General features: G+C 43.7%; 46 protein-coding genes, 1 tRNA gene and 1 pseudogene. 21 read left to right on the top strand and 27 right to left on the bottom strand.

Annotated elements, in window-relative coordinates; genetic code table 11:
- Positions 1-192, bottom strand: a 192-nt coding sequence (locus CFE23_RS08630) for a hypothetical protein (protein WP_291086766.1), incomplete at its 3' end; no start/stop codon positions are given.
- A 149-nt stretch (positions 193-341) separates the two neighbouring features.
- On the bottom strand, positions 342-1,583 hold the full coding sequence (locus tag CFE23_RS08625; RefSeq protein WP_291086765.1) for an MFS transporter: 1,242 nt from the start codon (positions 1,581-1,583) through the stop codon (positions 342-344).
- A gap of 130 nt (positions 1,584-1,713) precedes the next feature.
- On the opposite strand from CFE23_RS08625, the pseudogene CFE23_RS08620 reads away from it, so the two are divergent.
- Positions 1,714-1,941: pseudogene (locus tag CFE23_RS08620) on the top strand (zinc ribbon domain-containing protein YjdM); the annotation flags it as partial.
- Between the two features lie 40 nt (positions 1,942-1,981).
- Here the strand turns inward: CFE23_RS08620 and CFE23_RS08615 are convergent.
- The 9 genes from CFE23_RS08615 to recF all read right to left on the bottom strand — a co-directional run bounded on the left by CFE23_RS08615 (position 1,982) and on the right by recF (position 11,328).
- Positions 1,982-2,815: an energy transducer TonB gene (locus CFE23_RS08615; RefSeq protein WP_291086762.1), complete on the bottom strand. Its 834-nt coding sequence runs from the start codon at positions 2,813-2,815 to the stop codon at positions 1,982-1,984.
- A gap of 230 nt (positions 2,816-3,045) precedes the next feature.
- Positions 3,046-3,594: a sigma-70 family RNA polymerase sigma factor gene (locus CFE23_RS08610; RefSeq protein ID WP_291086760.1), complete on the bottom strand. Its 549-nt coding sequence runs from the start codon at positions 3,592-3,594 to the stop codon at positions 3,046-3,048.
- Positions 3,585-4,691 (bottom strand): glycosyltransferase, encoded by a 1,107-nt coding sequence (locus CFE23_RS08605; protein ID WP_291086758.1) that lies wholly within the window; start codon positions 4,689-4,691, stop codon positions 3,585-3,587. Before CFE23_RS08605 ends, CFE23_RS08610 begins: the two co-directional genes overlap by 10 nt.
- A gap of 96 nt (positions 4,692-4,787) precedes the next feature.
- Positions 4,788-5,801 carry a UDP-N-acetylmuramate dehydrogenase gene (gene murB / locus CFE23_RS08600; protein WP_291086756.1) on the bottom strand — a complete coding sequence of 338 codons (1,014 nt, stop codon included), beginning with the start codon at positions 5,799-5,801 and terminating at the stop codon, positions 4,788-4,790.
- A gap of 63 nt (positions 5,802-5,864) precedes the next feature.
- Positions 5,865-7,718 (bottom strand): asparagine synthase (glutamine-hydrolyzing), encoded by a 1,854-nt coding sequence (gene asnB / locus CFE23_RS08595; RefSeq protein WP_291086754.1) that lies wholly within the window; start codon positions 7,716-7,718, stop codon positions 5,865-5,867.
- Positions 7,719-7,721: 3 nt separating this feature from the next.
- Positions 7,722-8,789, bottom strand: coding sequence for a glycosyltransferase (locus CFE23_RS08590; protein WP_291086753.1), 1,068 nt, complete (start codon positions 8,787-8,789; stop codon positions 7,722-7,724).
- Between the two features lie 3 nt (positions 8,790-8,792).
- Positions 8,793-9,467, bottom strand: coding sequence for a DUF2461 domain-containing protein (locus CFE23_RS08585; protein ID WP_291086752.1), 675 nt, complete (start codon positions 9,465-9,467; stop codon positions 8,793-8,795).
- 1 nt (position 9,468) lies between these two features.
- Positions 9,469-10,164, bottom strand: coding sequence for a thioredoxin domain-containing protein (locus CFE23_RS08580; protein WP_291086751.1), 696 nt, complete (start codon positions 10,162-10,164; stop codon positions 9,469-9,471).
- An 84-nt stretch (positions 10,165-10,248) separates the two neighbouring features.
- The gene (recF, locus tag CFE23_RS08575; RefSeq protein ID WP_291086905.1) at positions 10,249-11,328 is read right to left on the bottom strand and encodes a DNA replication and repair protein RecF; all 1,080 of its coding nucleotides are present in this window, start codon (positions 11,326-11,328) and stop codon (positions 10,249-10,251) included.
- A 156-nt stretch (positions 11,329-11,484) separates the two neighbouring features.
- On the opposite strand from recF, the gene CFE23_RS08570 reads away from it, so the two are divergent.
- The 6 genes from CFE23_RS08570 (at position 11,485) to CFE23_RS08545 (ending at position 17,698) form a co-directional block, all read left to right on the top strand.
- The gene (locus CFE23_RS08570; RefSeq protein WP_291086750.1) at positions 11,485-12,273 is read left to right on the top strand and encodes a tetratricopeptide repeat protein; all 789 of its coding nucleotides are present in this window, start codon (positions 11,485-11,487) and stop codon (positions 12,271-12,273) included.
- Between the two features lie 91 nt (positions 12,274-12,364).
- On the top strand, positions 12,365-12,937 hold the full coding sequence (gene ribH, locus CFE23_RS08565) for a 6,7-dimethyl-8-ribityllumazine synthase (protein WP_291086748.1): 573 nt from the start codon (positions 12,365-12,367) through the stop codon (positions 12,935-12,937).
- A 162-nt stretch (positions 12,938-13,099) separates the two neighbouring features.
- Complete coding sequence (mutL, locus tag CFE23_RS08560; protein ID WP_291086746.1) at positions 13,100-14,941, top strand: DNA mismatch repair endonuclease MutL; 1,842 nt, start codon at positions 13,100-13,102, stop codon at positions 14,939-14,941.
- Positions 14,941-15,720, top strand: a complete 780-nt coding sequence (locus tag CFE23_RS08555) for a rhomboid family intramembrane serine protease (RefSeq protein ID WP_291086903.1) — start codon at positions 14,941-14,943, stop codon at positions 15,718-15,720. The genes mutL and CFE23_RS08555 overlap by 1 nt, the downstream gene beginning before the upstream one ends.
- Positions 15,721-15,723: 3 nt before the next feature.
- Positions 15,724-16,587, top strand: coding sequence for a rhomboid family intramembrane serine protease (locus CFE23_RS08550; protein ID WP_291086745.1), 864 nt, complete (start codon positions 15,724-15,726; stop codon positions 16,585-16,587).
- Between the two features lie 58 nt (positions 16,588-16,645).
- Complete coding sequence (locus CFE23_RS08545) at positions 16,646-17,698, top strand: endonuclease/exonuclease/phosphatase family protein (RefSeq protein WP_291086744.1); 1,053 nt, start codon at positions 16,646-16,648, stop codon at positions 17,696-17,698.
- 6 nt (positions 17,699-17,704) lie between these two features.
- Here CFE23_RS08545 and CFE23_RS08540 read toward each other — a convergent pair whose 3' ends face one another.
- The 7 genes from CFE23_RS08540 to CFE23_RS08510 form a co-directional block, all read right to left on the bottom strand.
- Positions 17,705-18,319 (bottom strand): WbqC family protein, encoded by a 615-nt coding sequence (locus tag CFE23_RS08540; protein ID WP_291086742.1) that lies wholly within the window; start codon positions 18,317-18,319, stop codon positions 17,705-17,707.
- A 5-nt stretch (positions 18,320-18,324) separates the two neighbouring features.
- Positions 18,325-20,010 carry a signal peptidase I gene (gene lepB / locus CFE23_RS08535; protein WP_291086740.1) on the bottom strand — a complete coding sequence of 562 codons (1,686 nt, stop codon included), beginning with the start codon at positions 20,008-20,010 and terminating at the stop codon, positions 18,325-18,327.
- Between the two features lie 69 nt (positions 20,011-20,079).
- Complete coding sequence (gene dapB / locus CFE23_RS08530; protein WP_291086738.1) at positions 20,080-20,778, bottom strand: 4-hydroxy-tetrahydrodipicolinate reductase; 699 nt, start codon at positions 20,776-20,778, stop codon at positions 20,080-20,082.
- A 7-nt stretch (positions 20,779-20,785) separates the two neighbouring features.
- Entirely contained in the window at positions 20,786-21,298 is a 513-nt protein-coding gene (locus tag CFE23_RS08525; RefSeq protein WP_291086901.1) for a DUF5683 domain-containing protein, read from the bottom strand.
- A gap of 41 nt (positions 21,299-21,339) precedes the next feature.
- The gene (locus CFE23_RS08520) at positions 21,340-22,239 is read right to left on the bottom strand and encodes a ParB/RepB/Spo0J family partition protein (RefSeq protein ID WP_291086737.1); all 900 of its coding nucleotides are present in this window, start codon (positions 22,237-22,239) and stop codon (positions 21,340-21,342) included.
- Positions 22,240-22,241: 2 nt separating this feature from the next.
- On the bottom strand, positions 22,242-23,006 hold the full coding sequence (locus tag CFE23_RS08515) for an AAA family ATPase (RefSeq protein WP_291086735.1): 765 nt from the start codon (positions 23,004-23,006) through the stop codon (positions 22,242-22,244).
- A 262-nt stretch (positions 23,007-23,268) separates the two neighbouring features.
- Positions 23,269-24,168, bottom strand: coding sequence for an SDR family oxidoreductase (locus tag CFE23_RS08510; RefSeq protein WP_291086734.1), 900 nt, complete (start codon positions 24,166-24,168; stop codon positions 23,269-23,271).
- Positions 24,169-24,280: 112 nt separating this feature from the next.
- Here CFE23_RS08510 and CFE23_RS08505 point away from each other — a divergent pair, with 112 nt between their 5' ends.
- Positions 24,281-25,525, top strand: a complete 1,245-nt coding sequence (locus CFE23_RS08505) for a hypothetical protein (RefSeq protein WP_291086733.1) — start codon at positions 24,281-24,283, stop codon at positions 25,523-25,525.
- Positions 25,526-25,696: 171 nt separating this feature from the next.
- Here the strand turns inward: CFE23_RS08505 and CFE23_RS08500 are convergent, their stop codons facing one another.
- A complete protein-coding gene (locus CFE23_RS08500) occupies positions 25,697-26,050 on the bottom strand; it encodes a DUF2200 domain-containing protein (protein WP_291086732.1) in 354 nt (117 codons plus the stop codon).
- Positions 26,051-26,282: 232 nt separating this feature from the next.
- On the bottom strand, positions 26,283-27,371 hold the full coding sequence (locus CFE23_RS08495; RefSeq protein WP_291086731.1) for a hypothetical protein: 1,089 nt from the start codon (positions 27,369-27,371) through the stop codon (positions 26,283-26,285).
- 243 nt (positions 27,372-27,614) lie between these two features.
- Between CFE23_RS08495 and CFE23_RS08490 the strand changes: the two genes are divergently transcribed.
- Positions 27,615-28,235, top strand: coding sequence for a hypothetical protein (locus tag CFE23_RS08490; protein ID WP_291086730.1), 621 nt, complete (start codon positions 27,615-27,617; stop codon positions 28,233-28,235).
- A 25-nt stretch (positions 28,236-28,260) separates the two neighbouring features.
- Positions 28,261-28,334: transfer RNA gene (locus tag CFE23_RS08485), tRNA-Pro, on the top strand.
- 537 nt (positions 28,335-28,871) lie between these two features.
- Here CFE23_RS08485 and CFE23_RS08480 read toward each other — a convergent pair.
- The 4 genes from CFE23_RS08480 to CFE23_RS08465 form a co-directional block, all read right to left on the bottom strand.
- On the bottom strand, positions 28,872-29,735 hold the full coding sequence (locus tag CFE23_RS08480; protein WP_291086729.1) for a DUF808 domain-containing protein: 864 nt from the start codon (positions 29,733-29,735) through the stop codon (positions 28,872-28,874).
- A 112-nt stretch (positions 29,736-29,847) separates the two neighbouring features.
- Entirely contained in the window at positions 29,848-31,977 is a 2,130-nt protein-coding gene (scpA, locus tag CFE23_RS08475; RefSeq protein WP_291086899.1) for a methylmalonyl-CoA mutase, read from the bottom strand.
- Positions 31,974-32,429 carry a hypothetical protein gene (locus CFE23_RS08470; RefSeq protein WP_291086728.1) on the bottom strand — a complete coding sequence of 152 codons (456 nt, stop codon included), beginning with the start codon at positions 32,427-32,429 and terminating at the stop codon, positions 31,974-31,976. Before CFE23_RS08470 ends, scpA begins: the two co-directional genes overlap by 4 nt.
- A complete protein-coding gene (locus tag CFE23_RS08465; protein WP_291086727.1) occupies positions 32,426-33,799 on the bottom strand; it encodes a methylmalonyl-CoA mutase subunit beta in 1,374 nt (457 codons plus the stop codon). Before CFE23_RS08465 ends, CFE23_RS08470 begins: the two co-directional genes overlap by 4 nt.
- A 164-nt stretch (positions 33,800-33,963) precedes the next feature.
- Here CFE23_RS08465 and CFE23_RS08460 point away from each other — a divergent pair, with 164 nt between their 5' ends.
- Complete coding sequence (locus tag CFE23_RS08460; RefSeq protein WP_291086726.1) at positions 33,964-34,395, top strand: hypothetical protein; 432 nt, start codon at positions 33,964-33,966, stop codon at positions 34,393-34,395.
- Positions 34,396-34,398: 3 nt separating this feature from the next.
- Here CFE23_RS08460 and CFE23_RS08455 read toward each other — a convergent pair whose 3' ends face one another.
- On the bottom strand, positions 34,399-35,247 hold the full coding sequence (locus CFE23_RS08455; RefSeq protein ID WP_291086724.1) for an AraC family transcriptional regulator: 849 nt from the start codon (positions 35,245-35,247) through the stop codon (positions 34,399-34,401).
- Between the two features lie 123 nt (positions 35,248-35,370).
- Here CFE23_RS08455 and CFE23_RS08450 point away from each other — a divergent pair, with 123 nt between their 5' ends.
- Genes CFE23_RS08450 through CFE23_RS08435 form a run of 4 tightly spaced genes read left to right on the top strand, consistent with a single transcriptional unit; the run spans position 35,371 to position 40,550 of the window.
- Complete coding sequence (locus CFE23_RS08450) at positions 35,371-36,198, top strand: phytanoyl-CoA dioxygenase family protein (RefSeq protein WP_291086722.1); 828 nt, start codon at positions 35,371-35,373, stop codon at positions 36,196-36,198.
- Positions 36,195-37,043, top strand: coding sequence for a sugar phosphate isomerase/epimerase (locus CFE23_RS08445; protein ID WP_291086720.1), 849 nt, complete (start codon positions 36,195-36,197; stop codon positions 37,041-37,043). The genes CFE23_RS08450 and CFE23_RS08445 overlap by 4 nt, the downstream gene beginning before the upstream one ends.
- On the top strand, positions 37,030-38,994 hold the full coding sequence (locus tag CFE23_RS08440) for a beta-L-arabinofuranosidase domain-containing protein (RefSeq protein WP_291086718.1): 1,965 nt from the start codon (positions 37,030-37,032) through the stop codon (positions 38,992-38,994). Before CFE23_RS08445 ends, CFE23_RS08440 begins: the two co-directional genes overlap by 14 nt.
- Positions 38,991-40,550, top strand: a complete 1,560-nt coding sequence (locus tag CFE23_RS08435; RefSeq protein WP_291086716.1) for an alpha-amylase family glycosyl hydrolase — start codon at positions 38,991-38,993, stop codon at positions 40,548-40,550. Before CFE23_RS08440 ends, CFE23_RS08435 begins: the two co-directional genes overlap by 4 nt.
- Positions 40,551-40,556: 6 nt before the next feature.
- On the opposite strand, the gene CFE23_RS08430 is transcribed toward CFE23_RS08435, so the two are convergent.
- Together CFE23_RS08430 and udk are read right to left on the bottom strand one after the other, a co-directional pair.
- The gene (locus tag CFE23_RS08430; protein ID WP_291086715.1) at positions 40,557-40,895 is read right to left on the bottom strand and encodes a septum formation initiator family protein; all 339 of its coding nucleotides are present in this window, start codon (positions 40,893-40,895) and stop codon (positions 40,557-40,559) included.
- Between the two features lie 68 nt (positions 40,896-40,963).
- Positions 40,964-41,572 (bottom strand): uridine kinase, encoded by a 609-nt coding sequence (gene udk / locus CFE23_RS08425; RefSeq protein ID WP_291086713.1) that lies wholly within the window; start codon positions 41,570-41,572, stop codon positions 40,964-40,966.
- A 277-nt stretch (positions 41,573-41,849) separates the two neighbouring features.
- Here udk and CFE23_RS08420 point away from each other — a divergent pair, with 277 nt between their 5' ends.
- From CFE23_RS08420 to CFE23_RS08395, 6 genes are all read left to right on the top strand, one after another.
- Complete coding sequence (locus tag CFE23_RS08420) at positions 41,850-42,503, top strand: hypothetical protein (RefSeq protein WP_291086711.1); 654 nt, start codon at positions 41,850-41,852, stop codon at positions 42,501-42,503.
- Positions 42,504-42,533: 30 nt separating this feature from the next.
- Positions 42,534-43,307 carry a hypothetical protein gene (locus tag CFE23_RS08415; RefSeq protein ID WP_291086709.1) on the top strand — a complete coding sequence of 258 codons (774 nt, stop codon included), beginning with the start codon at positions 42,534-42,536 and terminating at the stop codon, positions 43,305-43,307.
- A gap of 60 nt (positions 43,308-43,367) precedes the next feature.
- The gene (locus CFE23_RS08410) at positions 43,368-43,991 is read left to right on the top strand and encodes a hypothetical protein (protein WP_291086707.1); all 624 of its coding nucleotides are present in this window, start codon (positions 43,368-43,370) and stop codon (positions 43,989-43,991) included.
- A gap of 1 nt (position 43,992) precedes the next feature.
- Positions 43,993-45,024, top strand: coding sequence for a hypothetical protein (locus tag CFE23_RS08405; RefSeq protein WP_291086705.1), 1,032 nt, complete (start codon positions 43,993-43,995; stop codon positions 45,022-45,024).
- Positions 45,025-45,050: 26 nt separating this feature from the next.
- A complete protein-coding gene (locus CFE23_RS08400; RefSeq protein ID WP_291086703.1) occupies positions 45,051-45,239 on the top strand; it encodes a hypothetical protein in 189 nt (62 codons plus the stop codon).
- Between the two features lie 47 nt (positions 45,240-45,286).
- A partial coding sequence (locus tag CFE23_RS08395; RefSeq protein WP_291086701.1) for a hypothetical protein occupies positions 45,287-46,147 on the top strand: 861 nt, incomplete at its 3' end.

Genomic DNA, 46,147 nt, shown 5'->3' with positions numbered 1-46,147 from the left:
TATCTTGTTATCAGCTACAGCAATTGTCTGCAGCGTGTGCTTTGTGTTTTTAAATTTTAAGGCTGGCTGTGCGTGGAGCAGCGTATTTTTATCAGGGGTGGTGAGCCAGGAACTTACCACAGTTTCTTTCTTCTGGGCATTCCCACAAACGGCCATTAATACGGCAAAAACGGAAATTTTAAATAACTTCATAAATTGGGTTAAAGTGGTTGTCGATAGCAGGCAAATATACGGCTTCACTTTTTTTTCTGCCTAAAAATGTCGGTTTGTAAGTTTTTGATGTGGCACAAACGGCAGCGGTTTGTAGAGGTATTTTTTAAATTTAACAGAAAAACCCTTAGTTATTCAGTAAAATCCAAATCGCGGTTGTGCGTTTCTTCAATGCTCACGGTGGCGTAAATCCCGAGGGCAAAAACAATGATCCCCACTGCTGCGGCTGAAAAAATAACGCCCATAGAAGGCTTGAAATAATTGAATCCGATTAACATCACTGGCACAAGTCCGCGAACCATATTCGGAACGGTGGTCGTAGCGGTGCTTCTGATATTGGTTCCAAATTGCTCTGCAGCGACGGTGACGAACATGGCCCAATACCCGGTTCCAAGTCCAAGCCAGGCACAGAAAAAATAATATCCGCTTTCCGTCCGCGTGGCACCGCCAAGCATTAGTGAAACACCAATCAGCGTAAAAAGCATCATGTATAAAATGGCTTTTTTACGGGAGCGGAGCAGGTGCGAAATCATCCCGCTGGCGAAATCACCAACTGAGATTCCGATATACGCCCACATAATCGCCTTTCCAGGCTGTAAGTTCCGGATGCCCATTTCAGGCGCAAACTGGTTTGCCATCATGGCCAGGATTCCGACACAAAACCAGGTAGGCAGTCCAATTGCAATACAACGCAGGTATTTTTTCAGGCGTTTGGCATTGGTAAAGAACGAAAGGAAGTCGCCCTTTGCTACGGATGTTTTTGCAATATCCTTGTACAAGCCACTTTCAAAAACACCAACGCGAAGCAGCAACAACAACAGTCCCAGTCCACCCCCTATGAAGTAGGCGATAGTCCAGTTTCCTGCAAGTTCAACGGTCAGCTGTGCGACAACGGCGCCAAGGAGTCCAAAACCGGCAACGATGGATGTGCCAATGGCGCGAAGTTCTTTCGGCAGGCTTTCAGAAACCAATGTAATTCCGGCGCCAAGTTCCCCTGCAAGTCCAAGGCCCGCAATAAAACGAAGGAGTGCATAAATCGAGGCTTTATCACCGACGTTTATTTGTGGCAGGAAGCCACAGGCAATATTGGCCAATGAATATACCAGGATAGAACCGAAAAGTACTGAAAGACGCCCTTTTTTATCACCTATAATACCCCAAAGAATGCCTCCAAGCAAAAGTCCGCTCATTTGATAATTAATGATCGTTGTACCGACGGCATCGGCGTCGAGATGCATTGATTTCAGGCTGGGAACCCGAACAATACCAAACAGCAGCAAGTCATAGATGTCTACAAAGTATCCTAACGCGGCTACAATAACAGGAAAACTGAACAGGTGTGTGGCTTTTTCAGAAAACGTAAATTCGCGCATGAAGTTGTTTTTTTCAAATGTAATCAGAAGTTACAAAGTGGCAAAGTGGTTGTGCGTTGCTACGCTGAAATTTTAATAAATAGTTGTTCCGATGGCGCTGTAATTATGGAAGTTTGTAACTTTACCGCATCAAACCAAAAAAACAAAAATGGAAGTAAAAGACAGCAATGGAAACATCCTCAGCGACGGGGATTCAGTAACCGTGATTAAGGACCTTAAAGTGCGTGGCTCTTCAGATGTCATTAAAAGAGGTACGATGGTAAAGAATATCAGGCTTACAGATGATCCCGCAGAGATTGACTGCCGCGTTAACAAAACCGCTATGGTTTTGAGAACCGAATTTGTCAAGAAAGCATAAAAAAACCACAGGGAACTGTGGTTTTTTCGTTTGTCATTTTTTATTCGAGCGGTTTAACGGCAATCGGCAATTTATAAATCGTCCGTACTGGCTCACCTTTGATAAGGCCGGGCTCCCATTTTGCTTTCATCGACTTCAGTACGCGGATGGCTTCACGGTCCATTCCCAGTCCCGGATTTTCCAGTACTTTGATATCGCTGAGCGTCCCGTCTTTTTCTACGACGAAGGAGACCAGTACTTTAATCATGGTACTCGTGGTTTCCTCGGCGTCTGGTGCTTTAAAGTTATTGGCAACGTATTTGTAGAAGTTTTTCATGCCGCCCGGATATTCTGGTAATTTATCGAGCGCTGCCATATTGTGCACCCTGTCCGGACCGGCGGGGATGTCGCTGTTCCCTATTGGTCCTCCAGAAGTAGCAGGACCAGGATCACCGGAAACGGGACCAGTGTTGTGGCCGGCATTCGGATCAATGGTTGGTGCTGTATTGATCACAGGGTCCAGATTTGGGGTTGCTTTTACGGGCTCCACGATTGTGAGGTTCGTGTTCAATGAAGGCTTGTTTGGGATTTCGACGTCTACCGGTGGTGCGGCTTGTTTTGCCTTTGGTGCTTCTCGTTTTACTGGAGTTACTTCGACAGCAACGACATCATCGAAATGGTTTGGCAGGGTTTCCACAACTGTAGGCGCAGTGTCGAAAGAACTCAGGAAATAGGGGAGTGCGACCAGGCTTGCCATCATTGAAAAACCAATGAAAAGGGCTTTGAGGGTAGTTTTTGGATTCTCGCGGCGCAGTTGATATGCGCCGTATTCTTTGTTTTTTCCTTCAAAAACAATGTTGATCCACGCTTTTTCGTAAATACTTGATCCGGACATAATGATAATTATTAAGGTTAAGTATTTTCATGTCATGGTTCACATTATTTTAACAAATAACGCAAGTAAGAAAAAGTATATTGTGTAAAAGGGAAATATTTCGTTTCGACGATACAGAATATGTCTCCAGGCGTTATCATAGCCCGGATGGAAGCGGCATCCTTGCCGTAGCCTGCGCAGGCAAGATACAGCGGACAGCCGGAATAGCTCCTAAAAAAACGTTCGGAAAACTATCTTTTCTGGATGATTTCGGCGAGCAGTTTTTTAGCGCGAAGTAATTTGATTTTGACGTTGCTGAGCGGCTCCCCAATTTTATCGGAGATTTCCTGGTAGCTCATCTCCTGAAAGTAACGAAGTTGGATCACTTCCTGGTAATGGGGTTTAAGCTCTTTAATGAAACGCAATAACTGGGAGAGATTTTGCTCGGTAATGAGCTCGTCTTCTGCGGAAGGTGCCGTATCTGCCACGTTGTAGGCCTGTTGGTCTTCCTCGTCGGTGATTTCAATAAAAAGGGAGGACTTTTTTTTGCGCAGCATGTCAATGTGGACATTTTTTGCAATGGCAATCAGCCAGGTGTTGAATTGGAATTCAGGGTTGTAACTGGCAATTTTATCAAATGCCTTTGAAAACGTGTCTATCGTAATATCCTCTGCATCGGTCTCATTTTCAGTACGCTTTAGCATAAAACCATACACTTCATTCCAATAATGGTCGAGCAGAAACGTAAAAGCAACCTGGTCGCCATTTTTGGCCTTTTCGATATAGGGTCTTATTTCCAATGCACGGGTTTTGAGAAGAGATTCGTGATAAAGATATTCAATTGTGTGAATATAACCACGAGTTCGATTATCGGATACCAGATCATTACGTCTTTTTCTTTCAATTTTCCGGCAGCAAATCCCAGTACAAGCCAGGTGAATAAATAGCGAAAACCGATCATTGCGGTTACGGCAATCCATTGATACTGAAAAATGAGCAATATGACAGGCAGTACAAAGAATGACAATTGGGATGCATAGAACAATCCCAGCTGAAATTTGTCACTTGCCTTATAGTGGCTGGCCGTAGAAACGTGCCTGCGTTTTTGCCTGAACCATGCTGAAAAAGTTGTCTTTGGCCTGGAGTAGGTAAAGCTGTCCGGTGTATAACAAACTGTGGTATTTTTTTTGTATGCTACCTGGTTAATAAACAGATCATCATCTCCAGACCTGATTTTCAGGTGGTCGCGGTAACCGTCTACTTTAAAAAATTCCTCCCTTTTATATGCTAGGTTCCTGCCGACGCCCATGAATGGCTTCCCAATCCGCGCCCACGAAAAATACTGGGTCGCTGCAAGCAGTGTTTCAAAGCGTATGATTTTATTCAGGAATGAATTGGGTACTTTTTCATAGGCGCCATAGCCAAGCACTATGGTTTTCTGCATGGTGAAATTCGAACTCATTTCTGTAATCCAGTTTTTTGACGTCGGATAACAATCTGCATCTGTGAAAAGCAGGTATTCCTTTCTGGCAGCCTTGATTCCAAGCGTCAATGCAAATTTTTTATTGCCCCAGAACGCTTCGTTGTTGGCGACTTTTACGAGGCGGACGTTGTGGTATTGTTTTTCAAATTCCTCGAATATTTCCAACGTATTGTCAAAAGAGGCATCGTCAATTAGTACAATCTCAAAATCAGGGTAATTTTGTTCGGCCAGCAATGGGATATATTTGGCAACATTTTCCGCTTCATTTTTAGCACATACGATAACGGAAACCGGAATTTTCTTTGGATTACTTTGTTTCGGCTTTACAAAAGCAAGCTTGCCGAAAATGAGTACATAGTAAATGAACTGAATAGCGACAACAACAATAAATACGCAAAAAATCACTGGTAACATACTTTCCTGGCTGCTGTTAAATTTTTTGCAAAGGTACAACTACACGCTGAATATAAAAAGCTGTTTTTTTAAATAAATTTCCATTACGGGGACAATTTATACGACGTTTACTTCCGCTTCAATTTTTATGCCATATATATCGTATACCGACTGCTGGATCCTTCTTGAGAGGTCAAGGATTTCAGCGCCGGTAGCATTTCCGTAATTGACAAGCACGAGTGCCTGGTTCTTGTGCACCCCGGCATCGCCGAAACGTTTTCCTTTAAATCCGGCCTGTTCGATTAGCCATCCCGCCGGTACTTTTACCTCAGTTTCAGAAACAGGAAATGACTTGATGTGGGGAAATTTTTTGCTGACCTCTTCAAATTGTGTTTTGGAAATCACGGGATTTTTAAAGAAACTGCCGCTATTTCCAAGTTCAGCGGGGTCGGGGAGTTTGCTTCGCCGAATGGCAATTACAGCGTTACTGACATCCCTGAGGGTTGGATTAGTAATGTGCTGCTTTTCCAATTCGGCAAGAATATCGCCATAAGAGGTATTTATTTTATGGTTTCGTTTCGTAAGCCTGAACGTTACGGACGTAATAATGTACTGTCCTTTGACTTCATTTTTAAAGATGCTTTCGCGATACCCGAATTTGCATTGGTCATGATAAAAAGTAGTGATTTCAAAGGTGGCGGTGTCCATCGCGTCGCAGGAAACGAACGTATCCTTGATTTCGGTACCATAGGCGCCAATATTCTGAACCGGCGTAGTGCCTACATTTCCCGGGATAAGGGACATGTTTTCCAATCCACCAAAACCCTGATCAATCGTCCAAAGCACAAATTGGTGCCAATTTTCACCAGCGTTGCATTGGACTTCTGCAAAATCATCATTTTCACGAACGATTTTTTTTCCTTTGATGTCAATATGGACCACCAGTGCGTCCACATTTCCGGTCAGCAGCATATTACTACCCCCGCCGAGGACAAATATTTGATCCTGGGGGTTGTGTTGGAGCACCGCTTTGAGTTCCTCAATATTGTGGATGGCAACGAAGCGTCTGGCCGTCGCATCGATCCCAAAAGTGTTAAAATTCTTCAATGAAAAATGATCCAGGATTTCCATAAATGTGCTTTTAAATTGGTTTGCCAAAGTTAAGGCAATAATTTTGAAAGCACCCGTTTCGTCTTAAATTACCCGGAAACTTTCAACATAATATTTCACCCAGATGTGCAGCATAAACAGCGGCATAATGTACGAAACCATAGTCTTGTCGCCCTTTCTGAGATTAGCCACCAATCCAGCGATATCAATGTGTTCAAAATACGGCATTTTGAAAATTTCGCTGCTGGTAAATGCGTCCATTTCTTCACTGAAAGCCGGATTCCGGGTGATATAGTCTCCCCATGGGGCACTTAGGCCAATTTTACGAAAATTCAGAATTTCTTCCGGCAGCCTTTCTGCGACAGAGGACTTCAGGATGTATTTTCCTTTTTTGCCAGTAAAGAGCCATTTGTCTTCAAGCGATCCTAGTCCTTTTACCAAACGCTGATCCAGGAACGGCTCACGGCATTCGATGGAAGCTCCCATCGTGCAACGGTCATTTCGATCCAGCAAAGAACATAAATAAGTGTGTTGGTCGAAGTATAACATTTGTCTCCGCAGGTTTCCGGGATACAGGGATTTTGCTTCTTTAAATACCTGGCGGCGGTATTCATTTTCAGGTTCGGTATTGATCCCAAAAACCTGCCGGATATCATTTGGATAAATATTTGACCCGTTATAAAGTATCATTCCGGCATCATCCTTGATTTGGGCATAACGCGAGAGTTTTTCAAACCTGGCTTTTTTGGAAAACATGCCTAGGCCTGAAATTGTTCCAATAGACTGCAGTAATGAAGGAAACCGGAGCGGTTTGTAACGCACGTATCCGCCCATTAACTCATCGGCACCTTCGCCTGAAAGCAACACTTTTACAGAGGGTTTGGCCAATTGAGAAACTGCCAGCAAATGGGGTTCGCTCAGGTGCATTAAAGGTTCGTCATGATAGTATGCTGCGGCAATCATCTTATTAAAAAGGGTTTCGCCCTGCAATTCGATGGAATCAAATCCGTAATTGAATTTTTGTGCAAGCCTTTGTGCAAGATGTGATTCATTGTGCTCAGCCTCTGTAAATCCAATATTAAACGTATTGATGTGTTTATACTGCTGTTCGTGAAGCGACGCTAAGACAGATGACGAGTCGAGTCCGCCGCTGAGCAGTACGCCGACAGGGACGTCGCTGACCATTCGGAGCTTTACGGAAGCATCAAAGGTTTCATTGAACCATTCCTGTGGATTCTTTATAAGAGGCTGTTCCTGAATTTCTTTTTTTAAATCCCACCATTTTTTGAATTCCATTTGGCCATTTTCAAGTATGGTCAGGGTATGCCCGGGCAGTACTTTCTTAACCTTGTCAAACAGCGTATTTTCTCCCGCCACAAATCGGTTAAAAATATATTCTTCGAGTCCGGTTGGCGAAATTTTCAATGGAACGCCTGCCGCAAAAAACGCTTTTTGCTCTGAAGCAAAGTAAAAGGTATGGTCATGCTGGACGTAATATAATGGTTTAACCCCCATCCGATCGCGAACGAGCGTGAGCTTTCGTTCCGTCTTGTCCCAAATCGCAAAAGCGAACATTCCGTTTAGTCTGTTTAGCATTTTTGTGCCATACAGCTGAAATAACTGCAATAATACTTCTGTATCGGAATGGGTTTTTATGTTGAATCCGGCGGCCTTTAATTCGGGATAGAATACCTTAAAATTGTAGATTTCGCCGTTAAAAACCATTGCATAACGGTTGTCCTCAGATAAAAAGGGCTGGTGTCCGGCATGTGAAGTGTCGAGGATGGAAAGCCGGCGGTGGCCTAATCCGAGGTTGCCATCAATAAAAATACCTTTATCATCCGGACCGCGATGGGCAAGCGCATCACGCATTTTGGTTAAAATCCGCTCATCTGCATTTTGCTGCTGCAAATGAAATATACCGTTAATTCCGCACATTAGCTATCGCTTTTTAAAATTATGGATCAGTTCGTGATACCGGTCTGCAATGATTTTCATGTTTACATTGTAGTTGGCATTTTTTTCAACAAAATCTCGGTTATTTTTTACAGCGGTTTGAATGGTTTCATTGTTTTGGTTTGCCCACATTATTTCGTGGGCCAGCATTTTCGCATTGTCGACTTCGATCAACTGGCCGTTTTGACGGTGTTGTATCCAACTTTGGTTGCCCGGAATATCGGTAACCAATGGATAGCAACCCGCGGCCATAGCCTCAAACAGCGATGCCGAAACCCCCTCCGTAATCGGCATGCTGATGTAATAGTTGGATTGTTGTAATAATTCGGGCAACAGTCGGTTATCGATTCGTCCCAGGAAAATTACCTTTTGATCTATGTTTAATTTTTTGGCCAGGTTTTTTAAATTTTGCAGTTCTTTGCCGTCACCGACAATTCTAAGTACGAAATCTACGCCTTCCCGGTTTAATATTTCAAAAGCTTTTAATATGGTATCGTGCCGGTATTCCGGAAGCAATGAACGCGTAACGATCGCATTCATTGTCGTAACGGGATTTTTAGCAGCTACATGGAAAGAATTTAAGTTAATGCCTTTCGGCAAAACCATCACTTTCGTCATGTCCACATTCGCTTCCCGCATTGAAATGATCATTACCGGTCCCCACGCGTGTATGAGCGTCGCTTTCTTGAACGCATAGTTCTGAATGGCACGTTTTAAGGGCAGTAGTATCGAATTTTCGGGCCACAAATCCGTTCTTCCCTGCTGTGCAATTGCAAAAGGCTCTACACCGGAAAGCGCCGCCAGGAATCCATAACTGGTTGTACGCTCAGCGATCACCATGTCAGGATTGTGCTGTCGAATCAGTTTTCTGATATGCAACAAGGCAAGTTTAAATTCAAAAAGCCTTTTGATACGGTTAAGTCCGGAATTTGAAGATTTCAATTCCCAGGTGATGATTTCAAAATCGCCAAATTCCCTCAGTCCGTTCATCCAGGTGATGGCGTCAGCGCGGTAGGATTCTCCAAGGAAAAGGATTTTCTTTTTTTGGGTCATTCGTTAATCGTTTTGGGTAAGCCCTCTGCTGATAAAATCGTTCATAGGTTTAAGCAGGATTAGCTTTTTAGCCATATTGGTGACAAAATCTTTCTCCAGTGCTTCCTTAACATTAAAGTTGCTCGTTGCGGTGAAACTTTTAAGCTTCAGGAAATGGATTGCCGGATGGTCTTTTTCATACCCTTTTGGCATCGTTTTTAATGAATTGTTCTCATTGACATCCAGTCCCCCGAAAGCCTTTTTGAAATTTTTGTTTTTCACAACGGCATCCAGGTCTTCGTAAAAGAAAGCAATTTCCTTGCGGATTTTCTTTAACTCATCGGCCTCAGGCTGGTAAAATCCGCCGGCTATAAACGAGTTTTCCGGTGCGATGTGAACATAGTATCCCGGCCTGTTAGTGCCTTTGGTCCCGCCCGAAAACCACAATCCCATGTGGTCCTTATATGGTGATTTATCTTTTGAGAAGCGAATATCCCGGTTAACCCGGAATGTGCAGTTTTTTACCTCCAGGTGTTCCAGCGCCGGATCCAGGGGCTTGAGCACGTCCAGAAAATCACTTACGAGTTTGTGGTAATCGGCTTTGTAGCTTTCGTATCGTTTTTTATTGGCCAAAAACCATTCACGGTTGTTATTGGCTTTCAGGTCAGAAAGAAATTTAAGCGATTCTTTGGTAAGCATTTTACAGTTGTTTTTTTAAGTCTTCTTCGCTGATAAATCCTGAATGCTGCCATTTTACTTCTTTGTTTTCGTATAAGAAAAGCGCCGGCAATTCATCGATTTTCATTTCTGAAATAAGCGTCTTATTTTCATCCGCGTTCAATCGGATAATGACGACGTTGTCCTTTAATTCCGACTGCAGCCTTGTCATATACGGTGCCATTTGTTTGCATGGTGCGCACCATTCTGCATAAAAATTGACTAATACTTTTTTGTCAGTATTCAGTAGCTCTTTGTATTCCTGGCTGCACATGCCGATGATTCTGTCGTTTTTAGGCGCAAGGCCAGCCGCATTCCATTTTAGGATGCCACCCTGCAACTCATAGATGGTCGTAAATCCAAGCTCAGAAAGTTTTGCCGATGCCTGTTTGCTGCGTCCTCCGCTCATGCAATACACAAACACCGGTTTCGACTTGTCAAACGCAGCCGATTTTTCGGCAAAATTATCGCTGTTCCAGTTTACGTTTTTGGCATTGTCGATATGCTGGTCATTATATTCTTCGGGGGTGCGCACATCCAGAATCTGGGCGTCAGGTGTTGCCTTAATTTTTTCAGCGAAAGCCAATGGCGCGATTGTTTCGTATTTTTTAGCGGTCTGTGCCTGACAGCTTGCCAGAAAGCAGCAGATTAATAAGGGAAGTACAAGCCTGAATTTCATCTGAGAAGCGATTTAAAATGAGATTGCTAAAGTAAAGTATTTTTTGTTTTAAGAAAAAAATATAGGTAAAGCGTTGAAAAGATGCTAGAGATTAAAAATTCTGTAACTCTGGTGTGTCGACCTGACAATGTCTTCCGTGCGTTGCGGGTGGGTGTCTGAGATAAAAAGCTGGCCGAAACTGTCGTTGTTGACCATTTCGATGATTTTTCCGACGCGGCTTTCATCGAGTTTGTCAAAAATATCATCAAACAGCAAAATCGGGTTTTCACCACTTTGTTTCTTTACAAATTCAAACTGGGCTAATTTTAAAGCAATAAGGAACGATTTCTGCTGTCCTTGTGAACCAAATTTCCTGATGGAGTGGTGGTCGATTTCAAAAGCCAGGTCATCACGGTGGATTCCGGTGCTGGTATATTGCAACATACGGTCTTTGGCAATACTCTGCTCCAGCAAATCCCGTAAGTTGCCGTCATGCAATTGGCTTTCATAAACAAGTTGAACGGTCTCTTCTGAACCGGTAATCGCCTGGTGGTGTTTGTTGAAAATCGGAATAAATTCAGCGAGAAACGCTTTTCGTTTTTCATAAATCGTATGGCCGGCCTTATCGAGCTGATTGTTGTATATGTTTAAGGTATCCGTTTCAAAAACGTGGTTCAGTGCAAAATACTTTAACAAAGCGTTCCGCTGTGCAATCACTTTTTGGTATTGAATCAGCTGTTGCAGGTATTGGGAATCCAGTTGTGAAATGACGCTGTCGATAAATTTCCGTCTTGTTTCGCTGCCTTCAATGATCAGGTCGCGGTCAGCGGGAGAAATAATCACCAACGGAATGAAACCGATATGGTCTGAGAATTTTTCGTATGGCTTGCCATTTCGCTTCAGAATTTTCTTCTGGCCTTTTTTCAGGCTGCATACGATTTGTTCGTCGCGATCCTGTTTATGAAATTCGCCATCGATGACAAAAAACTCTTCTCCGTGGCGGATATTCTGGACTGCTAAGGGATTAAAATAACTTTTGCCATACGACAGATGGTAGATCGCATCAAGCACATTGGTTTTTCCTATTCCATTTTTGCCCACAAAACAATTGATTTTGTGGTCAAAATCGAAGTCGGCTTCCGAAAAATTCTTGTAATTGAAGAGTGAAATTTTTTTTAAATACATCCCGTAAATCGCCGTAAATGCTACATGCAGCACCGTATTAAAACAGAATGGCAAAGGCGCTTTTTCTGTAGCCCGCAAATTATTGAAAAATATCGACAAAACATCTTTTGAATTTGAATAAAAATTTTATTTTTGCACCTCACTAAACTAAGATAGATGGCAACGTATAACAAAAGAGGATATAAAGCACCAAAACCGAAAGAAGAGAAAATTGATAACGAGTTTGTCGATGACACAAATCTGAATGTTGATGAAAAAGACAGTACAACGGCGAGTGTATTTAACTCTCTTGACCAAACGGCTTCCAAAACGGAAGAATTTGTTGCAAGGAACCAGAAAGTGATCTTCGGTGCGGTATTTGTGATCGCTATTGTGGCGGTATCCTATTTATTATACCAGAAATTTGTTGTGGATGCCAATGAGCAGGAAGCAAACAAAGAAATGTTCCAGGCACAGAAGTATTTCCAACAGGCTACTGAAGGGGTGAACCCGGATTCGCTTTACACACTGGCATTGAAAGGAGGCGAAGGAAAATACGGTTTTGTAACCCTTGCCGATAAATATTCAGGGACTGACGCCGGAAATCTTGCTAATTATTATGCCGGTATGGCTTCTTTAAATACAGGTAAATTTGACGATGCCATTAAATACCTTGAAAAATTTAAGTCTAAAGAAGACTTCCTGAGTGCTTTGGCTACAGGTGCAATCGGTGATGCACATGCGGAGAAAAAGCAATACAAAGAAGCTTTGGATTTTTACGTTAAGGCGGCTGATGTTTCAAAAAGCGATGCCGTACGTCCACGTTTTCTGTTGAAGGCAGGAAAAGTATCTCTGGAGCTTGGAAACAAAGCAGATGCTTTAAAATATTTCAGTGAAATTAAAGATACTTACGACAACACCCAGTCAGCGCAGAATATTGACGCATTGATTGGATTGGCTCAATAAACTTAGCTTTTAGTATCGCGCGTATTGAGAGAGGGGCTGCGATGTTGGACTTGACGTCTCAATCCGCAATCAAAACCTTAAACTACTGAATATGGCTACAGCAAATAAAAATTTATCAGAATACGATAAAACTCTAATCCCAAGCGCGAAAGATTTTCGGTTTGGGATTGTTGTTTCTGAATGGAATGATCATATCACGGAAGGTCTTTTCAAAGGGGCGATCAACGCCTTGTTGGATTGTGGTGCCTTAGACCTCAATATCATCCGGTGGAATGTTCCCGGAAGTTTCGAATTGGTTTACGCGGCCAAAAAAATGATTGAAACACAAAAGCCGGACGTGGTGATTACCATTGGCAGTGTGATCCAGGGCGAGACCAAGCACTTTGATTTTGTGTGCGAAGGGGTGACACAGGGCATCAAGGATCTTAACATCCATACCGACGTGCCTGTTATTTTTTGTGTGCTTACCGATAACAACGAACAGCAGTCCATTGATCGCAGTGGCGGCAAGCATGGCAACAAGGGGACTGAAGCGGCAATCGCTGCGATAAAAATGGCATTCCTTCGGCAGCAAGCCAATATGGGTTATCATTTTCCCACGCAAAACCTTTTGGAGCAGGGTGCGATTCAAATTGAAGATAAACCACACCGCATAGAAAAGTAAAGCCTTAAATAAGACTGAAACCTGTTCAAAAAGAACGGGTTTTTTTATGGAAATGGGGAGATATTTCATCTTTCTGGTTGGGGGTTTCTGCAATATTTGTGTAACTTTGGAAGTCGTTCGTGGGCGAAAAACCTGCGGCGCTTTCCTAATCAAAAATGTGAAATGCCGAGTATAATTCAATTGCTTCCCGATCATGTCGCCAACCAGATTGCGGCCGGTGAAGTGGTGCAGCGTCCTGCTTCAGTCGTAAAGGAACTGCTTGAAAATGCAGTCGATGCGAAAGCTACCGATATCAAACTGATTGTAAAGGATGCAGGCAAATCGTTGGTGCAGGTCATCGACAATGGCGCCGGAATGAGTGTCACCGATGCAAGGCTTTGTTTTGAGCGCCATGCCACCTCAAAAATACGACAGGCCGAAGACTTGTTTTCATTGCATACCAAAGGTTTTCGTGGAGAAGCATTGGCGTCGATAGCTGCGATTGCCCATGTCGAGATGAAAACACGGCAGGATCAGGATGAATTGGGCACGCACATCATCATTGAAGGCAGTAAATTTGTTTCTCAGGATGTGGCGGTACTGCCAAAAGGAACCTCATTTGCCATAAAAAATCTTTTTTTTAATATTCCTGCCAGGCGCAATTTCCTGAAATCAGATGTTGTCGAACAGCGGCATATTATCGATGAATTCCTGCGGGTCGCGATGGCGCATCCTAATATTCACTTCACACTATACCATAATGGCAGCGAGATGTTCAACCTGCCGCAGTCAAACATACGGCAGCGGATTGTGAATATTTTCGCCGGAAAGACGAACGAAAAACTTGTGCCGGTAAAAGAATCGACAGACATTGTAAGCATTACGGGATTCGTGAGCAAGCCTGAATTCTCCAAAAAAGGCAGGGGAGAGCAGTTTTTCTTTGTCAACGACAGATTTATAAAAAGCGGATACCTACATCATGCGGTGATGGCTGCCTACGAAGGACTGCTTAAGGAGGGCTGCCAGCCGGGTTATTACATCTATCTTGATGTGCCGCCACATACGATAGATATCAATATTCATCCCACGAAGACAGAAATCAAATTTGATGACGAACACGCCTTGTATGCGATTTTACGGTCGACGATTAAACACAGCTTAGGACAATTTAATGTCGCGCCAGTGCTCGATTTTGAGCGCGATCCTAATCTGGATACGCCTTATGATTACAAAAATCAGGAAGCATCCGTTCCGACGGTTCAGGTGGACAGGTCCTTTAACCCTTTTGCAGAGGACCGGCAGCAACGCCAGACTTATAAGAAACCGGATACCAGCCATTGGGAAGGCCTGTATGTTGGGTTAAAACACGACACGGAAACCATTTCGCCGCCTGCTGAAATTCATTTTGAGCATGAAGAAGTTACCGCTTCCCTTTTTGACGAGGAGGAATCCAGGCATGAGGTCGCGAAAATGTTCCAGATCCATAAGAAGTACATTGTCAATCCCATCAAATCAGGGATGGTTATCGTTGACCAACAGCGTGCCCACCAGAGAATATTATATGAAAGTTTTTTGGTAAACATGACAGTCAGGCAGGCTGCAAGCCAGCAATTGCTTTTTCCATTAACGCTCTATTTCTCAAGAACAGAGATGGAGCTGATTGCAGAACTCGAGGAATCGTTGGTCAATACGGGCTTTGTATTTGAAACACACGGCGCAGATCATGCCGTAATTTCAGGATTGCCTGTCAATGTTTCCGAAAGTGAAGCCTCTATCGTATTGGAACAATTATTGGGGGACTTACAGGACGGTATACCGGAAAACAGTTTTAGCCAAAACGACAGCATTGCCAAGTCGATGGCGAAAAGTCTGGCCGTGAAAACCGGGACATTTTTAACAGAAAAGGAACAGGAGAATCTGGTTAATGGGCTTTTCGCCTGTAAAGAACCCAATGTGTCGCCTTTTCAAAAACCAACTTTCATCACCATGCGTGTGGAAGACCTCGACAAAAAATTTGCTTTATGATGAATGATATGACCCCGGTTGTCAAGCAGCTGCTGATAATCAACATTATTGTCTTTATTGGTTGTCAGCTGATGGGGACCCCTGCCGAGTCAAACGCTGCTTACCAGCAATTTTCTCTTTTTTATTTTGAGAATCCTCATTTCAAAGTTTGGCAGCCGTTGACCAGTATGTTTATGCATGCACCGTTGCCAAACATTATGCACATTGCTTTTAATATGATTGCGTTGGTATCTTTTGGATCCATGCTCGAACATTTCTGGGGCGCAAAGAAGTTCCTGTTTTTTTATCTTTCGTGCGGAGTCGGAGCATTTTTATTGCATACGGGTGTGAATTATTATTTCTTTCATCATGGACTTGATATACTTGTAAACAATGGGTTTCAGAAAGACGAAATTTTAAGCACTTTAAACGAAGGTAAATTTAATACAAGGTGGGAACAGCTATTGCCCGGTTCCGAGTTTCAGAATTTTACCGATGCGTATTTCGGAACTGCGGTTGGGGCTTCAGGAGCGATCTACGGATTATTGGTTGCGTTTGCCTTTATGTTTCCTTCGGCTGAGCTGGCCTTGTTTTTTATTCCACTACCGATTAAAGCCAAGTATGTGGTGCCGGGACTAATTGCAATTGATTTGTTTATGGGTATCAAAGGAAGCTCGCTTTTTGGCGACAATACCGGTGGCGGGATTGCTCACTTCGCTCATGTCGGCGGCGCATTGTTTGGTTTTATCATGATGTTGGTGTGGAAGAATCAGAAGTTTCATCACAATCGCTGGAGTTAATTTATGGGACTATTTGACGATTTAAAACTGGAATACAAGTTGGGGGGAGTGACCCAACAGTTGATTTTTTGGAACATTGGCATTTTTATAGTGTCGATTATTTTGTTTTATAATTTCAAGGGAGCCAGTTTTTCCTATCCCGATTGGCTTGCACTTTCCCCTGATCCATTGATTGTATTATCACATCCCTGGACGTTAGTTACTTATGCCTTTTTGCACAGTGGCTTTATGCACATTTTGTTTAACATGCTTATGCTGAATTTTTCCGGCATGTTGTTCCTCACGTACTTTAAGGAAAAGCAATTGTTGGGACTTTATTTCCTAAGCGCCATATTTGCCGGTCTCGTATTTTGCCTGTCCTTTTTTCTGCTTGGTTATCATTCCAGTATCGTTGGGGCTTCTGCAGCAATTATCTCCATCTTGATGGCGGCGACAACGTACAACCCGCGAATGCCAATCAGGCTGCTCTTGATTGGCAGGATTCAATTGTGGCATCTGACTGCAGTGTTACTTGTACTTGACCTGATGTATATCCTCGTTGAAAATACGGGCGGGCACATTTCACACCTGGCAGGCGCGTTCTTTGGTTTCATTTATATTGTATTGCTTCGCCGCGGGATTGACCTTAGTAAAGGCGTCACCGTAGTAACGGATTGGGTCATGGGGCTATTCAGGCCGGCAAAGAAGACGCCATTTAAAAAAGTACATCGCAATTCAAACCGGAGAATGGTACCTGAGACGCCAAAATCTTCCGGAAAGGACCCAAAACAGCAGCAAATCGACGAGATATTGGACAAGATCAGCAAGTCCGGTTATGACAGCCTCACGCAGCAGGAAAAGGATTTTTTGTTCAATGCCAGTAAATAATTTCATAAGTCGCTATTAGTTTGTAGATTAGTGCAGTTTTACCAACCAATACGCGTTAATGAAGAACCTTTCTTTATTCAATAAGATCATGTTTGTGTGCAATATAGTTCTGGCTGTGTGCACGTTCATCGCGTATATCCTCCCATTTCTTGCACCAAAACTGTTTCCTTTCTTGTCTGTATTCACCTTGGGCCTGCCCATGATGTTAATCCTGAATCTTATTTTTTTCGGGTATTGGGCCATCCAGTTTAAAAGGCAAATCCTGTTATCCGGAATCGTGCTGCTGATCGGGATTACATTCATCAATAAGTTTTACAAATTCGCTGCGCCAGACTATGTAAAGGAGGACAACGATTTTGCCGTGATGAGTTATAATGTAAGGCTTTTCAATAAATTTGGCTGGTCAGACAAGCAAACCGTTCCGATTGAGATTTCCGATTTTGTTAACGAGAAAGAGCCGTCAATACTGTGCATCCAGGAATTTTCGAATGCGGCTGATTTCAATGATTCAGCCTATAAATACCACTATATTTTTTCAAAAGGCAACAAGATAAAATCCGGTCAGGCTATCTTTTCGAAATTTAGGATTGTAAACTCAGGAAATATCGTTTTTCCCAATTCGAGCAACAACACCATTTTTGCGGATATCATACGCGGTAAGGATACCATTCGGGTCTACAGCATGCACCTGCAGTCGATAAAAATTAGTCCGGACGTGCACGATATTTCTGAAGACATCAACGAAATCGACCAAAAGAAATCCGAAATGATGTTTAAACGTATCGGTACCGCTTTTCGTAAACAGCAACAACAGGCTGAAATTATAATGAAGCACAAACAGGACTGTAAATTCCCAATAATCATTTGCGGCGATATGAATAACAGCGCATTTTCCTATGTATATCGAAATATCAAGGGCGATTTGAATGATTGTTTTGTGGAAGCCGGAAAAGGATTTGGAAAGACGTACGATTTCAATTATTATCCGGCGAGGATTGACTATATTTTTGCAGACAATAAATTCGATACAAAATTTTTCTGCAGTTATCCTGAAACAGTCGATTCCGATCATTTCCCTATAATGGCTGTCCTATCGGATCGGAAGAAATAAGAGATGTTATAAACGCTGTCTTTTTAAATAATCCAGCGCATGTCGCCCTTCGTTGAAAAGTAAATCCAGTACGCTGAGGTTATTCAGGAACCCATGCTTTTCCCCGAAAACCTGCGTATAAGGTTCCAGTTGTGCATTGTCTTTTTTACCATTTGCCAAATAACGGAAATCTTTAAGGCCACTCGCGTCCTTAAAATATTCGGTGGTGTTGGTATACTTTAAATCAAGTTTTAAGCAACGGCTGACGATGTCGATGGTTTCGAGATTAAGATCCATCAGGAACATATAGTTCTTTTCAAAAATGGGCATGATCGCATCCTCAAAATACTCGAAAAATGGGGAACTTCGGTAAGCTGCTTCCAAAGACTTAAAATGCTGTTTTTGCCAGTCAAAAGCGGTTTCCAGTTTAATATCGCGGGTTTTCTGGTGTGCATGTTCCCTTGAATGTTTTACCGGAATATTCAACAATTGAATACCGTTTGGGCTGTAAATATACATCCGGTTGCGGTTGGTTTGCTTCTGGAAGTTATCGTCCATTTCAAAAGTGATCGTCTCAGCCTGTGCCATCGCGGCAAATGTACTGATACTCGGAAAATAGGCTGGATGGATAAGGATCGACATCGTATTTACACTTTTCGCTCTTTTCGTTTGCCCATGTAGAAACTAAACCCAATATAAGCGGCAAGCGCAATCAGGAAAAATTTAAAGTAGGAGTAAGGCTCGTCATCACCACCGACCGTCGTAAACAACCTGTCCCAACGAATACTCCAGTTTTTAAATCCGTCATTGATGCCATCAATACTCATCCATATGAACACCGGCTTGCCTACAATGTGGTCTTCAGGGACAAAGCCCCAATAACGGCTATCCTCTGACTTGTTCCTGTTGTCACCCATCATCCAATAATAGTTCAATTGGAATGTGTAGCTTGTCGAAGGCTTGCCATTGATCAGGATTTGGCCGTTTCTCAACTCCAGTGTATTCTTCTCATAAACAGAAATGATTCTTTTGTACAAAGGCAGATTCTCAAAGGTAAGCTGCACAGTTGCACCACGTTTTGGAATGCTGATGGGGCCAAAATCGCTCTCAGACCATTTGCCGCTATGTGGGAAAACCTTCATGTCATGTGCCTCAGGCTTGAAGCGTACTACCGAATCAATCGCAGGATTTTTTCGCAAAATCTCAGCTTCTTTTAAAGTAAGGTCAACAAAGTTATCCGCCTTGTATTGTTCCTGCGCAAAGACGCCGGCTTTCTGCAGTACGGAATTTGGAAGTCCTCTCGGCCCGGTATATACAAAACTCTCATCACTGCCGGTAAGGTACGGCCTGATCATATTGAATTGCTCATTTGAGTTTAGCTGTACCTTATAAGCGCGTTGGTAATCATTAATGCCCATAGACTTCAGCATTTCAGTATTGACGCCTTCTTTTGCAGCATATATTTTGTGCATATATTGGACCTTCGCCCTACCGGACAAGATCAATTCTTTTCCGTCAATAAATACGACGCCATTTTTGATTTCAAGTTGGTCACCAGGCGTTCCGACACAGCGTTTTACGTAGTTTGATTTTTTATCCACCGGTTTATTGACGGCCTTACGCCCGCTTTTGTCAAAAAATACATGAACGGTATCGACAGGCCAGTTGAAAACCACAATATCATTTTTCTTGATGTCTTCAAATCCGGGAAATCTGTAGTATGGCAGTTGCGGCCAGTTCAGGTAGGATTTGGTTTTCACGACCGGTAAGGTATCGTGTACCATCGGCGCGGCGACAGTGGTCATCGGGGCACGTGCACCATAATTCACTTTTGATACGAAAAGGAAGTCGCCTACAAGCAGTGTTCTTTCGAGCGATGCGGTCGGGATCGTAAACGGCTGTATGAAATAAGTATGTACGATGGTGGCAACAACAATGGCAAACAACAGGGAACTGACGGTATCACCAATTTTTGTCGCTGCAACCAGACTCCTGCCTTCTAAATGTTTGAGGTCCTGCGTGTAATTTAGATAATACGTGTAAAAACCAAAGGTGAAAAGAACCAACAAAGTATCGACAGTTGAATTTTTACCGAAACTTCTGATGGTTTCTACCCAGACCACCGGAAACATGATCAGGTTGACGATAGGGATGAACAAAAGCACCGTCCACCATGTCGGTCGGTTGATGATTTTCATCAGGACGATCGCATTGTAAACCGGTACGGCCGCTTCCCAGGCCTTTCGTCCTGCTTTTGTGTAAAGACGCCATGTTCCGGCAAAATGTACAACTTGTATCAGTAAAAAGAAGACGAACCATTCAGATAAACTCATATTGTCAGGCTTTATTTATTAGCTATATTTTTATTCTTGTCTCTATTAAGTAGGTTTTCCTGATAAATGTTACAGTTCCAATACATCTTTCATCGTGTAAACCCCTTTTTTGCCCAGCAGCCATTCCGCCGCAATCACAGCACCAAAGGCAAATCCTTCACGGTTGTGCGCAGTGTGCTTAATCTCAATCGAATCAATTTCTGAGTCATAAACAACCGCGTGTGTCCCGGGTACATTCTCTACCCGAAGCGCTTCAATAGCAATGTCTGTTGTTTTTGGAGCTGCCAATGTCCAGTTTTCATAACTGGTATTCGCAATGATCCCATTGGCAAGTGAAATCGCCGTTCCACTGGGCTTGTCAAGCTTTTGTGTGTGGTGTACTTCCTGCATGGATACTTTGTATTGGCCGAATTTCGCCATCATTTTGGCCAAATGTGCATTCAACTCAAAAAACAGGTTGACGCCCAGGCTAAAGTTTGACCCATAAATGAAGGCACCATTGCTTTTTTGGCAAAGCGTTACCATGTCTTCATAATGCTGCAGCCATCCGGTGGTGCCGGAAACTACGGGAACATGGTATTGAAAACCGGCGGAAATGTTTGCTACCGCGGCTTCGGGGACACTAAAGTCAATAGCGACGTCGGCGCTTTCCAGTCCTTCAAACGAATCCCGGCTTCTTTTTCTCAACACAATTTCATGGCCGCGCTCCAAAGCGATTCTTTCAATCACCTTGCCCATTTTACCATATCCTAAAAGTGCTATCTTCATCGGGAAACTAAAATTGGTAATTCAGTGAAAGGCCAACATTGTGTTTGTAATTGATATCATTCTGGTAGTAATCCGGACGCAGCGATAGATTGTCATTTACATTGAATTGCAGCAAATGCGCATCGACATTGGCATCGACGATATTCAAAACGTATAGCCCAACGGTGATCAGGAATGAAAGATCCCTGTTGCGCTGGAAAACTTTCTGCGCGTTGATTAATGTGGCATCGCTGTATTGCCCGTCAAATTCATCTTTGCCCCCGGCAATCCTGATTTTGTACGCATCGCGGAAACGATGGTATTTCTTATTGTTGTCCATAAAGAAATAAACCCCGGTTCCCAGGGCACCGTAAACAATCGGGATTTTCCAATACCTTTTGTTATACGCCTGGCCGAGTCCGGGAAGTATCGCCGAATAAAACGCGGCTTTCGTCGGTGCCAACGGATTCAGTGGTTTCGCTTTTGTAGTGTCAATGACCAGCAACGGCTGTGGTTTTTTTGTTTGGGCACACAAAACCATGCTGAACAGCAACAAAAGCAATATGGAAGTTTTTTTTAACACTAAGGTTGCAGTAATTTTAGGATCCTGTTGAAGTCCTCTTCAGAATGAAACGGGATCGTGATTTTTCCCTTCCCGTTTCCGGCAAGCTTTATTTCGGCTTTGGTTCCAAAGTAATTGTTTATTGCCTTTTGCTGGTCCTCCTCAACATTAAAAGCGGCAGGCTTTGATTTCGCGGCAGGCTTTGGTTTCAGGCTTTCCTGGTAATTTTTTACCAATGCTTCCGTTTCCCGGACCGATAAATTCTGGCTGACGATTTTCTGGTAAATATCAGTCTGCGCATCGTGGTCTTCAATGTTGATGATCGCACGGCCATGGCCCATACTGATAAATCCGTCGCGAATCCCGGTTTGGATAATCGGGTCCAGTTTCAGCAGCCGCAGGTAATTGGTAATCGTAGAGCGTTTTTTTCCCACGCGTTCGCTCATTTGCTCCTGCGTTAATTGAATTTCATCAATCAACCGTTGGTAGGAAAGGGCAATCTCTATAGGATCAAGATCGTGCCGCTGTATGTTTTCAACCAGCGCCATGACCAATGATTCGTTGTCATTCGCAATCCTGATATACGCAGGGACAGAGGCCAGCCCTGCTAATTTTGAAGCGCGTAATCTTCGCTCTCCCGAAATCAGCTGGTATTTGTTAAAATCGAGTTTCCTGACGGTAATCGGCTGGATCACGCCCAGTTCCTTAATCGATTTGGCAAGTTCCTGAAGCGATTCTTCGTTAAAGTTACTTCTCGGCTGGAACGGATTGATTTCAATCGCATCCAGTTCGAGTTCAATGATATTGCCTACAACTTTGTCTGCATTTTTATCTTCAGCCGACTTGATGTCGTTGTCCGGGTCCTTTAGCAATGCCGATAATCCTCGTCCCAGGGCTTGTTTTTTTATCGCTTTGGTCATGATTAGCTGTTTTTCTTGATGATTTCCTGCGCCAGGTGCAGGTAATTTGTAGCACCTTTGCTCGTCGCGTCATAATTGATGATGCTCTCCCCAAAACTTGGTGCTTCGCTGAGTTTTACATTGCGTTGGATCACCGTTTTGAAAACCATATCGCTGAAGTGTTTTTGCACTTCTTCAACAACCTGATTGGACAGCCTTAAACGCGAGTCAAACATGGTCAGCAGCAGCCCTTCGATATCGAGTGACGGATTGTGGATTTTTTGTACGCTCTTGATGGTATTCAGTAATTTGCCGAGTCCTTCGAGTGCGAAATATTCGCATTGGATCGGAATGACTACGGAGTCCGCAGCGGTAAGTGCATTTAAGGTAAGCAAACCCAATGAGGGCGCACAGTCAATCAGGATGTAATCGTATTCCTCCTTGATTCCGGCGAGGGCCTCCTTCAGCATGTATTCGCGGTTTTCCTTGTCTACAAGCTCGATCTCAATGGCTACCAGGTCAATGTGGGCCGGGATGATGGAAACGTTCGGCGCACTGCAGGCAATAATGGCTTCCTGTGGTGTGTTGCTGTGTTCCAGTATCTGGTAGGTGCCGATGGAAATATTTTCAATATCAATGCCCAGTCCCGAACTCGCATTCGCTTGTGGGTCAGCATCAATCAACAATACTTTTTTTTCAAGAACCCCCAGTGAGGCAGCTAAATTTACAGAGGTTGTCGTTTTTCCGACGCCGCCTTTCTGGTTGGCAATGGCTATGATTTTACCCATTTAATTTTTAAAATTTGGAGCGGTAAAAATACAATTAATTATGGGAAAATGGATTTGAAAATTTGGAAATTTACAAATTAGAAAATGATTGGCAAAAGCGTTAAAAGCTGGCAGTTTATCTCAGGTTTTTTCAGGGCGCTGCCTCCGGCCGGGCTGTGCGCTGTATCTCTTTTAACCCTTCGGGATTAAAAAAGGATGCCGCTTCCATCCCTAGCGCAAATCCGGATCACCGGGACGACTCATTTTCAGATTTTTAAATTCCCTAAGTCGATTTTTTTGCTTTAATCATCGCTTCAAGCATATCCCACATCGGTTCCGGAATCGCCTCCAGGACATTGAATTGTCCGGCGCCTTTAAGCCATTCTCCGCCGTCAATGGTAATGACTTCGCCATTGACATACGCCGAAAAATCAGAAACAAGGTATGCCGCAAGATTGGCCAGTTCCTGATGGTCTCCCACACGCTGTAACGGCACTTTCTTCGCCATGTCAAATTTTTCTGCCAAATCACCCGGCAACAACCTGTCCCAGGCCCCTTTGGTAGGGAATGGCCCGGGCGCAATCGCATTAGAGCGGATGCCGTATTTTGCCCATTCTACCGCGAGGCTGCGCGTCATCGCAAGGACTCCTGCCTTTGCCGTGGCGCTTGGGACAACATAGGCAGAACCAGTCCATGCATACGTCGTTACAATGTTTAAAATGACATTATCCTTTTTCTTCGTGTCAATCCAGTGTTTCCCAAAAGCCAGTGTACAATTCTTTGTGCCTTTCAGGACAATATCGATAATGGTATCAAATGCGTTGGCTGAAAGCCGTTCCGTTGGGGAAATAAAATTACCGGCCGCATTGTTCAGCAGTACATCCACTTTTCCAAACGCAGCGATGACGGAATCAAGCATGTTTTCCACCTGCGCGTAATCGCGCACGTCACACTGCAAGGGCAGGCATTTAGCTCCGCTCCGTCGGGTTCCTCCGTTTTCGCTTTCGAGCTCGGCAGCGGTTTTCTCGAGCTTAGCAAGGTCGCGCGACGTGATCGCAACATTGGCTCCGAGTTCGAGGAAATACTTTGTCATGGCTTTGCCAAGTCCGCTGCCACCACCGGTAACAACGATTACTTTATTTTCGAGTGCGCCGTCGCGCAGCATTTTCTTTGTGAAATCCATTTGATTTGTTTTGGTTAAAGATAAGAATTTCGCTGAAAAGAAAAGCCTGGTCTCAAGCAATTGGATTTCAATAACTTTCGATATATTTGTTTGGCTTTTAAAATCAGATGCTATGAAAAAAATGTTACCCATAATAAGCGCCTTTGTGCTGTTGATGCTCTGTTCCTGTTCGTCAGATGATGATCGCGGAACAGCACTTTTTGCCGTCCCCATTGTAAAATCCCTGTCCGAAATCCGCAGCGAAATCACGATTTCTGCGGCAAGGCAAACGAATTCTGATGGAAAAATCTACGTTGCGGAACACTATTTGTTTTACATCGCAAAAGAGCACGGGATACACATTTTCAACAACGAAAACCCTGCGGCGCCGGTGAATATGGCATTCATTAATCTTGAAGGAGTGCACGATATTGCGGTAAAAGGGCATTACCTGTATGCAGACAATTTTGTCGATCTGGTTGTATTTGATATTTCAGACATTAATAACATCAGTTTGGTCAGGACGGTACCAAATTCGGTCGAGTTCAGTCCCGTTTTTCCAACTGAGGCCACGTATTATGACGTTTCTGTAGCTGTTGAAAGTGATCAGATCATCACAGGATACCGACTTGAAATGAAGGATATTCCAGATGAACAATACCAAACTGTCTACGAAGATGCTATGGCAGAAGCAGCATCGGGGGGTGTAAATGGAGTCGGTGCCGGAGGCTCGTATGCCAAGTTCCAAATCAATGATGATGCTTTGTACACGGTGGATAATTTTTCGCTGAACGTTTTCAATATTACGAATCCGGAACTCGCGGCTTTTGATAAAAAGATTTATATGCAGCAATGGTTTGGCGGCGGCATATTTGAAACATTATTCAAAAGGAAGGATTTCCTGTTCATTGGATCCACGAGCGGCATGTTTGTGGTAGACGCGAGTGACGAATTCAATCCTGTATTTATTTCCGGCTTCTCCCACGCAACAGCTTGCGATCCGGTGGTGGTAAACGAGAACCTGGCCTACATTACGGTGCGCGGAGGGACAACGTGTGGTGCTATCGAAGACCAGGTCAATGTGATCGACATTTCAGACATCAACAATCCTTCCCTGATTTCGACGACGCTGTTACACCAGCCATATGGATTGGGCATTAAGGGCCAAACCCTTTTTGTATGCTGTGGTAATGAGGGACTCAAAGTATTTGATGCCACAGACAGCAATGCTTTGTCGCTTCAAAATACGTATCCCGGAAATCTGACGGACGTGATTCCAATGGATTCCCACCTGATTGCTGTGGGTCCAAATAAAATCGTGCAATACGCTTACGGCGATGGTAACACGTTGGATGTGATCAGTACCGTAAATTTCTAAAAAAATCGCTAAAGAACGCCATCCGGAAAAAGAGGAGGCTTTTATTTTTAACGGTGGTTGGGAGTGCTGCTTTATTAAAGGTTGGAAGTTTAACGTCAATAGCAAATGGCTGTCAATTGACAGAATCTATTGTAATGGGTGCTTCAAAACAAGATCAAATATTTAAAGCGATCAATAACCCCTTAGGATTTTTTCCATCGCTTTGCCCTTCGCCAATTCGTCTACAAGTTTGTCCAGATAACGGATTTTCTGCATCAGCGGATCTTCAATATCTTCGACACGCCAACCGCAGATTACGCCGGTGATTTTTGAAACATTTGGGTTTAATTCTGGTGCTTCGCCGAAAAAAGTCTCGAAGTCAGTTTTTATATCAATTTGGCGTTGTAAATCGTCGAGACTGTATCCTGTCAGCCAGCAGATGATGGTGTCTACCTCGGCTTTTGTTCTGCCTTTTTTCGCTGCTTTTGCAATATAATGCGGGTAGACGCTGGCAAAAGCAGTGGTAAATATGCGGTGTTTTTCCATGAGCGAAATTCGTGGTTTTAATGCTTAAAGCGTTATTTTCATAAGTCCGACGGGTTTATCTGATGTGAACCGGGTCTTGTAACCCGGCCTGCTCGTGCTCCTTCAATGTAAGGCCGATTTCGGTAAAAACGAAATGGCATCGTCCAGCAAAGCCACTTCGATAATGATGCTAACCCTGCTTAACAAGTTACCTTTTGTTATGATGTCTAACTTAGTGGTTATTTTCCATACCTCACAGCCTGGTGACACGGATGCTCCCCTTACTTGCGTTGATGAGGACGTCATTAGTAACAATGAAGTTTTCTCTATGGCCATTTCCTTCGCCGAATGGCAGGGTTTTCAGAATCTTGCCAATGTTGTCTAATTGGACATATTTTAGCTGCTTAGATTCCACTTCTTCAACAATCAACCACGTGGTCACGCCGTCCGAAAAAGTATCAAACCTAACATCACTCCAACCCATGTCCTGATAATAAGTCGTTTTGGAAGTTATAGCGTTGGTATCCGTATTGACATAATAGTATCTCAGGTATTTTTGCAGATCGCCATACACTCCGGGAAATACGCATACAATCGTAAGCGTATTCCCTGCGAAATAACTGTCAAGGAAATACTCGGTTTTCTTTGCTTTCAATGATACTTCGGAAAGGCTTTTCCCCTTGAGGCAAACGAAGTTCTGCTGGTCGGGATGGATATAGATCCCCGATAGGTACGCGTCGCTTTGATGCAGCAGGAGCTTCTTAGCCCTGGGCTGGTAACCACTGCTTTCCAGCCCGTAGAACGTTTTGTTTTCCAAATTGTATTTGACGATTACGGACCGCACGTCTTGGCCGCCATAAGTTGTAGCCGTTTTAGTTTGGTATCCAAAAAACAGGTTGTCACCGTCACTTGTAAAATTCGATGGGTTCAGGACAGAAGCTCCAATACGCTGCCGTTGTTCAATTTCGCCGTTCAATGTTATGGTAAACAGGCTTAAATAAATATCCTCGGAATTTATTTGGATTGTTCCTTGTGTTACTAACGCATAAATCCTGTCCTTCATTTTAATGACGGCGTTAATCCTGTTACTGGGTTCGTCACTGACCTTTAGCGTCCACTGCGGCTTTAACATGTTTTTATCGTACTTCACAAGGTAGGCGTCAGATGCATTCCCATCATCAATGGTAGTGTCGAAGCTGTATCCTGAGCAATAAATCTCTTCGCCATACATTTTAAGATCATCTACATACTCGATATTATCAAAATAAGAACTAAGAATGTTTTCCTGGCTGAAGCAGCAGACGGTAATGCATAGGAGGAACGTAGTGTAAAATAACTTCATAAGTAATATTATCTTTTTCAGAAGATAAGCCGGTAGAAAAGTGTTTGACAGTCTTTAAAAAATGTCTGACACGAAGTTATGGAAAAATCGCGAACTACCATCTCCAGCTATGTTGGTTGATTCCAATTTCCTTAGTTCGAAACGTTTCGTTACGTGGTCGGAAGCATACCACAATCGAGAATACGGCTCTTTTGGCGTGGTATAATGAATTGATTAAAAAAGTATTTCATTATTTTTAGTACCATGAAAACCAAACAGCAATATTACGAGCGGCAATTGCAAAACCGTAACCTCATTGATAGGTTAACTGGCACCAGGCCTTTGATATATACTACTAAGGAACTGCAGGCTGAATACCGACACCGCACAAAACCCGATATTGCTACCGTACTCAAGCCGTCCTTGCGGAAACAACTTGTCGGCGGGCTGAATCTTTTATTCCCGCTTGGCCTGTTGATTTATTGCTTAAGCTTAATGTTAAGCGAAACAGATCATCCTATTGTTTATCCAGCCATGTTATTCATTGTTGCCACAGGTTGGAGCGGGTTGCAACAAACGTTTATTCCGGGAAAGTATGTCTTCACGATGACTTTGGATAAACATGGAATACGGGTAAACAATGAACAGATACGCTGGCAGGATGTGCATGAAACGCTGATGCAGCGCAAACGTGTAAGCAGGAATCTTGAATATATTTTTGTAGTATTGTCCAAAGACAAACGATATGAATACTGCCTAAACAACATTAGTATGCATGAAAATGAGTTTGCTGCGATTGTGGAGTACTATAAGAAATTGGGCGTGAATGACTCTTTGCCTTCAACATCAAATTCGGTTGAAAAAAATATTTCCCAAATTCAATAAATAAAATATATTTGCAAACCAACATCGGGATGTAGCGCAGCCTGGTAGCGTACTAGCATGGGGTGCTAGGGGTCGCTGGTTCGAATCCAGTCATCCCGACTGAAAACCAATCCTGAAAAGGGTTGGTTTTTTATTTTGGGATAAAGACCAGGAGACGATTTGACGATTAAAAAATAATAAAAAGGCAGGGCATGATAATGCTTTTCAGCAAATCGCTTTCCTGCTCTGAATCACAGTGTAAGTTTTTTATTTTTAGACAAAGACCAAAGCAACGTTTTGAGGATTTGAGCGACTTATGAGATGTTTGTATGCGGTGGAAATGATAAGCGTTGTCTAAAAATAGTTAAGTGTTTAACCAGCAACTGAAATATTAACAAATTTTACGGGTTTCACGTACTGAAATAATTACGGAATTTTGTAGGGAATACTTCCATTATCCCCTTCCCATAAAGGAAAAATATGAATTTCCCCAAACATTTTTTACGGAAAAACCATACTTTTTCTTAAAAAATTCATTTCACCGATTATTTCAGGACAACACTAAAAAGTAATACCGTTTTCACTCACTGATCAAAAGCAAAGCTATTTTACCGCGTAGCAACATAGGTGTGTATTCGTAATAGAAGCGACTTGTTTTTAGTGCGAAGATTTTCCAAAAACCTTCTTCACTACCGTCATCACCGCCACAGCAACCAATCCTGCAGCAATTCCCAGCAGCATTTCTGTTACCATCGAAGGCATTTGAGGAAGAAAATGATGGAAATAGTCGATATTGTGCATGAAAATTCCACCAGCAACCAAAATCAGTGCTACGGTGCCTACTACCGCCAATAATTTGATAATCATAGGCAAAAGCCAAACCAGAAATTGTCCAAGTTTCGACAACAATCCTTTATTATTAGTCCGATTAATCAGATGATAGCCTGCATCATCCATACGGACAATCAGCGCTACCAAACCGTAGACGCCAACCGTAGCGAGTATGGCTACAATCGTGACAGTAATAATCTGTGTCGTGAGGTCTTTTTCTAAAACGGTTCCCAACGCGATAATAACAATTTCGACAGACAGAATAAAATCCGTAGTGATTGCCGATTTTATTTTTGTTTTTTCATCGTCCACCGCATCTTCGATGTGCGCGGCAACGGTATCGGTTACCTGTTTCTTATGAAAAAGATATTCAATGATCTTTTCGACGCCTTCGTAAGCGAGGTAAACACCACCCGCAACCAATGCAAACTTGATCGCAACAGGGAAGAAGTAGTTCAAAAGGAATGCAATCGGCAGGATGATGAGCTTGTTCACGAAGGATCCCTTAGTAATTGCCCAAAGTACAGGAAGCTCCCGACTCGCGAGGAAACCCGTTGCCTTTTCTGCATTTACTGCAAGGTCATCTCCTAAGATGCCTGCCGTTTTTTGTGTAGCAATCTTACTGCTTACCGCAATATCGTCCATTAAAGCTGCGATGTCATCAAGAATCGCAAAAAAACCTCCTGCCATGTTGTTATTTTAAATGTTGATTTTAGACCGCTGCGCTCCAGGATTCAAGACCTGAGGTTGGAAGATCACTTCGTTACAGGAAATAGTTCCAATTTTGATTCTTTACTCTCTTTTACGCTCCAATCAATATCTCCAGAATCTGTATGGCGGCCTCACTGATTTTCGTGCCCGGCCCGAACACCGCAACAGCGCCAGCGTCAAATAAAAATTGATAATCCTGCGCCGGAATGACGCCGCCCACAATCACCATAATGTCCTCACGGCCATATTTTTTCAGTTCGGCAATCACCTGGGGTACGAGCGTTTTATGTCCGGCCGCCAGCGAAGAGACACCGAGGATATGGACATCGTTTTCAACCGCCTGTTTCGCCGCTTCCGCAGGAGTCTGGAACAATGGCCCGATGTCTACATCAAACCCAACATCGGCGTAGCCCGTCGCAACGACTTTTGCACCGCGGTCATGGCCGTCCTGTCCCATTTTCGCAATCATGATTCTTGGCCTGCGACCCTCTGTTTTAGCAAACGCATCGGCCAGTTGCTTCGCCTTGGCAAAGCTTTCGTCGTTCTTGATTTCTTTGCTGTACACGCCACTGAATGATTTAATTTGTGCTTTATACCTCCCAAAGACGGTTTCCAGCGCATCGCTGATTTCGCCTAAGGTTGCCCTGAAGCCTGCTGCTTCGACCGCGATTTCAAGTAAGTTTCCTTTACCGGTTTTCGCGGTTTCGATTAATTTTTCAAGCGTTTCGCGCACTTTGTCGTTGTCTCTTGAAGCCCTGATGTGCGCAAGCCGTTCGACCTGCTGCTTTCGCACCATTTCGTTATCGACATCAAGGATGTGCAACGGGTCTTCTTTTTTTAGCCTGTATTTGTTGACCCCGACGATAATGTCCTGCGCGCTGTCAATACGCGCCTGCTTTCTCGCGGCCGCTTCTTCGATTCGAAGTTTTGGAATTCCCGCCTCGATCGCCTTGGTCATTCCGCCCAGTTCTTCTACCTCCTCGATCAGCGCCCAGGCTTTTTCAGCGATTTCTGACGTAAGCGATTCTACGTAATAGCTGCCTGCCCAGGGATCGACGGTCTTCGTAATCTTCGTTTCTTCCTGTAAGTATATTTGGGTGTTGCGTGCAATCCTCGCGGAGAAATCCGTGGGCAGTGCAATGGCTTCATCCAGCGCATTGGTGTGCAACGACTGCGTTCCGCCGAATGCCGCGGCAGCGGCCTCAATACAAGTGCGTGCTACGTTATTGAATGGATCCTGCTCGGTTAAACTCCAACCTGACGTCTGGCAATGCGTCCTTAATGCAAGCGACTTCTCATCTTTTGGGCTGAATTGTTTCAGTAGTTTTGCCCAAAGCATCCGTGCGGCGCGCATTTTTGCAATCTCCATGAAATGGTTCATGCCAATGGCCCAGAAAAATGACAATCGTGGTGCAAACTCATCAATATTCATGCCTGCTGCAAGTCCGGTTCGGATGTATTCCAAACCATCAGCCAGCGTATAAGCGAGTTCAATATCGGCGGTTGCACCGGCTTCCTGCATGTGGTAGCCTGAAATCGAAATCGAATTGAACTTCGGCATGTTCTTACTCGTATAATCGAAGATGTCCGCAATGATTTTCATGGAAGGCGTAGGAGGGTAGATGTACGTATTGCGCACCATAAACTCCTTTAAGATATCGTTTTGGATGGTACCCGAAAGCTGTTCAGGCGACACGCCCTGTTCTTTTGCAGCGACAATATAAAAGGCCATGATGGGCAAAACCGCACCGTTCATCGTCATTGAAACAGACATTTCGTCAAGCGGAATCTGGTCGAATAACAATTTCATATCCTCTACCGAGTCAATTGCGACCCCCGCTTTTCCTACATCGCCGACGACGCGTTCATGATCGGAATCATAACCGCGGTGCGTTGCCAGATCAAATGCTACCGAAAGTCCTTTCTGCCCGGCAGCCAGGTTTCGTCGGTAGAACGCATTGCTTTCCTCAGCCGTGGAAAATCCGGCGTATTGCCTGATGGTCCAGGGGCGCCGTACATACATGGTCGCATAGGGTCCGCGTAAATTTGGTGCAAATCCAGCCCCGAAGTCAAGGTGTTCCAGATTTTGAATGTCGCTTTCACCATAAGAAGGCTTGATTGCAATGCCTTCTGCGGTTTGAAAGTGCTCAAAATCAGAACTTTTGACTTTTGAATTTCGGCTTTCGGCTAACGTAATATGTTGTAAATCTTTCCGCATTATTGCTCAATGATTTTAAATGTCCACTTGCGCAGGGTATAATTTGAATTCACTGCCTCCAGTACACCGGCCCCAATCGCTGTTCCAGAACCTGCAACAAAAACCAGAAACGCGGCGTTATTTCCTGCGGTCGCAATCGCGATAGAAGTGGCCACGGTGGCTAACCCGGCAATCAGCACGACAGTTTTTACTGTTCCCAATACCTTAGGCTGTTTTTTAATGCTTTGCAGGCTGTCAATTTTAATGACGTCGTTGCCGATCTTAAGCGTACCGTTGTCGGTAAAAGAAAGGTTGCCCACGTGTTTCTTGTAATCAAGCGTACGGGCTTTGACGCGTTCGTTTTCGGCAAATATTTTGGTTTTACCGTTTTCAATATTCGTGATTTCAATGGCGCGTTTCTGTGAGAGTGCCGCCAATGAAATAAAGCAGCATAGCAGCATTAGGATGGTTTTCATATCGTTTCAGTTTCAGTGTCGAGGCGTTCCTGTTCGAGTTTTTCGGCGAGACGCTTTTCGATGATTGGGGTGAGTAATGTTTTTCGTGGTTTTATTTTAACGAAAGGAAACAGCTCGAGCTCGTGTTTCATCCTATCGTTTTTGTTCGGGTATTTGTTGGTGCCCAAAAGCACTTCTTTGCCGGAATCAAACAATTCCTGTTCGCGCGCGGCACTTTCGTTAATTTTCTTTTGGATGGTGCCATCGGAAAGCTGTTTCAGGAATCCACCGGCGGCTTCCATTTCTTTAAATAAGGCCAATGCTTTTTCAGCAAGCTGCTGCGTAAGGCTTTCAATATAGTAACTGCCGTCCGCGGGGTTTTCCACCTTGTCGAAATAACTTTCGTGCTTTAGGATCAACAACTGGTTTCGGGAAATCCTGCCTCCAAATTCATTTCCTTTATGATACAGGGCATCATACGGCATATTTGAAACCGCATCAGCACCACCAGCCACTGCAGCCATACATTCTGCAGTCGTGCGCAGCATGTTCACATTGTAGTCATAGATGGTCTTGTTCCTTTTAGAGGGTATCGCAATGATATGGCAACCGTTTGCAATGCCGTATTCGTTTGCCACTGCATCAAACAGCAACCGCAACGCCCTGAGCTTCGCAATCTCAAAAAAGTAGTTGGATCCGATCGCTACCTGAAATACCAGCGGTTTTCCGATGGTTGAAATATGATTGATATATTCATTGGCATGGGAGAGGGCATAGGCGAGTTGCTGCACCATGTTTGCCCCGGCATTCTGGTACAACGTCGCATCAACGCTGATAAGGGACATATGGGCTTTTCCGGGCAGGCTGCCAAGTGCCTTAAAATTGTCAGTCCCGGGCGTCTCCATCCAGTTGCCCTCGCGTGCGAGATGTCCGACGGGATCAATCAGGCAATGGATTTCCGCATTTTTATCTTTGGCATAAGCCGAGATTTTTTCTGCAAAATCATTGGAAATGAAAGGCAAACTAAGATACACTCGGGTTTTCTCAAGTGGCAGTGCTGCTAACAGCTGCTGTATATCGGTATCCGCGGAGGGAATGTAAAAACGCAGGCTTTCTGCGCCACGGCTCAGGCAATCGAGCGCCCGCGCAATGGATTTCTGCAGCTCAAAAACATAGATGTCTTCACAAATTGAAAACCCCTCCGCGCTTTTGGGTTTCGGGAATGTTCCTGCCTCATCGCGATGGTAAAAAGGTTTTACCTTAATGCCTTCAGGGCTTTCCCAGACAAGGGTTTCGGTGTAATCAGCACCTTTGAGCTCAAACTGTATCTGCTGTTTCCATTGCTTTGAAGATACCGGCCCGAAGTCGTCAAAAAGGTTAGGTTGTGCCACGCAGTAATGTCGTTTTATTTCTTTAAAAAGAAGGGTTATTTAAGGAACGAAATTTAATTAAAAAAAACGAAACAGTCTAAGTTTCGGAATTGCATATTTTAACGAAAAATCAAGTGGCCTCAAAAACGGGAAATATATTTTTATATCTTCGAAAAAAAATAGACATGAAAAAATTTGCAGCTTTGTTATTCTTACTATTGCCTGTTATCAGTTTCGGACAGTGTGTGAAATGCCAGTCTTTTGAAGAAGCGGATAAGGATCCGGAAAAAGTACTGTCGATTAAAATTAACCCACACACGACTGATATTACCTTAGACGAAATTCCCACTGCCATTTCAAAATATACCAATCTTGAAACCTTGTATCTTTCTGATTATGGTTTCACTTCAGTACCAAAAGAAATCGGAAGCCTTTCAAAACTGAAAAGCCTGAGCCTTGCCGGAAACGAATTGGAAACTTTGCCTGAAGAGATTTTTAACCTGAAGGCATTACAGGAATTGATTCTTTTTTCCAATAATTTTTCAGACGCCTACAAGGCACAGCTGAAAAAGAAATTAAAGGAGAAACTCCCCAATGTCAAATTATTGATCGACTAAAAATTACTGTAACAGAAACTGTTTTCGAAACGCCATCGGCGTCAGTCCTTTCTTCTTCAGGAACACCCGATTGAAGTAGGTCAGGCTCTCAAAACCTGCCTGTATTGCAATTTCACGCACCGTTTTATCTGATTCCAGCAACAGTTGGCAGCTGTTCGCAATGCGTATCTCATTGATATAATCGGAAAAGTTGATTTTCACCATCCGTTTGAAGAGTTTACAGAAGGCACTTTTGGACAAGTGAACCAATCCCGCAACCTGTTCCAGGGTAATCTGTTCGTCAGCATGTTGCTGGATATAACCACAAATCTTGTTGATGCGGTTTTCATTCACCACATTGCCAACAGGCGCATAATGCAGGTTTGACAACGGAATTCCCATTTCTTCTGACAGTGTATGAAGGATTTCCAACAGCGCAATTACTTTCGCAATTCCTTCGCGCTCCGGAAGTGCTTCGATGTTACTTCTAAGTAGCGCCGGTGCATTTGGAAATGCAAACCCTTTTGCTGCATTTTCCAGCATTTTGCGAATGGCCCCACCTTCAGGCAGTGCCGTGAACTTTGAGATAAATGCCTCGGAAAACTGAATGACAACGGCACTATTCTTTTTATTCCGCTGTTGTTTTCCGGCCCAGGTGTGTGGTAACCCTGAGCCTAAAAGCACCAAATCGCCTGCTGCAAACCCCTCATGGCTGTCGCCGACAATGCGGTTTCCCTTGCCTTCAGTAATCAGCGTGAGCTCATACTCCGGATGATAGTGCCATCTGAATTCAAAAAAAGGCATCTCAAACGAATAGGCCACAAATGAATCGGAACCCTTACGCTGCGCAATATCTTCCAGGACCGCCTTCATAGTATCATATTGTTATTTTTAGAAAACAATTTAGCTAAAATAGGAAATATAGTGTTTGTTTTTTGATTTTTAGTGTCGGCTTTTAGCATGGCTTAAAAATATCTTTGTCAAAATACATTTAAGATGAGTGTACCACAAACCATATTGGATTTCCTTGCGCAACCTTATGTGCTCACCGAGGAGCAGATCGCCTTTTACCAAAGGAACCGTTACATCAAACTGAAGCAGGCACTTAATCCCGAAACACTTCACTTCTTTAGCATGGAAATTTCCGCGCAGGTGGCAGCGATGGACAAGGACACCCGTGACCTGAAGGAAAGGGACACTTACGGGAAAGCATTCCTTCAATTGTTCAACCTTTGGCGCGAGAGCGACATCGTGAAAGCCCTGATTTTCAGCGAGAGGCTGGCACAGATTGCGGCGTCACTGATGCAGACTGATGGGGCGAGGCTTTACCACGATCAGGCGTTGTTTAAGGAAGGCGGCGGCGGCATTACGCCCTGGCACGCTGATCAATACTATTGGCCACTGGAAACCGACAAGACCATTACTGCATGGATTCCACTACAGGAAGTGCCATTGGAGATGGGCCCACTTGAGTTCAGTGCCGGAAGTCATGTAATTGTCGATGGCCGTGAGCTCGCGATTGGCGACGAAAGCGAACAGCGCATCGAAAAGAAACTCCGTGTTACCGATTTTAAGCGCGTTATAGAACCGTTTGATGCGGGCGAAATCAGTTTTCATTCCGGCTGGGTCTTCCACAGGGCAGGCGCAAACCAAACCGATCAAATGCGTAAAGTGATGACCATCATTTATATGGACAGCAAGATGAAACTCAAGGAACCCGAAAATGAAAACCAGGTAAATGACTGGAATACCTGGTGTCCCGGCGCCGTCCCGGGTGAAATCATCAATTCGCCGATTAACCCCTTACTTTACGAAAGCAAATGAACATAAAGTACATTTGCCCTTATTGGGGTTACGAAGGTACAGCAGCCGGAAAGTTCCTCGAGGAGGTATTGCTTTCGGGCTATGACGGTATCGAAATCAACCTGCCTGACGATGCCATTTTTACGACCGAATTGTTGAATGGCATAAAAAGAATAAAGTCGCAGACCAATCCGGATTTTGTATTTATCGCGCAGCAGGTACTCCCAAGCGCGAGTGAGTCTGTTGCCGCGTATACCGAAAAGATGTGTAATAAACTGGAATATCTCTCCAGTCTGCGGCCGGATTTCATCAACGCGCATACCGGTAAGGATTATTTTGGCTTTGACGAAAATTGTAATATTATTCGTCGCGCGGAAGCAATCGCAACAAAAACAGGTATTCCTGTGTTGCATGAAATTCACCGCGGTAGGTTTACATTCCACGCGAAAACACTGTTGCCTTACCTCATGGTTTTCCCCGATTTGAAACTGACCGGCGATTTTTCGCATTGGTGCACCGTGTCTGAAAGTATGCTGCAGGATCAGCCGGCGATTTTGGAAGCCATATTTCCGCATGTCAAACACCTGCATGCGCGTATCGGTTTTGAACAGGGCCCACAGGTTAACGACCCGTTTGCGCCGGAATGGGAAAGCCACTGTGAAAAGTTCATCGTATGGTGGAAACAAGTCCTTGAAATACAAAAGACAGTTGGAAATCCGAAGATGACCATTACGCCGGAGTTCGGCCCCAAACCTTACATGCCGATGATGCCTTACACCTGCGAACCGTTGTGTGACCAGCATGTGACCAACCACAGAATGAAACAACTTTTAAAAACCAGATTGGCATACGATGAAAAACACTAAAATTAAGGCGGTGGCTTTTAAAGGGATATGCTTAATATTTTTTTTATTTCCAATGATGGGACAGGGACAGGACAGCGTATACATGAAGACGACACCGTTGAAAGAAAAGTTTGCGACATTTCGTTTGTTTGAAGTAAAACCTGCAGGCTGGATAAAAGAACAGCTTGAGCAAAATCTTAACGGTTTTACAGGCCATCTTGACAGCCTTGCGCCGGACCTGATTGTAGCCGATGATATCTATGGAAAGGACCGTCTCACAAAACACTCCAAAGCAAAAGAACTAGGTGCACTTGGCCTGGAAGGCGACTGGCAAATCCAATTGTACTGGTGGAATAGCGAAACCCAAAGCAATTGGTGGGACGGCTATATCCGAAGCGCGATGCTGACTGACGATGCCAAACACCTGGAACGCGTGCGCCAGTACATTGAACGTATTTTGGCTACACAGGATGCTGACGGTTATCTCGGAATTTATGATCCGGAACTGCGCTATAAATTCGAAAATGAAAACGGCGAACTTTGGGCAAAGACCACCTTACTGCGTGGATTGCTGGCATGGTTCGATTACGCTAAAGACGAGAAAGTACTGCTTGCCGTAAAAAGGGCTGTCGACAACACCATAAAGAATTTCCCTGCCGAAAGCGCGCATCCGTTTTATTCGAAAAACCCGGATGTGGGCGGATTGTCGCATGGGTTGACTTTTACCGATGTACTGGAGCAATTGTTTTACATCACCGGTGACCAAAGCTATCTGGATTATGCCCTGTTCCTGTATAAGGATTTTTCAAAGCAGGTGCTGAATGAAGACGGGCAATATGCCAAAATAACAGACGACAATTACAAGTTCAAAGGACACGGTGTACACACCTATGAACAGCTTCGCTCGCTGGCGGCGGCGTGGTACGCGTCGGGGAGCGGAGACCTGGGAAATGCGGTTATCGATTTTATGCGGCGCCTTAACTTGATCACCACAGCCACCGGCGGACCAATCGGTGACGAATGGATTGGTGGTCGATCCGCTGATGCAACAAACACCGGATACGAATACTGCTCACTACAGGAACTGCTGCACAGCTATGCCAGCTTGTATACAAAAACCGGCGAGTCGGAATACGGTGACCGGATTGAAAGACTCTTTTTCAATGCAGCGCAAGGCGCGCGAAACCCAGAGCACAGCTGTATCGCCTATCTCAAGACGGACAACTCCTATGCAATGACAGGTGGCTTAAACGGCGATGAATCCGACGCAAAGCAAACCCGTTACAGATACTCTCCAGTACACCGTGAAGCAGCCGTTTGCTGTGTGCCCAATGCCGGACGGATCGCGCCCTATTATGTACAACACATGTGGCTTAAGGACGGCAATGATATTGTAGCTTCGCTCTTGGGTCCTTCCGAATTGAATACGGTAATCAACGGCAAACAAATAAAAATTAGTGAACGGACGGAGTACCCTTATGAAAACCATGTTGTATTTGACGTTGTAGCCGCTGGCGCCGACTTTACCTTAAAAATCCGCATTCCGGACTGGGCTGAGAACTTTAAACTGAATACACCCTATGATTGCGACCGTGATTACATTTATATCAAAAAGAAATGGGGCAAACGCGAACAGATAAAACTCGAATTTGTAACACATCCGGATGAATACCGCGATTGGAATAAGGAGGTTTATTTTACTTATGGCGCGTTAATATTGGCACATCCGATCGAATCGACCGCAACACCCGTAAAGGATTATCATACTGCCGGTCTTGCTGACATCGAGTACACGCCAAAGTCAAACGACATTTACATGATTAAAAGTGTTGAGAAAATTGTGAAGACTGGCGACCTGACGTTTGAAACCATATTATTCAACACCCACACCAATAAAAACGAAAAAGTAACCTTGAAGCCGATCGGGAAAACCATCCTAAGGCAGGCTTCTTTTAAAAGACATTACGAATGAAATTTAAAGGAATGATCTTATTTGCTTTCCTATGCCTGCAAACGGCAGTCGCACAGGACGAAGTTATTTACCACGTATTCCAGCGCAGTTTCTTCGACGCTGACAACGATGGTAATGGCGATTTGAACGGCATCAACCAAAAACTGGATTACCTACAGGATTTGGGTGTAACGTCTATTCTGCTGACGCCCTTGTACGTTTCAGATTTTTACCATAATTATTTTGCACAGGATTTTGAAAAAATCGATCCGGAATACGGCACAATGAAAAACTATCTCGATTTGGTCAGGGAAGTCCACAAACGGAAGATGAAAATCTACCAGGATGTGGAAATGCAATATGTGGCAGGCACACATCCGTGGTTCAAGGATTCCTTTGGCAATCCAAAGTCGGTATTTTCTGAGTATCTGTTGTATGATGATGCGGAAAACAAAAAGCCGGTTTATTTTTACGGCGTTCCGGAGTTCACCCTATACGACAATAGCAAGCAGCAGATCGCCGTGGTCAACATGAAGTCTGAAAACGTAAAGGCATATACCGAAAAGGTATTGCAATATTGGATCGACCCGAACAACGACGGGAAATTTGACGACGGGGTTGATGGTTTCCGTCTGGATCACATGATGGACAACCTGGACAATATGAAGAGGCTGACGAATCTTTTTGCCGATTTCTGGACACCGGTCCTGACAGGATTAACGGCGGTGAACCCAGAAATTAAAATCATTGCGGAACAGGCAAACTGGGCTTCTTATGGACATGATTACCTCACGAACGGTTCGGTTGATGAGGTGTTTGCCTTCCGCCTCGCCTTTGCGATTCCAAAATTTGACAAAGCCGAAATCGAAAAAGCCGCAGACAGCACGTTCAATTACAATCCAAAAGGAAAAAACCAGCTCGTCTTCCTCGAAAACCACGACACAAACCGCTTTGCGTCACACGACGATATGACTTTGGCAAAAGCAAAAGTCGCCGCTGCGATACAGTTGTTAATAGGCGGAATTCCTTCCATTTATTATGGCCAGGAAATCGGGATGAAAGGAAAGCATGAACAGTTTGGCACGAATGATGGGAATGACATCCCCGTACGGGAGGCGTTCGACTGGTATGCTTCCGACGGGAAAGGAATGCCGCTTTGGTACAAAGACACCGGGGTTTGGTGGGACAAAAGAAATCAAATGCCAAACGACGGCATTTCGCTCGAAGAGCAAAAGAATGATCCGAAATCGCTTTGGAATTTTTATAAAGGAATATTGCGATGGCGTAGTTCAAATCTGGGTTTTACTGCGGGTTCGTATCGCAAGGTTATTAACGATAATCCGTACGTCCTGACTTTTTCCAGGGCAAATTACATCGTTGTGGTGAACCTTTCCGCGCAACCACAGCTTTTTGAAATTGGTGAAAACCATTTGGGAGAGGTGGTGTACGGCAAAAGCGATTTCCAAAACGAAAACGGAAAGAAAAAAATAAGTGCTTATGGGATTATGATCGTTAAATCCGAAGTCAAATCAACAAAGAAGTCAAATTTCACGGGAAGTCACAAAAAAGTAAAATAAGAGCGTTTAAAAATCCTTCTTCACCGTGTCACCTTCAAACTCGATGATGTAAATGTCCTCGCTGTCGCGTTTCATATAGTACTTCTCGCGGGCAAATTTCTCAATCTGATTCGAGTCTTTCAGGATTTTGATGTTTCGTACATCCTTCTTGATTTCGTCCTCGTAGTAATGCTTGTTATCCTCGAGTTCGTCAATGTCCTTGTCAAGCAGCCTGTGGTTTAGCCAGGAATAGTTATCCAAAAACAACATCCACACCGCAAAAAACAGCAAAACCAAAACATACCGGTTGCTCAGGAAGCGCAGCAACGGACGTTTTTCAAGGCTATTTTTTAGCGGGTTTTTCATTAATTGAGAATTTAGAATTGAGAATTTGGAGTCGACGACGTTTGAAATTCTCAATCCGCAATTCATATTTAAAGAATACGTTGGTTAATAACTGCCCGGACCACATCAATGGCCACGGTATTGTATTTGTCATTTGGGATAATAATATCTGCAAACGCCTTTGTTGGTTCGATAAACTGTTCGTGCATCGGTTTTAAAGTTGTTTGATAGCGGTTCAAGACCTCATGCATGTCGCGCCCACGTTCCGCGATGTCGCGTTTCAGGCGTCGAATCAGGCGTTCGTCTGAGTCGGCGTGTACATAAATCTTAATGTCAAACATTTCGCGCAGCTCTGGGTTGGCAAGGATCAGGATCCCTTCTACAATCATTACTTTGCGCGGATGTGTGGCGATGGTGTCGTCGGTTCGGTTGTGCGTAACGAACGAGTACACAGGCTGGTTTACGGTTTTACCGGCTTTCAGGTCTTTGAGCTGTGCGACAAGCAATTCAAAATCAATGGCGCGGGGATGGTCAAAGTTAATCAGCGCCCGCTCATCAAACGAAAGATTGTTGTTTTCGCGATAGTAAGAATCCTGGGAAATGATGCCGACTTCCGTTTGTGGCAATTCATTCATGATCTGATGTACTACGGTTGTTTTCCCGCTACCCGTTCCTCCGGCGATTCCTATAATCAGCATAATGGCAGTTTTTGTTTTGGCAAAAATAAAAAGATAATTGGAACGGCTAAGGAATAAGCCGCTAATAATTAATAATTGACAGTTAATAATTAATAATTGACAAAGGACGGTTGATAATGGATACTGAATACTACCCCGGTTGCCTGGCCTGCGAATTATTAATTGTTAATTATTCATTGTTAATTGGAAAAAAAATACCCTGTAGCGGGTATTTTTTATTGATTATCAACTGCTTATATTTGATGCAGACCAATTAAATAATGAAAATATGTTTTATGTGAGAATCAATAAAGTCAGTCTTAAAAAGAATGGCGAGCTGCTGGGGAAAGGTGAAGTCCAACTAATGAGTTTTATCAATTATTCAGAAGATGATTTTCCGTCATTGCAAAAATTCTTCGATACCAATGACGATGAACAAAAGGCAGCTGCTGTTCGTTCCGCAATCGAGAAAGTCGTGAATTCCAGGATTATGATGCCGATAGCGAAAGTACGCGACAACAGTGTCATTACTTTCGGCGACACTGGTTACATAGTTTATAAAAGTAAAATCATTCCGGAAGATTTCAGTTGGATGATTCTTGCGGTAGAAAGTGATAAGAAAACACGCGACACCGCTGCATTACTGCAAACGGTACTTACTGAAGACAATGTAAGCAGTCTTATAGGAACCATTGCAAAGCTCGCGGCTACGGCTGATCCGGTAACAGAATCCATTACCGCAATTTATAAGTTTGTCTCAAAGACTGCATTTGGACTATCGGCTAATGATAAGGACGATCAGGTGGGGTATTACCTGTGCTCATTTATCCGGGGACTTGACTATCCTCATGGGAATCGCGAAGTTATTGGCTCGAAAGACACAACCGGAAACATGACCATTGATTACTCGTTCTTCGGCTTCGAGTCTTATGCTGCGGAATCGGTAAGCTAAACCAACATTAAACCACCAAAACCAAATACGATGACACCACAACAAAAAGCAGACTACGAAAGTAAATTCAATACCTGCAAGTACAATCCTGTAAAACTCGTCGAAATTAATAAGGCAGTCGACAAGATTACTGCAAATAAGGCGCGTTACGAAGCGGTAGCCGGACCATTAAACATGCCATGGTACGTTATCGGCGTCTTACATAACATGGAAGTCGGCCTGAATTTCAATGGCCACCTGCACAACGGCGATCCACTGACAGCGAGGACGGTACATGTTCCCGCTGGGCAACCTGTTTCAGGCAATCCGCCATTTACCTGGGAATACAGCGCGACCGATGCGATGAAAGGAAAGAACTTTCATAAAGTTACAGATTGGAGCCTCGGGGAAATGCTGTACCGCATAGAAGCATACAATGGACTCGGATATTTTAAGAAAGGATTGCCGTCACCGTATCTGTGGAGTTACACTGACAAATATACCAAAGGCAAATATGCGAGCGATGGGAAATACGATCCGGAATTGGTTTCCAAACAATGTGGTGTTGTCGCATTACTCAAACGCTTGGTTGAGAATGGTACCATTGGCATCGGACCCGAAACGCCTAAACAGCAAATCATAAAAGCCGGAAAACTGGTAAAATACTATACCGGCACGGTGACTGTTGAAGCTAAAGTACTTCAGGAATTGCTAAATAAGAATGGTAGTGCATTGACTGCTGATGGAAAAGCAGGACAGAACACTTCTGATGCCTGGTTCAAATGGAGCGGCGAGTATTTGATAGGCGATCCGAGGAGGGTATAATACGACACAACACTTTTGTTTTATAATTTACGCGGGTAACACCCGGGAAAAAATCACGATATGAGATATATAATATTTTACTGTCTGGGACTGGCATTCTCATTTAACTCCTGTTCCTCATTTAAAGAAACCCATTATTTTAAGGATACCCTCGAACCCGTGGCGAATTACTATAAAGTGGAAGTCAGGGGTTATTCCTTCCTTTCGAGCTCAAGATATGTCTCCGGTTACTATGACCGAACTTCCATACAGGAGTATTTTGGAGAGTTGGGGCAGCCTGAAAAAGCAAGGTTTATGCCGGTTGGCGCTACAAATCCGGCAGATCAGAATAAGGAATTGGTTTTGCTATTGTCGAGTAATTCAGATGCCATTGCAAACGGTTTCAGCAATATCGTTAAAAATAAAACGACGATGAATTCTGTCGCATTATTGGCAAACAAAGACAAGATAGAGCAGTCAGCCGCAATAAAAGCGGAACGCTCTGAAGTTGACAATAAGATTGAAATGTTCAAAATGCGTGTCGAGGCAAACCTGCTGACTGACAGTGCCGGCTTAAATGAAGCACAGATAGAGGAACGATACATACAATTTGTAAAAAGCGAACTTTCCAAAATGTATCCCGGTGAAGACACTCCAAATACACTGGATTTATTATACAAATGGTTGCTCAAAAAACAAAGTTAATATGAAAACAATTATTGGGATATTGATAGTTGCCGTGTGCATCGGCTGTACCAGCCTTCGAGTAAATGTAAGTACGGCCAATCCTATAGCATTAAAGAAAATTCATGATGGGATCGATCAGTTTGAAAAGCTTGCGTTTCAATATAAAAGAGCATTGCAGCCCTTGACGGGAGCAAAAATAATTGCTGAAAAAGACAGGATTATCATGAAACACAATGAGATTACTGAAGAACGGATAAAAGCTGGAAGGTTGATTGCTAAAGATGCTCGTGAAAAGGATTCCAACTTCAAAAGAAACTACAATGCCGCAGTTGATACGATTTTTAGGAAATTGGATTCAGCAAATATCCATATGGTAGATAAGCGATATAAGAACGCTGTCGATATTTACCTGCTGATACCGGAGAGATTCCAGAAAATGATAACCATTCTTGATAAAAGTAATTTACTCACTGAGGCAGAAAAAGAGCCAGTTATCCGTGAAATCACAATACGACTTGCGGAAGTAAATGCTGTTTTTCATAATGGACGTGCCAATTTGTTAGGAGATAAAATGGTATCGTACATTTCGATGAAAGAGAATAGTCACATTTGGAAAAGCACTTATAACCGTACTGTCAGCAACACGTTTTTTGGCAATGCTGATATCGCGGTGGTACTGAACGAAATGCCCGACAGTTACAATAATAATTATTCGATTAAAGGTGTCCGGGTTGATGCCGCCAAACTGATTCAGGCGACTTTCGATGTAATGGTCCAGGTGGTAAATGTAGCAGCTTCCATAGCAGGAATGCCGTCAGGTGGTGTCGCCAATGCAGACTCTTTTTATCCTGATGAACTGACAGACGTAAAAGATTTGCCCCTAAAGACAAGTGAACTCGCAAACCGCAAGGAGTTATTCCGGGAATCACAACGCCAGTTGCTGCTGAAGATTCTTGGCGAGAATATTGATGGGAAAACCCTGGACCAACAGCAAACTTCAGTGGCTGATATCAAAGCGTTTTGGGAAATGTATAAGGCGAATCTTGATTAATAATGGAACACTAAAACTACAGCACCATGAAATTTAAAAAAGGAGATCGTGTCGAATTGACAGAGGAAAGAAACTATCCAGAAGGTGATAAACTTCCGAAGGGAAGCAAAGGTACAGTTACAGAAGTATATGAGTATGATGAATCATACGATATTGACTTTGATGATAGCTCTGAATCGCATGAGATTCTTGAAAAGTATCTGAAAAGGGCTTGAACGCATTACACACTTGTTTCGTATAAGTCCGTTAATCAACATTTATTATGCTCAACTCCCTCCGCCAATTATTCAAAACCAATGCCTATGCTATTGTCACTGCGCTAGTGCTTGCTACGGCCATCACTGGATATATATTGGTCATCATACCGATGCAGCAGGGCAGGGAAGATAATCGGAATGCAGCGGTTTTCCGCAATGTGCAGGAGCAATTGCTTGGCTATATCGATGACCAGGCACAGGCAGTAAAGGAAAGCCGGATTATAAACGACCCTGAAAAAGGCCTCATGCTTGCCAACTATCCTGAAAAAAAGAGAGAGGCAAAGCAGGTTCCGGCAAAAACGACTGCCAAAGCTGAAAATAAGGCGAAAGGAGTAAAGACCAATGCTAAGGAAACTAAGGCTCCTGTTAAATCTGAAAACCTGTTTATCGACGGTAAAAAACTCATTATTGAATCCGTTGGCATAAAGGCTATTGATGTTATCGACGGCGCTCCCGGTAAAGTAAAACTTACCCGTACCATTACATTCCGGATGGGTGCGGCCCGAAGGTCGTTTGATGATAAAAGAGTCATCGACATGGCGCCTTTCTTCAGCCAAATGTCACCGCTTAAGAAATTCGATGCATTTTATATCTGTAAAGTCGGGCCCGAAAGGCTGTGTATCAACCCGCCGCTGATTGAGGTGAATGTAGTCATTATGGGCCAGGATAGCCTGAATAAATACTGTAAGGCGGAAGGCGTACACCAATTCGAAAGATCCGCAAAACGTTATTATACGGCACAGTTTGCCGTGGCGCCAAACTTAAACCTGTATATGGCGGCCGGTCTTGACAATGCCCATTTCGATTCGGCGGTAAGGTCCATTAGTCCCGGATTGCTGATCTTCTCATTGATGGTCATCATCCTG

Origin of the sequence: Flavobacterium sp. BFFFF1 (assembly GCF_002256285.1) — a bacterium.
In the GTDB taxonomy this organism is placed as follows: domain Bacteria; phylum Bacteroidota; class Bacteroidia; order Flavobacteriales; family Flavobacteriaceae; genus Flavobacterium.
This window is presented reverse-complemented; position numbering and strand designations above follow the sequence as displayed.

Excerpts from the sequence above, each read along its gene's own strand:
- CFE23_RS08550 (WP_291086745.1), top strand. The coding sequence starts at position 15,724 with ATGGGACTATTTGACGATTTAAAACTGGAATACAAGTTGGGGGGAGTG.
- CFE23_RS08415 (WP_291086709.1), top strand. The coding sequence starts at position 42,534 with ATGACACCACAACAAAAAGCAGACTACGAAAGTAAATTCAATACCTGC.
- CFE23_RS08480 (WP_291086729.1), bottom strand. The coding sequence starts at position 29,735 with ATGGCAGGAGGTTTTTTTGCGATTCTTGATGACATCGCAGCTTTAATG.
- CFE23_RS08545 (WP_291086744.1), top strand. The coding sequence starts at position 16,646 with ATGAAGAACCTTTCTTTATTCAATAAGATCATGTTTGTGTGCAATATA.
- CFE23_RS08520 (WP_291086737.1), bottom strand. The coding sequence starts at position 22,239 with ATGACCAAAGCGATAAAAAAACAAGCCCTGGGACGAGGATTATCGGCA.
- CFE23_RS08510 (WP_291086734.1), bottom strand. The coding sequence starts at position 24,168 with ATGGATTTCACAAAGAAAATGCTGCGCGACGGCGCACTCGAAAATAAA.
- lepB (WP_291086740.1), bottom strand. The coding sequence starts at position 20,010 with ATGAGTTTATCTGAATGGTTCGTCTTCTTTTTACTGATACAAGTTGTA.
- CFE23_RS08455 (WP_291086724.1), bottom strand. The coding sequence starts at position 35,247 with ATGAAGGCGGTCCTGGAAGATATTGCGCAGCGTAAGGGTTCCGATTCA.
- ribH (WP_291086748.1), top strand. The coding sequence starts at position 12,365 with ATGGCTACAGCAAATAAAAATTTATCAGAATACGATAAAACTCTAATC.
- CFE23_RS08615 (WP_291086762.1), bottom strand. The coding sequence starts at position 2,815 with ATGTCCGGATCAAGTATTTACGAAAAAGCGTGGATCAACATTGTTTTT.
- CFE23_RS08625 (WP_291086765.1), bottom strand. The coding sequence starts at position 1,583 with ATGCGCGAATTTACGTTTTCTGAAAAAGCCACACACCTGTTCAGTTTT.
- asnB (WP_291086754.1), bottom strand. The coding sequence starts at position 7,718 with ATGTGCGGAATTAACGGTATATTTCATTTGCAGCAGCAAAATGCAGAT.
- CFE23_RS08570 (WP_291086750.1), top strand. The coding sequence starts at position 11,485 with ATGGCAACGTATAACAAAAGAGGATATAAAGCACCAAAACCGAAAGAA.
- CFE23_RS08460 (WP_291086726.1), top strand. The coding sequence starts at position 33,964 with ATGAAAAAATTTGCAGCTTTGTTATTCTTACTATTGCCTGTTATCAGT.
- CFE23_RS08580 (WP_291086751.1), bottom strand. The coding sequence starts at position 10,164 with ATGAAATTCAGGCTTGTACTTCCCTTATTAATCTGCTGCTTTCTGGCA.
- CFE23_RS08445 (WP_291086720.1), top strand. The coding sequence starts at position 36,195 with ATGAACATAAAGTACATTTGCCCTTATTGGGGTTACGAAGGTACAGCA.
- CFE23_RS08405 (WP_291086705.1), top strand. The coding sequence starts at position 43,993 with ATGAAAACAATTATTGGGATATTGATAGTTGCCGTGTGCATCGGCTGT.
- CFE23_RS08505 (WP_291086733.1), top strand. The coding sequence starts at position 24,281 with ATGAAAAAAATGTTACCCATAATAAGCGCCTTTGTGCTGTTGATGCTC.
- CFE23_RS08605 (WP_291086758.1), bottom strand. The coding sequence starts at position 4,691 with ATGTTACCAGTGATTTTTTGCGTATTTATTGTTGTTGTCGCTATTCAG.
- CFE23_RS08525 (WP_291086901.1), bottom strand. The coding sequence starts at position 21,298 with ATGGTTTTGTGTGCCCAAACAAAAAAACCACAGCCGTTGCTGGTCATT.
- CFE23_RS08590 (WP_291086753.1), bottom strand. The coding sequence starts at position 8,789 with ATGACCCAAAAAAAGAAAATCCTTTTCCTTGGAGAATCCTACCGCGCT.
- CFE23_RS08400 (WP_291086703.1), top strand. The coding sequence starts at position 45,051 with ATGAAATTTAAAAAAGGAGATCGTGTCGAATTGACAGAGGAAAGAAAC.
- mutL (WP_291086746.1), top strand. The coding sequence starts at position 13,100 with ATGCCGAGTATAATTCAATTGCTTCCCGATCATGTCGCCAACCAGATT.
- CFE23_RS08495 (WP_291086731.1), bottom strand. The coding sequence starts at position 27,371 with ATGAAGTTATTTTACACTACGTTCCTCCTATGCATTACCGTCTGCTGC.
- CFE23_RS08490 (WP_291086730.1), top strand. The coding sequence starts at position 27,615 with ATGAAAACCAAACAGCAATATTACGAGCGGCAATTGCAAAACCGTAAC.
- CFE23_RS08500 (WP_291086732.1), bottom strand. The coding sequence starts at position 26,050 with ATGGAAAAACACCGCATATTTACCACTGCTTTTGCCAGCGTCTACCCG.
- CFE23_RS08435 (WP_291086716.1), top strand. The coding sequence starts at position 38,991 with ATGAAATTTAAAGGAATGATCTTATTTGCTTTCCTATGCCTGCAAACG.
- dapB (WP_291086738.1), bottom strand. The coding sequence starts at position 20,778 with ATGAAGATAGCACTTTTAGGATATGGTAAAATGGGCAAGGTGATTGAA.
- CFE23_RS08585 (WP_291086752.1), bottom strand. The coding sequence starts at position 9,467 with ATGCTTACCAAAGAATCGCTTAAATTTCTTTCTGACCTGAAAGCCAAT.
- CFE23_RS08470 (WP_291086728.1), bottom strand. The coding sequence starts at position 32,429 with ATGAAAACCATCCTAATGCTGCTATGCTGCTTTATTTCATTGGCGGCA.
- CFE23_RS08430 (WP_291086715.1), bottom strand. The coding sequence starts at position 40,895 with ATGAAAAACCCGCTAAAAAATAGCCTTGAAAAACGTCCGTTGCTGCGC.
- murB (WP_291086756.1), bottom strand. The coding sequence starts at position 5,801 with ATGGAAATCCTGGATCATTTTTCATTGAAGAATTTTAACACTTTTGGG.
- CFE23_RS08410 (WP_291086707.1), top strand. The coding sequence starts at position 43,368 with ATGAGATATATAATATTTTACTGTCTGGGACTGGCATTCTCATTTAAC.
- udk (WP_291086713.1), bottom strand. The coding sequence starts at position 41,572 with ATGCTGATTATAGGAATCGCCGGAGGAACGGGTAGCGGGAAAACAACC.
- CFE23_RS08540 (WP_291086742.1), bottom strand. The coding sequence starts at position 18,319 with ATGTCGATCCTTATCCATCCAGCCTATTTTCCGAGTATCAGTACATTT.
- recF (WP_291086905.1), bottom strand. The coding sequence starts at position 11,328 with ATGTATTTAAAAAAAATTTCACTCTTCAATTACAAGAATTTTTCGGAA.
- CFE23_RS08515 (WP_291086735.1), bottom strand. The coding sequence starts at position 23,006 with ATGGGTAAAATCATAGCCATTGCCAACCAGAAAGGCGGCGTCGGAAAA.
- CFE23_RS08555 (WP_291086903.1), top strand. The coding sequence starts at position 14,941 with ATGAATGATATGACCCCGGTTGTCAAGCAGCTGCTGATAATCAACATT.
- CFE23_RS08450 (WP_291086722.1), top strand. The coding sequence starts at position 35,371 with ATGAGTGTACCACAAACCATATTGGATTTCCTTGCGCAACCTTATGTG.
- CFE23_RS08440 (WP_291086718.1), top strand. The coding sequence starts at position 37,030 with ATGAAAAACACTAAAATTAAGGCGGTGGCTTTTAAAGGGATATGCTTA.